The sequence below is a fragment of the Chromatocurvus halotolerans genome (genome assembly GCF_004340525.1).
Taxonomy (GTDB): domain Bacteria; phylum Pseudomonadota; class Gammaproteobacteria; order Pseudomonadales; family Halieaceae; genus Chromatocurvus; species Chromatocurvus halotolerans.
On the sequence record NZ_SLWX01000001.1, the window covers coordinates 115344 to 173014 of the forward strand.

Annotated in this window: 53 protein-coding genes, 3 tRNA genes and 4 pseudogenes (2 of these 60 cut by a window edge); 27 read left to right on the forward strand and 33 right to left on the reverse strand. The window is 61.5% G+C overall.

Annotation, left to right across the window (positions count from 1 at the left end):
- The 9 genes from EV688_RS00510 to msrB form a co-directional block, all read right to left on the reverse strand.
- Positions 1-875 carry the 5' portion of a proton-conducting transporter transmembrane domain-containing protein gene (locus tag EV688_RS00510; RefSeq protein WP_117316318.1) on the reverse strand. The gene continues 637 nt to the left of window position 1, outside the view, so 875 of the gene's 1512 nt are visible here — the first part of the coding sequence; it begins with the start codon at positions 873-875; its stop codon lies off the left edge, out of view.
- Positions 865-2325, reverse strand: coding sequence for a complex I subunit 5 family protein (locus EV688_RS00515; protein WP_205686559.1), 1461 nt, complete (start codon positions 2323-2325; stop codon positions 865-867). The genes EV688_RS00510 and EV688_RS00515 overlap by 11 nt, the downstream gene beginning before the upstream one ends.
- Positions 2326-2628, reverse strand: coding sequence for an NADH-quinone oxidoreductase subunit K (locus EV688_RS00520; protein ID WP_117316320.1), 303 nt, complete (start codon positions 2626-2628; stop codon positions 2326-2328).
- On the reverse strand, positions 2625-3290 hold the full coding sequence (locus EV688_RS00525) for an MnhB domain-containing protein (RefSeq protein WP_205686560.1): 666 nt from the start codon (positions 3288-3290) through the stop codon (positions 2625-2627). Before EV688_RS00525 ends, EV688_RS00520 begins: the two co-directional genes overlap by 4 nt.
- Positions 3287-3565, reverse strand: a complete 279-nt coding sequence (locus tag EV688_RS17520) for a Na(+)/H(+) antiporter subunit B (protein WP_205686561.1) — start codon at positions 3563-3565, stop codon at positions 3287-3289. The genes EV688_RS00525 and EV688_RS17520 overlap by 4 nt, the downstream gene beginning before the upstream one ends.
- Entirely contained in the window at positions 3553-3843 is a 291-nt protein-coding gene (gene mnhG, locus EV688_RS00530; RefSeq protein ID WP_117316322.1) for a monovalent cation/H(+) antiporter subunit G, read from the reverse strand. The genes EV688_RS17520 and mnhG overlap by 13 nt, the downstream gene beginning before the upstream one ends.
- Positions 3843-4112, reverse strand: a complete 270-nt coding sequence (locus EV688_RS00535) for an MrpF/PhaF family protein (protein ID WP_205686562.1) — start codon at positions 4110-4112, stop codon at positions 3843-3845. The genes mnhG and EV688_RS00535 overlap by 1 nt, the downstream gene beginning before the upstream one ends.
- A complete protein-coding gene (locus tag EV688_RS00540; protein ID WP_117316326.1) occupies positions 4105-4596 on the reverse strand; it encodes a Na+/H+ antiporter subunit E in 492 nt (163 codons plus the stop codon). Before EV688_RS00540 ends, EV688_RS00535 begins: the two co-directional genes overlap by 8 nt.
- Before the next feature lie 76 nt (positions 4597-4672).
- Positions 4673-5236, reverse strand: coding sequence for a peptide-methionine (R)-S-oxide reductase MsrB (gene msrB, locus EV688_RS00545; RefSeq protein ID WP_240624287.1), 564 nt, complete (start codon positions 5234-5236; stop codon positions 4673-4675).
- A 193-nt stretch (positions 5237-5429) separates the two neighbouring features.
- Between msrB and EV688_RS00550 the strand changes: the two genes are divergently transcribed.
- The 3 genes from EV688_RS00550 to EV688_RS00560 all read left to right on the forward strand — a co-directional run bounded on the left by EV688_RS00550 (position 5430) and on the right by EV688_RS00560 (position 8793).
- Positions 5430-5813 (forward strand): DUF4398 domain-containing protein, encoded by a 384-nt coding sequence (locus EV688_RS00550; protein WP_117316328.1) that lies wholly within the window; start codon positions 5430-5432, stop codon positions 5811-5813.
- On the forward strand, positions 5810-6835 hold the full coding sequence (locus tag EV688_RS00555) for an OmpA family protein (RefSeq protein ID WP_117316330.1): 1026 nt from the start codon (positions 5810-5812) through the stop codon (positions 6833-6835). Before EV688_RS00550 ends, EV688_RS00555 begins: the two co-directional genes overlap by 4 nt.
- 110 nt (positions 6836-6945) lie before the next feature.
- The gene (locus EV688_RS00560) at positions 6946-8793 is read left to right on the forward strand and encodes a DUF885 domain-containing protein (protein WP_117316332.1); all 1848 of its coding nucleotides are present in this window, start codon (positions 6946-6948) and stop codon (positions 8791-8793) included.
- A 7-nt stretch (positions 8794-8800) separates the two neighbouring features.
- Here EV688_RS00560 and EV688_RS00565 read toward each other — a convergent pair whose 3' ends face one another.
- The 3 genes from EV688_RS00565 to EV688_RS00575 form a co-directional block, all read right to left on the reverse strand.
- Complete coding sequence (locus tag EV688_RS00565) at positions 8801-11917, reverse strand: efflux RND transporter permease subunit (RefSeq protein ID WP_117316334.1); 3117 nt, start codon at positions 11915-11917, stop codon at positions 8801-8803.
- A 9-nt stretch (positions 11918-11926) separates the two neighbouring features.
- Positions 11927-13000 (reverse strand): efflux RND transporter periplasmic adaptor subunit, encoded by a 1074-nt coding sequence (locus tag EV688_RS00570; protein ID WP_338065929.1) that lies wholly within the window; start codon positions 12998-13000, stop codon positions 11927-11929.
- A gap of 248 nt (positions 13001-13248) precedes the next feature.
- Positions 13249-14502, reverse strand: coding sequence for an MFS transporter (locus tag EV688_RS00575; RefSeq protein ID WP_162883846.1), 1254 nt, complete (start codon positions 14500-14502; stop codon positions 13249-13251).
- Between the two features lie 547 nt (positions 14503-15049).
- Between EV688_RS00575 and EV688_RS00580 the strand changes: the two genes are divergently transcribed.
- Positions 15050-15856, forward strand: a complete 807-nt coding sequence (locus tag EV688_RS00580; protein WP_117316340.1) for a DUF547 domain-containing protein — start codon at positions 15050-15052, stop codon at positions 15854-15856.
- A gap of 70 nt (positions 15857-15926) precedes the next feature.
- Here EV688_RS00580 and EV688_RS00585 read toward each other — a convergent pair.
- A pseudogene (locus EV688_RS00585) lies at positions 15927-16043 on the reverse strand (IS3 family transposase); the annotation flags it as partial.
- Between EV688_RS00585 and tnpB the strand changes: the two are divergent.
- The 4 genes and pseudogenes from tnpB to EV688_RS00615 all read left to right on the forward strand — a co-directional run bounded on the left by tnpB (position 16039) and on the right by EV688_RS00615 (position 17047).
- Positions 16039-16296 (forward strand): annotated as a pseudogene (gene tnpB, locus EV688_RS17820) (IS66 family insertion sequence element accessory protein TnpB). The pseudogenes EV688_RS00585 and tnpB overlap by 5 nt on opposite strands.
- A gap of 78 nt (positions 16297-16374) precedes the next feature.
- Entirely contained in the window at positions 16375-16434 is a 60-nt protein-coding gene (locus tag EV688_RS17825) for a hypothetical protein (protein ID WP_420867052.1), read from the forward strand.
- A gap of 119 nt (positions 16435-16553) precedes the next feature.
- Positions 16554-16886, forward strand: a pseudogene (locus EV688_RS17620) (IS66 family transposase).
- Positions 16799-17047: a transposase domain-containing protein gene (locus EV688_RS00615; protein WP_117316346.1), complete on the forward strand. Its 249-nt coding sequence runs from the start codon at positions 16799-16801 to the stop codon at positions 17045-17047. Before EV688_RS17620 ends, EV688_RS00615 begins: the two are co-directional and overlap by 88 nt.
- Before the next feature lie 385 nt (positions 17048-17432).
- Here EV688_RS00615 and EV688_RS00620 read toward each other — a convergent pair.
- Positions 17433-17744 (reverse strand): annotated as a pseudogene (locus EV688_RS00620) (transposase); the annotation flags it as partial.
- A gap of 81 nt (positions 17745-17825) precedes the next feature.
- Here EV688_RS00620 and EV688_RS00625 point away from each other — a divergent pair.
- A protein-coding gene (locus EV688_RS00625; RefSeq protein ID WP_420867050.1) for an IS3 family transposase occupies positions 17826-18994 on the forward strand; the annotation gives its coding sequence in 2 pieces (ribosomal slippage) (positions 17826-18072 and positions 18072-18994; 1170 coding nt in all).
- On the opposite strand, the gene EV688_RS00630 is transcribed toward EV688_RS00625, so the two are convergent.
- Complete coding sequence (locus EV688_RS00630; RefSeq protein WP_240624289.1) at positions 18957-19736, reverse strand: IS110 family RNA-guided transposase; 780 nt, start codon at positions 19734-19736, stop codon at positions 18957-18959. The two genes, EV688_RS00625 and EV688_RS00630, sit on opposite strands and share 38 nt — an antisense overlap.
- Positions 19737-20421: 685 nt before the next feature.
- Here EV688_RS00630 and EV688_RS00635 point away from each other — a divergent pair.
- Both EV688_RS00635 and EV688_RS00640 read left to right on the forward strand, forming a co-directional pair.
- Positions 20422-20709 carry a type II toxin-antitoxin system TacA family antitoxin gene (locus EV688_RS00635; RefSeq protein WP_117316350.1) on the forward strand — a complete coding sequence of 96 codons (288 nt, stop codon included), beginning with the start codon at positions 20422-20424 and terminating at the stop codon, positions 20707-20709.
- Positions 20706-21218, forward strand: coding sequence for a GNAT family N-acetyltransferase (locus tag EV688_RS00640; protein ID WP_117316352.1), 513 nt, complete (start codon positions 20706-20708; stop codon positions 21216-21218). The genes EV688_RS00635 and EV688_RS00640 overlap by 4 nt, the downstream gene beginning before the upstream one ends.
- 94 nt (positions 21219-21312) lie before the next feature.
- Here EV688_RS00640 and EV688_RS00645 read toward each other — a convergent pair.
- Positions 21313-21389, reverse strand: a tRNA-Asp gene (locus EV688_RS00645).
- A gap of 40 nt (positions 21390-21429) precedes the next feature.
- A tRNA-Val gene (locus EV688_RS00650) sits at positions 21430-21505 on the reverse strand.
- A 177-nt stretch (positions 21506-21682) separates the two neighbouring features.
- On the opposite strand from EV688_RS00650, the gene queD reads away from it, so the two are divergent.
- Together queD and EV688_RS00660 are read left to right on the forward strand one after the other, a co-directional pair.
- Entirely contained in the window at positions 21683-22039 is a 357-nt protein-coding gene (gene queD, locus EV688_RS00655) for a 6-carboxytetrahydropterin synthase QueD (protein WP_117316354.1), read from the forward strand.
- 398 nt (positions 22040-22437) lie between these two features.
- Complete coding sequence (locus tag EV688_RS00660) at positions 22438-23049, forward strand: LysE family translocator (RefSeq protein ID WP_117316356.1); 612 nt, start codon at positions 22438-22440, stop codon at positions 23047-23049.
- A gap of 49 nt (positions 23050-23098) precedes the next feature.
- Here the strand turns inward: EV688_RS00660 and EV688_RS00665 are convergent, their stop codons facing one another.
- Together EV688_RS00665 and EV688_RS00670 are read right to left on the reverse strand one after the other, a co-directional pair.
- On the reverse strand, positions 23099-23425 hold the full coding sequence (locus EV688_RS00665; RefSeq protein ID WP_117316358.1) for a DUF3301 domain-containing protein: 327 nt from the start codon (positions 23423-23425) through the stop codon (positions 23099-23101).
- A 2-nt stretch (positions 23426-23427) separates the two neighbouring features.
- Positions 23428-24219, reverse strand: a complete 792-nt coding sequence (locus EV688_RS00670; protein WP_205686563.1) for an alpha/beta fold hydrolase — start codon at positions 24217-24219, stop codon at positions 23428-23430.
- Between the two features lie 76 nt (positions 24220-24295).
- Between EV688_RS00670 and EV688_RS00675 the strand changes: the two genes are divergently transcribed.
- Entirely contained in the window at positions 24296-25072 is a 777-nt protein-coding gene (locus EV688_RS00675; RefSeq protein WP_117316362.1) for a hypothetical protein, read from the forward strand.
- 30 nt (positions 25073-25102) lie between these two features.
- Here the strand turns inward: EV688_RS00675 and EV688_RS00680 are convergent, their stop codons facing one another.
- The 3 genes from EV688_RS00680 to EV688_RS00690 all read right to left on the reverse strand — a co-directional run bounded on the left by EV688_RS00680 (position 25103) and on the right by EV688_RS00690 (position 28426).
- Entirely contained in the window at positions 25103-25915 is an 813-nt protein-coding gene (locus EV688_RS00680) for a crotonase/enoyl-CoA hydratase family protein (protein WP_117316364.1), read from the reverse strand.
- Between the two features lie 24 nt (positions 25916-25939).
- On the reverse strand, positions 25940-26497 hold the full coding sequence (locus EV688_RS00685) for a nitroreductase family protein (RefSeq protein ID WP_117316366.1): 558 nt from the start codon (positions 26495-26497) through the stop codon (positions 25940-25942).
- A gap of 66 nt (positions 26498-26563) precedes the next feature.
- Positions 26564-28426, reverse strand: coding sequence for a beta-ketoacyl synthase (locus EV688_RS00690; RefSeq protein WP_117316368.1), 1863 nt, complete (start codon positions 28424-28426; stop codon positions 26564-26566).
- Positions 28427-28545: 119 nt separating this feature from the next.
- Between EV688_RS00690 and EV688_RS00695 the strand changes: the two genes are divergently transcribed.
- The 6 genes from EV688_RS00695 to purE all read left to right on the forward strand — a co-directional run bounded on the left by EV688_RS00695 (position 28546) and on the right by purE (position 34954).
- Positions 28546-29583: a GlxA family transcriptional regulator gene (locus tag EV688_RS00695; protein WP_117316370.1), complete on the forward strand. Its 1038-nt coding sequence runs from the start codon at positions 28546-28548 to the stop codon at positions 29581-29583.
- Between the two features lie 120 nt (positions 29584-29703).
- Positions 29704-30885 (forward strand): thiolase family protein, encoded by a 1182-nt coding sequence (locus EV688_RS00700; RefSeq protein ID WP_117316373.1) that lies wholly within the window; start codon positions 29704-29706, stop codon positions 30883-30885.
- A gap of 17 nt (positions 30886-30902) precedes the next feature.
- Complete coding sequence (gene ribB / locus EV688_RS00705) at positions 30903-32018, forward strand: 3,4-dihydroxy-2-butanone-4-phosphate synthase (RefSeq protein ID WP_117316375.1); 1116 nt, start codon at positions 30903-30905, stop codon at positions 32016-32018.
- Positions 32015-33262 (forward strand): MFS transporter, encoded by a 1248-nt coding sequence (locus EV688_RS00710; RefSeq protein WP_117316377.1) that lies wholly within the window; start codon positions 32015-32017, stop codon positions 33260-33262. The genes ribB and EV688_RS00710 overlap by 4 nt, the downstream gene beginning before the upstream one ends.
- A 52-nt stretch (positions 33263-33314) precedes the next feature.
- Positions 33315-34469, forward strand: coding sequence for a 5-(carboxyamino)imidazole ribonucleotide synthase (gene purK / locus EV688_RS00715; protein ID WP_276309865.1), 1155 nt, complete (start codon positions 33315-33317; stop codon positions 34467-34469).
- Complete coding sequence (gene purE, locus EV688_RS00720) at positions 34466-34954, forward strand: 5-(carboxyamino)imidazole ribonucleotide mutase (RefSeq protein WP_205686564.1); 489 nt, start codon at positions 34466-34468, stop codon at positions 34952-34954. Before purK ends, purE begins: the two co-directional genes overlap by 4 nt.
- Before the next feature lie 42 nt (positions 34955-34996).
- Here the strand turns inward: purE and ilvD are convergent, their stop codons facing one another.
- Entirely contained in the window at positions 34997-36685 is a 1689-nt protein-coding gene (gene ilvD, locus EV688_RS00725) for a dihydroxy-acid dehydratase (RefSeq protein ID WP_117316380.1), read from the reverse strand.
- Positions 36686-36799: 114 nt separating this feature from the next.
- On the opposite strand from ilvD, the gene EV688_RS00730 reads away from it, so the two are divergent.
- Positions 36800-37639 carry an SDR family oxidoreductase gene (locus tag EV688_RS00730; RefSeq protein ID WP_117316382.1) on the forward strand — a complete coding sequence of 280 codons (840 nt, stop codon included), beginning with the start codon at positions 36800-36802 and terminating at the stop codon, positions 37637-37639.
- Positions 37640-37656: 17 nt separating this feature from the next.
- A complete protein-coding gene (locus EV688_RS00735) occupies positions 37657-38928 on the forward strand; it encodes a DsbA family protein (RefSeq protein WP_205686565.1) in 1272 nt (423 codons plus the stop codon).
- Here EV688_RS00735 and EV688_RS00740 read toward each other — a convergent pair.
- From EV688_RS00740 to EV688_RS00765, 6 genes are all read right to left on the reverse strand, one after another.
- Entirely contained in the window at positions 38922-39788 is an 867-nt protein-coding gene (locus EV688_RS00740; protein WP_117316383.1) for an SDR family oxidoreductase, read from the reverse strand. The genes EV688_RS00735 and EV688_RS00740 overlap by 7 nt on opposite strands.
- A 118-nt stretch (positions 39789-39906) precedes the next feature.
- Entirely contained in the window at positions 39907-40761 is an 855-nt protein-coding gene (locus EV688_RS00745; protein WP_117316385.1) for a CPBP family intramembrane glutamic endopeptidase, read from the reverse strand.
- A gap of 255 nt (positions 40762-41016) precedes the next feature.
- Positions 41017-42111, reverse strand: coding sequence for an acetamidase/formamidase family protein (locus EV688_RS00750; RefSeq protein WP_162883849.1), 1095 nt, complete (start codon positions 42109-42111; stop codon positions 41017-41019).
- Between the two features lie 324 nt (positions 42112-42435).
- The gene (locus EV688_RS00755) at positions 42436-45465 is read right to left on the reverse strand and encodes an amidohydrolase family protein (RefSeq protein WP_162883850.1); all 3030 of its coding nucleotides are present in this window, start codon (positions 45463-45465) and stop codon (positions 42436-42438) included.
- 21 nt (positions 45466-45486) lie between these two features.
- Positions 45487-45831: a DUF3127 domain-containing protein gene (locus tag EV688_RS00760; RefSeq protein WP_117316390.1), complete on the reverse strand. Its 345-nt coding sequence runs from the start codon at positions 45829-45831 to the stop codon at positions 45487-45489.
- A 102-nt stretch (positions 45832-45933) separates the two neighbouring features.
- Positions 45934-46009: transfer RNA gene (locus EV688_RS00765), tRNA-Ala, on the reverse strand.
- Between the two features lie 189 nt (positions 46010-46198).
- Here EV688_RS00765 and EV688_RS00770 point away from each other — a divergent pair.
- Positions 46199-47554, forward strand: coding sequence for an APC family permease (locus tag EV688_RS00770; protein ID WP_117316392.1), 1356 nt, complete (start codon positions 46199-46201; stop codon positions 47552-47554).
- An 81-nt stretch (positions 47555-47635) separates the two neighbouring features.
- Complete coding sequence (locus EV688_RS00775; protein ID WP_117316393.1) at positions 47636-49801, forward strand: EAL domain-containing protein; 2166 nt, start codon at positions 47636-47638, stop codon at positions 49799-49801.
- Here EV688_RS00775 and EV688_RS00780 read toward each other — a convergent pair.
- Genes EV688_RS00780 through kaiC form a run of 3 tightly spaced genes read right to left on the reverse strand, consistent with a single transcriptional unit; the run spans position 49758 to position 53431 of the window.
- Entirely contained in the window at positions 49758-51443 is a 1686-nt protein-coding gene (locus EV688_RS00780) for an ATP-binding protein (RefSeq protein WP_162883851.1), read from the reverse strand. The two genes, EV688_RS00775 and EV688_RS00780, sit on opposite strands and share 44 nt — an antisense overlap.
- Positions 51430-51732 carry a circadian clock KaiB family protein gene (locus EV688_RS00785; RefSeq protein ID WP_117316397.1) on the reverse strand — a complete coding sequence of 101 codons (303 nt, stop codon included), beginning with the start codon at positions 51730-51732 and terminating at the stop codon, positions 51430-51432. Before EV688_RS00785 ends, EV688_RS00780 begins: the two co-directional genes overlap by 14 nt.
- Positions 51725-53431, reverse strand: coding sequence for a circadian clock protein KaiC (gene kaiC / locus EV688_RS00790; protein ID WP_162883852.1), 1707 nt, complete (start codon positions 53429-53431; stop codon positions 51725-51727). The genes EV688_RS00785 and kaiC overlap by 8 nt, the downstream gene beginning before the upstream one ends.
- 376 nt (positions 53432-53807) lie before the next feature.
- Here kaiC and EV688_RS00795 point away from each other — a divergent pair, with 376 nt between their 5' ends.
- Together EV688_RS00795 and EV688_RS00800 are read left to right on the forward strand one after the other, a co-directional pair.
- On the forward strand, positions 53808-54503 hold the full coding sequence (locus tag EV688_RS00795) for a hypothetical protein (protein WP_117316401.1): 696 nt from the start codon (positions 53808-53810) through the stop codon (positions 54501-54503).
- Positions 54500-56800: an ATP-binding protein gene (locus EV688_RS00800; protein WP_117316402.1), complete on the forward strand. Its 2301-nt coding sequence runs from the start codon at positions 54500-54502 to the stop codon at positions 56798-56800. Before EV688_RS00795 ends, EV688_RS00800 begins: the two co-directional genes overlap by 4 nt.
- A gap of 6 nt (positions 56801-56806) precedes the next feature.
- Here the strand turns inward: EV688_RS00800 and EV688_RS00805 are convergent, their stop codons facing one another.
- Positions 56807-57388, reverse strand: coding sequence for a PAS domain-containing protein (locus EV688_RS00805; RefSeq protein ID WP_117316405.1), 582 nt, complete (start codon positions 57386-57388; stop codon positions 56807-56809).
- Between the two features lie 167 nt (positions 57389-57555).
- Between EV688_RS00805 and EV688_RS00810 the strand changes: the two genes are divergently transcribed.
- Positions 57556-57671: the 5' portion of an HD domain-containing phosphohydrolase gene (locus tag EV688_RS00810; protein ID WP_117316407.1), read on the forward strand. It continues 1099 nt past the right edge of the window; only the first 116 of its 1215 coding nucleotides appear in the window; it begins with the start codon at positions 57556-57558; its stop codon lies off the right edge, out of view.

The window sequence follows — 57671 nt, forward strand, 5'->3', positions numbered from 1 at the left end:
GCGCTGGCCAGCCAGGCGAGCGGCATCATTACGCCCAGGGTAGCGGCAAACTGGATACCGAAAATATCGTAGACCACCCGCACAATGCCGAACGCCCCGGCCTTCACCACGGCCACGGCGTGCAGCAGTGCACTGACGGGCGCCGGCGCCACCATCGCCTTGGGCAACCAGCCGTGCAGCGGCAACAGCGCCGCCTTCACCCCCAGCCCGCCCATGAGAAGAACGAAGATAATGATCAGCGCCTTGTGATCACCGACATCCAGGTCACTGACGATGCCCTGTGGCCGGAACTCCAGCGTGCCCGTCAGCGTGTAAAGCCAGACTGCGCCAAGCAGTAGCAGGACCCCGCCAAGCACCGTATACAGCAGATAGGCCTCACCCGCCCGTCGTGCCACCGGGGTTCCGCGATGCACGACAAGGGGATACGTGGATAGCGTCAGCATTTCATAGAACAGAATGAAGGTCAGCAGATTGCCCGCCATGGCAACGCCGACAGTGGCGGTCACGCACAGGCTGAAGAACCCGAAAAAGCGACTGCGGTGTGGCGACTCTTCCAGATAGCCGACCGCGTAGATCGTTGTAAGAAACCACAGCTGCGCAGACAGCGTGATGAAGAGCAGTGACAGCGCGTCCGCTCGCAGGATAAGCGGCAATCCGGGCAACAATTCAAAGCGGGTTTCAAACGCCGCGTCGTGATAGACACCCCAAAGCATCAGCGCAACGAGCAACAGCTTGGAGAGCGCGCCCAGGAGGTTAAGCGCAGTGCGCAGGCGCACGCTCTCTTCCGCCAGCGCAAAGATGATCAGGCCGGGCAGCAGCGAGCTGGCGACCAGTGCCAGCGGCAGCGTCGAACTGAAAGCCGGACTAATAATCATCGCGACGTCCAGGCACGAAGGGCTCACCAATGATCAGAAAGTCCAGAGTCGTTGTCGCAAGGAAGCCGAGAACGATAGCGCCAATCGCCAGCATCAGTGGCGCCCACTCCATCGTGCGTGCGACCGCCCGGGGCTCGCCCAACGGCGTACCGCTGGTAAATATATGCTCCAGCAGTTTGAAGACATAAACCGCTGCAAGGACGCCGCCAAGAAGCAGGACCAGGGCGATCGGCCAGTTCCCCTGCTCCAGCGAAGCCTGCAGCAGCAGCCACTTGCCGCTGAAGCCGCCACTGGGGGGCAGGCCCATGATACTCACGCCCGCCAGCCCAAGCGCCGCCGCTGTCAGCGGCATGCGCTGCACCACGCGATCCAGATCGCGGATCCTGTCGTGGCCGGCGAAAGCCAGCAGGTTGCCCGCCGCCATGAACATCGCTGCCTTGGCCAGAGCGTGCGCAATCACCAGCAGAACAATCGCTCCCCAGACCCGGCTGCCACCCGCGGCGACCAGCGGCAGGGCGAGGAAAAAGTAGCCCAGCTGCGCGACCGTGGAGTACGCCACCAGCATCTTGGCCCGCTGCTGCAGAATGGCCTGCAGCGAGCCCCACAGAACCGCAACGCCGCCCAGGATCCCCAGAAGCCAGGCAACCCCATCGCCAAGAGCGGGAAACACTTCAATCCACAGGCGCAGAAGAATGTAAAACCCCACCTTCACTACCAGGGCAGACAGCGCCGCGCTGACCGGCGCCGACGCACTGGAGTGGGCACCCGGCAGCCAGAAGTGAAACGGAAACAGGGCGGTCTTGAGCAGCAGGCCCACCGCCATCAATGCAAACGCCGCGGCGGCCACCGACGCGGGAATCGGCGCCTCGCCCACCAGCACCATGTCAACACTGCCAGTGCTGTGATAAAGCAACGCAACGCCCAGCAGATAGGACATGGATCCCAGTAACGTCGTCAGCAGGTAACGCATGGCCGCCACCAGCGCCTCGCGCTGGCCGCGCATGGCGGTCAGGGCAACGGCGGCTATACCGACCAGTTCCAGGGTGACGTACAGATTGAACAGGTCACGCGACAGGAAAAGTGCATTCATCGCCGTCAGCAGCAATAGCCACAGGGGCCAGAAGTGCCGGGCCGCCGCCGCGGAGAAATATGCCGCGGAATACGCGCTGATACCCAGCGACACCAGCGCCGTCATCGCCAGCATCGTCGCCGATAGGCCGTCCAGGTACAGGTCTATGCCCAGTGGCGCCCCCCAGCCACCCACCGAGTGCTGCCAGGGCCCGGTAATGCCGAGACGGCCAATCGACCCGGCCACGAGAGCGAGGTTGCCAGCGACAACGGCAACACCCACCGCTGCGCGCCTCGATGCCAGCAGAAAAACCATAATGCTGCCGACCAGCGGCAGCAGGATCAGCCACACAGGCTGCACCAGGAGGGAAACACCCGACACCTACTCGTCCCCGGTGTCCGTCAGCGTTGCGCTGCCTGTGGCATGTGCGACGCGCAGCATCAGCCGCAAAGCGAGCGCCGTTGCCGATACCGCAACGACAATACCGGTTATGACCATGGCATGGGGCACGGGATCCACCCCATCGGAGCGTCGCGCAAGCGCCACAAGCACGACAAAAACACCGCTGCCCATAATATTAAGCGCCAGAATGCGGGGCAGAAGGTGCTGCCGGACGCCCAGCGCATACAGACCGACGAAAAACAGACCGATGCCCACGAGTGCGTACAGCTGTGCTGGTGTCACGCGCCGCCACCGAAACGCGGCGTGCCGGCAAACAGGGTGTGCAGGGTGACCGCAATCGACAGCATGGCAAAGCCTTCAACCAGTAATATCAGCGAACCCGCCATGTCCCTTGGGTACTCAAGGAACTGCCCCCCCAGGAGCATACTGGCAAGGCCGACGAGCAGAAAAACCAGGACGCCCGGGACAAGCAGTACCTCACCAATGCGCTCGACCCGCCGACTGCGCCAGCCGGGGTCGCAGAGACTGAGCAGAACCCCTGCCCCGGCCAGAACCGCACCGCCCTGGAACGCGCCACCGGGCGAATAGGCACCCACCCACAGAAGGTATGCCGCCACCACAATCAGCACGGGCACCAGGAACGCAACGAGCTCCGTGAGCACGTCGATGTCAGTATCCAGCGGAGCCTCATCGATGCTGTCGCTCAGACCCCACGCACCAAACAGCGCCAGCAACAGCACGACCAACTCGAGAAACGTGTCATAGCCGCGGAAATTCAGCAGCACCGCGGTAACGGCGTGATCAACGCCGGACTGAGGCAGCTGCGCCATTACCTGCGACCGAAGTGCACTGCCGGTTCCCGGTATCTGCAGGACAACACTTGCCAGCCCGAAAGCGAGCACTGCCAGCAAACCCGCAAACGCCCAGCGCACAACCCCGGTCACCGGCCCTCCTCCTGACCCGTCCGCGGCCGCTCAAGCCTCGCCAGCGCAGACATCAGCAGCGCGCCGGTGAGACCGGCGCCGATGGCGGCCTCGGCCATCGCGACATCCGGCGCCTCAAGCCGCATCCAGGCAATCGCCATTAGCAGGCCGAAAGCCACAAACAGCACAACTGACTCAAACAGGTTGCGCGTGAAAAGACAGCGCCAGGCGAGCCACAGAAGTGCTGCGCCAAGGGCAATGTCAAACGCCCAGCTCACCAGCGTCATCCCGACCATGGCTTCTCCCCCCGGCGCAGGCTGTCGCGGGCAACGAGGTGGGCAACGCTGGAGCTGGTAACGAGCACCAGGAGCCAGACCAGAGTCATCTTACCGGCTGCCGCCGGCGACCCGGACTGCAGCGAGAGACCAGCAATCACCAGCCCCAGACCCACGTTATCTGCCTTGGTCAAGGCATGCAGACGTGAGTAGACGTCGGGAAAACGCAGCAATCCCAGCGTGCCTGCAAGAAAAAAGAAGCCACCCAGCAAGAGGCATCCCGAGGCCAGCCACGCCATCACTCGGCGTCCCTCGCCGGCGATGTTCGGCGAACAAAGGCCACGGCAGTCACGGCACCCAGCAGGGCAAAAACCAGGGCGACATCGCGCAGCGCCGGGAGAGACTGCCACTCCGCATGCAACAGGAGTATCGCCACCGCGGTGGTAGCAAACAGCTGTGAGGTCAACAGACGGTCCGCGGGCGTGGGTCCGACCACAAGTCGCCAGAGACCGGCCAGCAGGTTGGCAAGCAGAAAGAGTGACAGCGGTATCAGAAGTGTCTCAGTCACGAGACGCCCCTGGGAAGATTCCCGCCATGGTCTTCTCCAGGGCGGCGAGCTCCGCCGGGTGATCCCTGCCGTCGTCAAGCACATGAACGGTCAAGCGATCGCCCTTAAGCGTGGCCGACAACGTGCCGGGCAGGAGGGATACCGTGTTCATGAAAACCACGCGCGACGCGCCCGGCGGCAGAGTAAGGTCGTGACTCACCAGCCCCGGAGATATCGGGAGGCCGGCGGCCAGGGTTCGCCGCGCAACGTCGAACGCGGCCACGACAGACCGCAGAAGAAACACCGGAAGAAACCGCAGCAGTGGGACGATCCGGATCGACGTGCCTCGCCCACGGAAATCACTGACCAGTGCCGCAAACAGGACCGCCGGAACGCCAACCACCAGGGACCCCGGGTCTGCTCCGGTCAGTATCAACCACAGACCACCGAGCACTGCGGCCTGTCTGATTACCCCTGTCCATGACAAGCCGGAAATCTCCGCCATCTACCTGTCTCACCGGTGCAAGAAGCGTATTAACAGCATATACGCAGGCGCAGTCGGCGGTCAAAACCGTCGCGGCTTAGGCGGCTGTCGGAACGAAGCGCAGGGCCACACCATTATTGCACCAGCGTTCGCCGGTCGGCTCAGGGCCGTCCTTGAACACGTGGCCCTGATGCCCGCCGCAGCGCGTGCAATGGTACTCCGTGCGCGGCCATATCAGCTTGAAGTCGCGCTTGGTTTCCATGTGCTCCGGAATCACCGTGAAGAAACTCGGCCAGCCGGTGCCGCTGTCGAATTTCATGGCGGATGTGAACAGCGGTAGATCGCAGCCCGCGCAAAGATAGAGGCCGTCGCGTTTCTCATCATTGAGCGGACTGGTGAAGGGTCTTTCCGTGCCCTCCTCCCGCAGCACGTCATAGGCAGCTGAGCCCAGCCGCTCGCGCCAGGCATCCTCGTCCAGGCTGATCTTGTCGGCGGGGGATGGAGATTCCATTCCCTCCGCCAGGTAATCTCTCCAGGTTTCCTGCATAGTTTCAATCATCTCCTTGGTACGGCGTGACCAGGCAGGCAGGGCGGCCATCGCCAGCGCCATGCCTGTCAGTCCCAGCAGACTGCGCCTGCTGATATTTTTTCCGTGTGACACGCGAAAGCCTCCGACACATCGTGTGACTGTCAATGGTAACGGATTTGATTCCCGCCAGCGCTATCTTCCGCAGCAGAGGCGACAAGCCGCGCCGCGCCTTGTTATAGTGGAGAGAATTATCGTGTAGCGAGCGCCGGCAGCCACCCATCAACCGTTGTGCGGCGCAGTCATTCCCGAAACATGAGGAATCCGAATGAAACTCCTGATACCCATGATCCTGACCGTGCCGCTACTGGCGGCGTGTGCCTCCCAGCCACCGGTCCCGAATGAGGAACTCGCTGTCGCCAGATCCGCTGTGGCCAATGCAGAAGACGCCGGCGCGCGCGAGCACGCCGAACTCGACCTGCGCCAGGCGCGCCAGAAACTCGAACAGGCAGAGCAGGCGCGTCAGACGGGTGACAACCAAACCGCTTTGCAGCTGGCGCAGCAGGCGGAAATGGATGCTCGATACGCGGCATTCCGAGCGCGCAGCAAACGCGCAAGCGAAGCGGTTGAAGAACTGGAGCGCGGCATCGCCGAGCTCAGAACCGAAGTGGCACGCACACTTGAGCAATCGACCCCGGGAGATCGCCAATGACAGTATTCCGATTTTTTGCCACCCGAACGACTGCCCTGGCCTTCAGTCTTATTCTGGTTGCGTGTGCGACCACGCCGGACCCCAATCCCGCGCTTGAGCAGGCCCGGACCAGTGTCGCGGCAGCAGCGCAGGACTCCGAGATATCCCGGCTCGCGGTGGTGGAACTGAGGCGGGCGCAGGAACTGCTCGAGTCCGCCGAGACTGCCTGGAAACAGGGTGCCACGCAGGACGTCGTGTCGCACCAGGCCTACCTCGCCGAGCGCCAGGTCGGCATTGCCGCCGAATCGGCGCGCGGTCGCGGTCTCGACAACCGCGTGAGTGAGTTGCGCAGCGAACGGGAGCGTGTCCAGCTCGAAGCCCGGGCGGCTCGTGCAGAACGGGAGGCGGCTCTCGCCCGTGCCGATCAGTCTCGCGCCGAGGCCGCTCGTCTCGCCGAGGAAGCCCAGCGCATGCGCGCCGAACTCGAGGCCAGCGAAGCACAGGCACTGCGTGAACAGGCCCAGCGCGAGGCGGAAACGGCACGGGCCGAGCGCATGATGGCAGAGGCGCGTGCCGAGGAGCTGGAGCGTGAAACCCGCGAAATGCGCGAACAGGCCGAGCGACTGCAGCAGCAGGTCGCCGACCTGGAGGCACGTCCCACCGAGCGTGGACTCGTGCTGACACTCGGGAGCGACGTTCTGTTCGACGTGGATAGCGCTGACCTGCGCGGCGGTGCCGAGCGCACGATCGAGCAGATTGCTGCCTTCCTCGCCGAGTACGGTGAACGACAGGTCCTCGTGGAAGGATTCACCGACTCCACCGGTGCGCGTGACTACAACCTCGGACTCTCTGAGCGTCGCGCCGATGCCGTGAAAGCTGCGCTGATCGAACGCGGCGTGGAGGAAGAGCGCATCCGCACCCGCGGCTTTGGTCCGGACTACCCGGTTGCCTCTAACGACAATCAATCAGGGCGACAGCTGAACCGTCGCGTCGAGGTCGTGATCTCTGACGACGAGCAACAGGTCCCGGAACGCGAGTCTTGACCTGAACAGGGCGGGCATCAATCTGTGTTGTGCACGCCCTACAGCTCCCGCACAGGGCGCAGCACGCATCAGCAGGACCAGAAAAAGAAGTCGAACGAGCGGAGCCAACAATGTCCATGAGGTTATTCAGGCGTGCATCCTGCACGGGATTGTTTCTCGCCCTGGCCATGTCTGCGGGCTGTCAGCGGGCACCGGATGTTGCGGCCACTGCCCGGGAGGCTGCAACCGGGCCAGTCCCGATCAACGCGTTCTTCGAAGAGGTTTTCGAGCGTGAACTCTCCAGGCACCCGGTGATGCAATCGCGGCTCGGCTATCGGACCGAGCGCCTGGGTGAGTGGGACGATGTGTCCGATGAGGCGCATGCCGCGCGAGTGGCGCGGACACGCGATGATCTGGCACGTCTTGAAAGGGATTACGATTACGCTTCTCTGGACCCCGCAGAGCAGCTGAGCCATGACCTCTTCATGTTCAACGGCAAGCGCCTGATCGCGGACAGTGACTTCCGTCGACATGCCTACGTGGTTGACCAGTTCAACGGACAGCTGACAGACCTCATCACCGTACTGCAGAACAATCACCCGATCGACACCAGGGAGGACGCCGAAGACTATATTTCTCGCATTGCCGGACTTGAGGGCGTACTGCTCGATTATGTGAAGCAGCTAAAGGACCGCGCCAGCTTTGGCGTTGTGCCTCCGGCTTTTTCCTTCCCGGCAATCATCACTGACGCTACCCGTATCGCTTCGGGCGCACCCATCGACGACGCGTCATCTGAAAACACGGTTTATGCCGATTTTCGCGACAAGCTGGCAACGCTACCCCTTGGATCCGCAGACCGCGAGGCGTTGCTGCAAGACGCCTCTGCAGCGCTGAACGGTCCCTTCAGGCGGGGTTTTGACGCGCTCATCAACGAAGTCAAGCGTCAACAGGGGCTGGCCGACAGCAATCACGGAGTCTGGGCACTCCCCGATGGAGATGCCTATTACCGAAATCGGATTCTGCATCACACCGCCCTGTCGCTGTCGCCCGACGACATCCACCAGATCGGTCTTGACGAGGTTGACCGCCTGCACTATGAAATGCGGGGCACCATTGGCGAGGTGGGCTTTGACGGCGACCTGCGCGAGTTTTTCGAGTTCATCCGCGACGATCCGAACAATTATCACGAAGACTCAGATGCGGGCAGAGAGCAATTCCTGGAAAATGCCCGGGCCCAGATCACAGAGATCTATTCGGTTGTCGATGACTACTTCAACGCGCTGCCAGAGGCCGACCTTGTGGTGCGCCGCGTTGAACCCTGGCGCGAGAACTCAACCAGCATCGCATTCTATAATCGGCCATCGGCTGACGGCAGCAAGCCCGGTATTTATTACGCGATTCTCGCTGACATGAGCAGCGTCCAGAAGTATGTATTCACCGCAATCACCTATCATGAGTCGGTGCCGGGCCATCATTTCCAGATTGCCCTGGCACAGGAGCTCGATGGCCTGCCGCGCTTTCGCAGGCAGTCAGGCTACGGCGCGTTCACCGAGGGCTGGGCGCTGTATGCAGAGCAGCTCGCACGGGAAATGGGCTTCTACCAGAACCCCTACGACAACTTTGGCCGCCTGCAGAATGAACTCTGGCGCGCGGTGCGGCTTGTTCTCGACACAGGCATCCACGCGAAAAAGTGGAGCCGCGAAGAGGCGATAACCTATTTCCGCGAGAACACGCCGCTATCTGAGGGCGATATCGTCACGGAGGTAGAGCGATTCTTTGTCAATCCCGGACAGGCGCTCGGGTATAAGCTTGGCATGATAAAGATTCTGGAGCTGCGGGAACTCGCCAGACAGGAACTTGGCGAGAGGTTCGACATCCGCGACTTTCACGACGCGGTGATCGGAGCGGGATCGCTCCCGCTGCCGCTCCTCGAACGCAGGGTAAAAGACTGGCAGAGACAGGCCGTAGACAGCCATTGACCGTTTTTCAGGACGACGGCGACCGATACGGTTCCTGCACAGAGGCCAGCGCCTCCATCTGCCGCGCGATGGCCTCGGGAGAACCGGTACGACGGGCGATCACCTGATAGACGGCAGGCACCAGATACAGCGTGAACAGCGTCGCCACCGAGACGCCAAACAGGACAACAACGCCGAGCACGTTCCGACTGGCGGCACCGGGACCTTCCATCAGGACCAGCGGCAAGGCGCCGACAATCGTCGAAACCGCCGTCATCAGTACCGGCCGAAGTCGCAGTATCGAGGCCCGGACGATCGCTTCTTCGAAATCGACGCCCTCATCGCGCACCTGGTTGATGAACTCGACCAGCAGAATACCGTTCTTCGTGGCAATGCCTATGAGCATCAGCATGCCGATCTGACTGAACAGATTGAACGACATGCCCATCAGCATCAGGCCGAGGAGCCCGCCCATCAGGGCCAGAGGCACCGTCACCATGATCACCGTCGGATGCACAAAGCTCTCGAACTGCGCCGCCATCACCAGGAACAGCACCAGCAGCGCGAGCCCGAAGGCGAAGTAGATATCGCCGGTGGATTCCTTGTAGTCGAGGGACTGCCCCCGGTAATCCACCTTTGCCGCTGCGGGAAGATGTTCCGCAACGCTGGATTCCAGGAAGCTCAGCCCCTCGCCCAGTGACACCCCCTCAGCCAGGGTCGCGTTAATCGTGACGGAGCGAAGGCGATTGAAACGATTGAGAGTGGCAATCCCCGCGCTGCTCTCGGTGGCCAGCAGGTTGGAGAGCTGTATCAGGGCTCCACCAGAACTTCGCACGCGAATATTGCCGATATCGTCTGGCGTGACTCGTTGCTCTTCCTCCAATTGCACAATGACCGGGTATTCTTCGCCGTCAACAGCATAGGTTGTCGCCTCCTGCTCCGTCATCAGTGCCTGCAAGGCTTCGGCCACTTCCCGTGTACTGACCCCCATCGCCGCTGCACGCGAGGGACTGACGCTGACCAGAACCTGCTGCTGGTTTTCCTTGAGATCAGAGGTCAGCATGCCGAAAAGGCCGCTTTCCCGGGCCTTGTCCATCAGGGTGTCACGCCACTGCGCCAGGGTCAGGTAATCGGGGCCCTGCAGCACGAACTGCACCGGCGTATCCGGACCCCGCGCCCCCAGGCCCGCGGGCAAAAATACCTGCGTGCGGATACCGGGAATAGCACTCCATTCTTCCTGCAGCCGGTCGCACAGCTCGAAGGCGCTGTAATCCCGCTGATCCCAGGGCACCATGGAAATGCGCGAGAACGCCACCGAGGCTGAGGTGGAATTTCGGAACGGCGCGACAAAAAGCACCCGGTTCAGTGAGCCGGACTTCTCCAGCTCCAGCAGCGGCGGTTCGAGACGTTCGATAATGCCACGCATGGTCCCTATGTTGGTGCCTTCCTGGGCAGTGATCAGCGCCATCACGGAATCCTGATCCTCTACGGGAATGTATTCCTGAGGAAGCTGACCCAGCAGCGTTGGCAAGGCTGCCAGCGCGGCAACAACCAGCAGCGGCGCTGTCCATGCGTGCCTGAGCAGAGCACGCAGGGTACGCTCGTAAGCGCGGCGCAGCGCGCCCAGATTTTTATCCACGATACGGCTGAGGATGCTGTTTGATCCTCCCTTGTGCATAATCTGACTGCACAGCATGGGAACCAGAGACAGCGCCAGAATTGATGACACCACCACGGCAACGGAGATGGTAGCGGCCAGTTCAACGAAAAGTCGGGCGGAGGCATCCTGCAGGAAAAGAACGGGGCTGAAAACGGCCAGCAGAACGGCAGTCGTGGCAATAACCGCAAAGCCGACCTGCTTCGCGCCGTTCGCCGACGCCAGAAGCGGCGGCTCGCCCTCTTCAATCCGCCGGTAGATGTTTTCCAGCACGACGATCGCGTCATCCACCACCAGCCCGATCGCCAGCACCATGGCCAGCAGGGTGATGAGATTCAGGGAAAAGCCCAGGGCCTGCAGCGCAATCACCGCCCCCAGCAAAGACACCGGTATGCATACCACCGGAATCAGCGTAGCTCGCAGGGTCCCGAGGAATAGCAATATCACGACAGAGACGAGGCCTATGGTCAGCGCGATAGTGTAGTAAACGCCATTGATCGCCGCTCGTATGAATTCCGAAGCGTCACCGGAGGCGGACACGCCCATTCCCGGCGGCAGATCGCTCTCAAGCGCCTCGATCTCGGCCCGGACAGCGTCCAGAACATCGATGGTATTGGCGTCCGACTGTTTGAAAACGCCGATGGAAAGGCTGTCGACACCGTTGCTTTTGAAAACGCGTCTCACGGTGGCCGGCCCCTCCTCCACCCGGGCCACTTCCGCCAGTCTCACCAGATGTCCGTCGTCCCCCTGCCGCAGCACCAGGCGTCGAAAGTCTTCGGCCGTCCGATAGCCCCGGTTTACCCGCACGGGAAACTCCAGCTGGCGGGACTCCAGTCGTCCGGCCGGCAGCTCGAGGTTTTCCCGCCGCAGCGCTTCGAGCACGTCGCTGACAGTGAGCTCCCGGGCGCTGAGTTTCTGGCGGTCGAGCCACACGCGCATGGATCGGGATGAGCCGCCGAAAATGTTGACCGACGCAACCCCCGGAAGGACCGCAAAACGGTCGACGATGTAGCGCTCCGTGTAGTCTGTGGTTTCCATGGGAGACCGCCCGCCACCTTCGACGCTGATATACACCAGCGCCGAGGTCTCGCCGTCGGCCTTGGTCACACGGGGTAGCTCCGCCTCATCCGGAAGGCGACCGGTGGCGCGGGAGACCCGGTCACGCACGTCGTTAGCCGCAGCGTCGAGATCGCGGCTGATGACAAAATCCACCGTGATGATCGAGCGGCCATCACTGCTGGTGCTGCGGATGGTGCGGATTCCCGCAATACCGCCGATCTCGTCCTCAATCGGCTTGGTAATGCGCGTCTCGATCACGTCGGCGGCGGCCCCCTCATAGTCGGTGACCACGGAAACCTGAATGGGCGAGATATCCGGATATTCCCGGGTAGACAGCTGCAGAAACGACATGATGCCAAAGGAGACCAGCAACAGGGCGATAACCGTCGCAAATACCGGTCGCTGGACGGAAATCTGGGGAAGTCTCATGCGCGCATCCTAGTCCGCGACATCGACAGAAGACGACTGCGCGGACACAGCCTCCTCGACCCGGGCTCCGGGCCTGAGCGTGAGCTGCCCGGTCGTTACCACCCGGTCACCGGCGGCAATACCCGACACAATTTCAATGGCACCCGGCAGGCGCCTGCCGATCTCAACCGGTACACGGCGCGCAAAGCCCTCCAGGTCAATCGTATAGACGGAGCTCTGGCCGCCGACCTGGAGCAGCGCGCTCTCGGGAACAACAATGCTCTGCGTATCACCCAGGGATACGCGTAGGGTCATGAGCATTCCCGGTCGGAGTCTCGCATCGCTGTTGCTGATCAGGGCACGCACCGGAAATGCACGGGTGACTGGGTCGACGCGGCCGCCAATGCGAGTCACTGTGCCCGAGAAGCGCTCCCCCTCCCAGGCCACCGTCTCGGCATCCACCGCATCACCCTGCTCAATGCGGGACAGGTAGGCCTCTGGCAGCGTGAAATCCAGCTTCAGGGGATCAATATCGTCAAGCTCCGCAATGACAGTTCCGGGTGTCAGCAACGCGCCAACACTGACCTGGCGAAACCCGATAATGCCATCGAAGGGCGCGCGAATCGTGCGGTCGGTGATGCGCGACCGGAGAGCCTCAAGCAGAGCCTCGTTGGCATCAGCGCGCGTCTTGGCGATATCGATTTCGGAAGCCGTGGCGATTTCAGCCCCGAGTGACGTCAGTCGATCCAGCTGCAGGCGGGTTTCCCTGAGCCGGGCCTCTGCCTCGCGCAGCAGGGCAAGCTGCTCCACATCTATCAGCTCGACCAGAACATCGCCTTCCTGAACCAGCTCCCCTCCTTCAAAGTAGGTGGCGCTGACCTGCTCAGTCAGTTTGGCCATCAGGGTAACCGATTCGTTGCCCCGCAATGTCCCCACCGCCTCCGCAATCACCGGGATGGACTGTATGGACGCCTTGACCGACTCCACCAGGACTGGCTTCGAGAGGGAAGGCGCCCTGGCTCCCTCCCTGGCTGGCTCACCGCACGCCGCTAGAAACACCGCGAGAAAAAAAGAAGAGGCATAAGCCAATCGGAATACGCACACGCTGTCTCGACACCTCTGCTGGAATGTGACATTGACTGCCCGGCGCTGCTTGCCCGGATAGTGCCTGTGTTTGCCCGCCTTGCAGAGCAAGGTACTGCTCTTCCGACGCGTTCAGGTCTGACATGCCGCCATAATGCTATAACAAATCGGGACCAGGTTGAAAGGCAGCTGGGGCAGCATAGACCTGGGGCAGCAACCAGGCCTGCAGCGGCATCCACTGCAGACGCTACTGGGCGGGAAAGCGGCGATCAGTCCGGTGCTCGTTGATCCTGCGACGCCTCACTCGTGGCGAGTGGCGAAAGCGACCCGCGATGATTGTACCCGGCCAGAAGCAGCGTCAGGACAAACCCAACCGTGGCAGCACAGGACAACAACGAAAAGTAGTAGGTGTAGCCTGTCTTTGCACCAAAGGTATCCAGCAACCAGCCTATCATCGGGTAGGCGAAAACGTCGGCGGTAAAGCCGATTGTCGACACCAGACCCACCGCCGTCCCGGTTACCAGAAGCGGCACGCGACTTTCCTCCATAAGAGCAAAGTAAATGCCGCGCAGGGCAAACACAGCCATTGCCACCGTAGCGACCTGTATCCACAGCATCCAGAGAAGTGCAACGTCACCGGGCACCGCCGCAAGCACGGCATATCCCACAGCCGCGGCGACAAAACAAATCATGACAGCGCGCGTAGGACGGATACGATCGGCGAGAATCCCGGCGGTGATGGCAGATAGTGGACGCAGCCATTCCCTGTAAGCACTCAGGGTCGCTCCAAATAATTTATCTTGTCCAAAAACCTTTTCAGCAAAGGTCGCGAATTCGAAGGACCCCAGATACAGCCAATAAGCAAGAAGAATGATGAACGCCTGTAGCCAGACGGCAGGCAGCCTGACAACCAGCCGCAGCTGTCCCGCGGGCACGGCCTCTCGTTTTCCTCCTCTCAATGAACCGTGTGCGGAATCTTCGGGGATGAACGCCCATACGAAGCATCCGGCAACGATAGAGGCCGAGGCATAAAGCATGATTACTGCGATAAGCCCATCGGCGACAAATACGTAACGGGAAAACACCCAGGCTCCGGCGGTAAACATGATGGCGCCGACCAGACCACGCCCGGCATCGAGAATCCCGAAAGTTTTTCCCTGGTCGCCGGCTGACCCCCACAAACGGGCAGACTTGATGAGCGCCGACCAGAAGGTAAGGATCGTCGAAACACCCCAGAAGGCATGCAGCGCAAGCAACATGGGGTAACTGGGAATGGTGGCCATGTAATAGCCACCCAAACCGGTGGCAAACAGCGAGAATACGAGCAGTGTCCGTGTCGCTATTCTGTCCGACAGCCAGCCGCCGGCAAAATACGCCGTGATAGCCAGCAGTCCGTACATGGAATTCATTACGCCCAGTTGCGTGAACGTGACACCGAAGACCTCCTGCATGCTGGTCTGGTAACTCTGACGCATGTAAACAAGCAGATAGATACTGTCCCCGGCGAGAATCAGACTGGCCATATAAAGCCACCGCGCTCGACTGCTCTGCTGCATCATCCGGAACTTGCCGTGTTCAACGTGCTCTGCACTTGCCGTGCGTCATCCATGACACCCGCCGCATGAGTTGCGGTGGGGAGACCGCTTTCAAGGGCGTCAACAAGACTGACGACGTACAGCGGCTGCCAGGAAGGAGACTGGTTCATAGTGATTCACTTAGCCGGGAGGTCACGGAAGGGAGAAACCGCAAGACGTTGATAGTCTACCCAATTCTGGAAAGTCGTGGAATGCGAAGATCGCCGAGCACCGAGGCACCGGCAATGCCGTTGACCGTTTGCTGCGAAAGAGGATCGCGGCGGTAACGATTGCATGGCGTCCACTGCGGATATCGGGGCACTGCGCGGCGAGAGCGCTCTCGCAACGGTCCTGCGACTTCCCACCGAACTGCCCTACTAATACGCCCTGCAGGCATGATGTTCAGCGTTGTCCTTTTCAGCAGTCTGATTCAGGATAGGACCAAGGTGTAACGGATAAAACGTCTCGGATCAGCAGCCCCTTGCGGAGCCCAATCATGAATGGACTACGGTTAGCCACACTGTTTACCTGCCTGGCGTTCACCAGCGGAGTTGCCGCCTTTGATCACAGCGACTGGAGCCGGCTGCTGGATCGCTTTGTGTCTGCCGCGGAAAACGGCGACAGCACTGCCATCGATTACGCGGGCATCCAGCGGCAGCGGGACAGACTGCGCAGCTACCTGCATAGACTCTCTGACGTGGAGGCGGAGACATTCGCAGAATGGCCCGAGTCGGAGCGTCTTGCTTTCCTGATCAATGCCTATAACGCCTGGACAGTCGAGCTGATACTCGACGAATATCCGGATATCGCCTCCATAAAAGATATTGGTGGCTGGTTCGGCTCCCCCTGGAAACAGGCCATCGCCCCGCTCCTCGGCGAGAAGCGCACGCTCGACGACATTGAACATGGCATGATTCGCGGCTCCGGTGAATTCGACGAACCGCGGATCCATTTTGCCGTGAACTGCGCGAGCATTGGCTGTCCCGCGCTCCGTGCAGAGGCGTACGTCGCGGACAGGCTAGACGCGCAGCTGGAAGCACAGACACGGAATTTTCTAAAGGATCGAAGTCGCAACCGCTGGCGCGACGGTCGGCTGTATGTCTCGCCCCTCTTCAAATGGTACCGGGAGGACTTCGAGGCGGGTTGGCGCGGCACTGACTCGCTAACGGATTTCCTTGTTCTTTATTCGGGGGCGCTGGGACTGTCCGCGAATCAGACAGAAGCGCTGCAGGCCGGCAATGTGGACATCCGTTACACCGACTATGACTGGCGCCTGAATGACAGCGGGCCACCGGCCCACTAGTTGTGTGTTCCCGTTCAATACGGCCGGCGCATCGGTAGCCGGGAGAGGCCGGTGCCTGCACGACTTTAAGGAATGATGATATGTAATCGAACACGTCTGCTCGCGCCAGTTCGCAGGTTTTGTAGATACGTTTCTTTATACGCTCCTTTTTCAGGCTGCTGAAGAAGGACTCGGCGACGGCGTTGGTCGAGGCGTCCATAGGACACAGCCCGTTTGCCGAGCGCCTGTTCGTGTTCTGCAACCGGCGGCGGGATCGGGTGAAGTTGCGCTACTGGGAACGCAGCGGCTTCTGTTTATGACAGAAACGCCTGGAGCAGGATCGCTTCCACTGGCCCCATAAGTGGAGAGACGACGTCATTACACTGAGCGCGCAGCAGCTCAACTGGCTGCTGGATGGCTACGACATCAGCCAGCTGAAGCCTCATCAGCGCCAGCGATGATGACGCGGTAACCGTACCGGAACATCGCCGCCGCAGCCGATTCCCAAGAGCAATGCCTCGCCGGGCCTGCTCGCCCACATTACCGTCTCCAAATACCAGGATGCCTTGCCGCTGCACCGGCAGGAGACGATCCTGTAACGGATAGGTGTCGACATCCTCAAGGCCACCCTGGCGAGCTGGATGATCCGGGGTGGCACCCTGTGCAGCCTCTGATCAATCTGATGCGGGATCATCTGCTGGCGTACGACGTCCTACAGATGGATGAGACGACGGTGCAGGTCCTGAAGGAAGCGGGCAAGACCGCGCAATCCCGTTCCTACCTGTGGCTGCAGCGGCGCGGGCCGCCGGGCGAGTCGGTCGTGTTGTTTGATTACGACCCCAGTCGGAGCCAAGCGGTGCCCATGTAACTGCTGGAGTGCTTTGCAGGCTACCTTCAGACCGATGGTTACGACGGCTACAACGCCGTGGTCGCTGCCAATAGCCTGACACACGTTGGCTGCAAATGGACAACAACCTTGCGGAGAATGCGATCCGAGCATTCGTTCTGGGCCGCAAGAACTGGATGTTCTCTGACAGTATCGCCGGCGTAAAAGCCGGCGCCAATCTCTACTCGTTGATCGAGACTGCCAAGGCGAATGGCCTGGAGCCCTACGATTACCTGCGTCGTGTCTTTACGGAATTGCCGAGGGCCGAGACGTTGGATGCCATAGAGACGCTGTTGCCTTGGCAACCGTCAGCGGCAAACGGATGAAGCTTGTGCGGCCGAGCAGGCGCGACACGTGTTTTACGTTAGCTTCCGATAAAAGCTGCAACCGCTTAGCTCGCGAGTAACGAGTCAATGACGGTGTTTGCTGATCGTGTATGGACTCCTCCTCGTTTGCAAGCACTATGTCTGATCGCGTCAAGGTACGACTGCCTACGTGTATCCGGTCTCTCTGATGATGCCGTGTCTGTAGGCATCGGACCCTGATGGGCTATTCGCACGTCGGCTCCCATTCGCTTACACGAGCTTTTCAGCTCCTCGATCGATAAGGGTTTTTCCGACGTCGGTTCAACCTGTTCGCCATCAAGCAAAGTGCTCTGCAATCGTGGTGGTCTATCCTCCGCAATTAACCATCAAATCGGTTCCGCCGTGTTTAACAACCGGCCACCAGTGCCGGATCATAGGCCGCGTCGTTGTGCACCACGGCCCACGCGACTCGCGCCGTCTTGTTCGCCAGCGCCACGGTAACCACGTTAACGTGTTTGCGCGACGACAACTCCTTCAGCCATTGGCTGAGTCCGTCATCCCGATTCTTCGCATGACGAATCACTGCTCTGGCGCCATGAACCAGCAGCTTCCTCAGATAGTGATCACCGCGTTTACTGATACCCAAAAGGCGATCCCTTCCACCGGTACTATGCTGGCGCGGTGTGAGCCCAAGGGACGCTGCAAAGTCACGTCCCTTGGTGAAGGCGCTTCCTGAAGTGGCTCAATAGATGTGACCAACCCAGTTAAGGATAATGTCCTGAACTGGAGGTGGTACGACATGAACACGAGGAAGAAGTACTCAAAGGAATTCAAGCTGGATGCTATCAGCCTGGTATTGGAGCATGGCTACAGCCGCGCAGAAGCTGCGCGCAGTCTGGGCATTAACGCCAACATGCTCTGCCGGTGGATCAAGGAGAGCGAGGCGGACGATGGCACGGCCTTTCGCGGCAATGGCAAGCTCACTGCTGAGCAAGCCGAGATTCGAAAGCTCCGAGACGAGGTGCGGCGCCTGAAGATGGAGAAAGACATCTTAAAAAAGGCGACGGTCTTCTTTGCCAAGGAAACGCGTTGAAATATGCGTTCATCACCCAGCACAAGAAGACCTGGCCTGTCGATCTGATGTGTCGACTACTGGGTGTCAGCCGCAATGCCTACTACCGGTATTGCGTGTATCAACTATACCGGCAGCCGGATCCGGAGCACGAGGGCATGCTGGCAGCAGTGAAGGAAGTCGCCAAGTCCAGTGGTTACAGCTACGGGTCGCGGCGGATGCGGCGGGCGCTGAACGCGCTGGGATATCCTGTGGGACGACGCAAAACGCGATCCCTGATGCGTGAAGCGCAGATTCGAGCACGCTACCGAAAGAAGTACACGGCAACGACGAACAGCAATCACAAGCAGCCGGTATTTGAGAACGTGCTGCAAAGACAGTTCACGGCGGAGGGACCGGACCAGGCGTGGGTATCTGACCTGACCTATATCTGGACACAGCAGGGCTGGCTGTACCTGACGGTGTTTATCGACCTGTTTAAACGCGAAGTCGTGGGCTGGAGCATGAGCTCACGGATGAAGACGAAAGCAGTGACCGATGCGTTACGCATGGCGCTATGGCGACGGCGTCCAGCGCCTGGTTTGATTGTTCACTCGGACAGAGGGTCGCAGTACGCGAGCAAAGCGTATCGCCGGCTGCTGAAAGCCCATGGCTTGGTAGGCAGCATGAGCCGCAAGGGTGACTGTTGGGACAATGCGGTGGCAGAGAGCTTCTTTGCCAGCTTGAAGAAAGAGCGCGTGCATTGGAGGCATTACCAGACCCGTGTCGAGGCACAGCAGGATATTCTGGACTACATTGCCATGTTCTATAACAGTCGGCGGCTGCATTCAGCCTTGGATTACAGCATTCCCAACGATTTCAAATCAGCGATGGCTGAATTGAAGAAAGCGGCTTAACTGGGTTGTCACAAAATGCTTGACCACTCCATCCGTCCCCCAAGGCGCCTGCTAAGGCGCTTGCGGTGAGCGGGCCGACTCCACGTAGTTTTAATAAGCGTTGCGCCACTGGATCCTCTTTCACCTGCTGGGCGATGTTCTCATCAAGCGCCTGTATTCGGTTATCCAGATACCGTAGATCCTCAGCCAGCCCGGTCAACAAAACACGAAACTCCGATGTCAGTCCGTTCGCCGCATCCTCTAGCCATTGCGGCAAGGCCTGGCGCAGCCTTTGGATTCCGACAGGGGCGACGATGCCGTACTCGCCGACCAGCCCGCGAATCTGGTTGGCCTTGGCCGTGCGCTGACTCACCAGTTCCTCGCGTATCCGATGTGATGCCTGTGTGTCCTGCTGAGCGACTGTCTTGACACTGACAAACCGCATGCCGGGTCGACCCATCGCTTCGCAAATAGCCTCGGCGTCAACGCGATCATTCTTGTTGCTCTTGACATACGGTTTGACAAACTGGGCAGCGATCAGCTTCACACGGTACCCCCGCCTCTGAAGCTCGCCACCCCAATGATGTGCCGAGGCGCAAGCCTCCATACCGATCTCCGCGCCTGGAGATAGTCGCCGACATAGGGCGTCAAGCCATTGGCCGCGCTTGAGCTTGCACTGCCACTGAAGCTGCTCGTGAGCATCGACGGCATGCACATGAAAGACAGATTTTGCGATATCAACACCAACTCGCGTAATGTTCATCTGGGCTTCTCCTCATCCTCTGAATGGTGGTCTTGCAATTACCATTCTGGCGCATCGACGCCGAATTGTTAGGGTGAGGAGGAGTCCATCCCATTGCTTACTCTGTAACGGTGCCGCGACTTGCGACCGCGCAGTAGTCGCCTAACAGCCTGTGTACATGGCGAACGCCAGAGAAAAGCAGATTGCTGTGCTGCCGCGACGCAGGAGAAATGTTACCGCGCACGTACTTGGAGTTCATCGAAGAATGTGCAAAGACTAAAAATCCAAGGAGATTTGACACATTACCGCACAGTGACCCCACAAATTTTGCGAAAAGCGACGTAAGTGATTGATAAATATGGCGGAGCGGACGAGTCTAACATCGCCCCGCGTCGCCACCGGCTTTTAAAGATAAATTATTATATATTTCAACAGCATATAATTATATTTTCATGCAATATCTAATATTAATCTTCTCTGAGCATTATACTCGTGCCGTGCTGGTCCCATAACACTCGTAAGTCTCTGCCTCACTAGCGCATGCGTTCGCAAAAGCCCGTCCCTTGAAGTGAATTCTCCTCCCAAGCACCACTGATACTGGCTTATCTCCCAACAACCTCCTCTCTTTTCCGTGGGAACCCCTTTTTACTAAAGCACCGTTCTGACGTACACTAAAGACTCCATTAGCGTAATACGAGACAGATTCATGGGCACAACATCCCAATCCAAAGACGAGCGTATCAACCTCAGACTGAAGCACAGCGCCAAGCGAATCCTGGAACGGGCAGCCAGTTTTGAGGGCCAGACTGTCAGTAAATTTGTGCTGAACAGTGCCTTGGCGCATGCCGAGAAAACGGTTCAGGAACACGAGGCCATGAGGCTCAATACCGCCGAGGCTGATGCATTTTTTCAGGCGCTATCCGCCCCCGTAACGTTCAACAAAAAACTCTTATCAGCTCTGGACGAATACCGGCAACGTGTTACCGATCAATGACGCCAGGCGAACCGCTGGTTATCGAGGCGATTTCCGCTTCGCATGACCGAAAGACCTTTTCCTGCGGCGTCGCGGCACTGGACACCTACATTCGCCAGCAGGCTCGTCGGGACATAAAGCGCAGAATCAGCCGTGTTTTTGTTGCGAGAAGCCATGATCAACCTCGCTTAATCCTCGGCTATTACACCCTGAGCAGCCTGTCGATCGACCTCGCGGCACTACCCGATGAAATGTCCCGAAAGCTGCCGAGGCACCCGATTCCCGCAGCGCTGCTGGGCCGACTTGCCGTGAATGAAAATGCCAGAGGCTCCGGTATCGGCAAAATGCTTCTGATGGATGCGATTACCCGGACTCTTGCAGTTAGTGCCGAGATAGCGATCTACGCCATGGTTGTGGACGCAATCGATGGAGAGGCAGCGCGATTTTACCAGCAGTACGGCTTTTTATCCTTGAGCCAGGATGGCCGGCGACTATTTTTGCCACTGAAATCCATCGAGACAATCAAATAGAGCCTGGGGTACCCGGCAACAAAAACCGGGTTGAGTGAACATCGGTGCATCCCCCGTTAAGTGGGTAGAGCCGTTTCACTACGGTACAGAAAAGTGGCGGAGCGGACGGGACTCGAACCCGCGACCCCCGGCGTGACAGGCCGGTATTCTAACCAACTGAACTACCGCTCCACGGTAGGTCTCGATCCGCTGACGCCAGGCGGCGAAAACGTGGTGGGTGGTGACGGGATCGAACCGCCGACCCTCTGCTTGTAAGGCAGATGCTCTCCCAGCTGAGCTAACCACCCCCGATCGAGAACGCGCATTATAGAGATAAACTGCGTCCTGTCAAACGTCCCGGACCAAAAATTTCAACGCACCTGTCTGCTGCAGCTGAACCGACCGTAAACGCCGACCCAGTGCCCTGCCACCGGCGGGACAACCCGCTTATACTGCGCCCTTTATCCCGGAAAACTCTTCAGCCTATGGACATCTACAAAGACTTTCATTTTGAAGCGGCGCATCGGCTGCCCAACGTGCCGGAAGGCCACAAATGCGCCAGACTCCACGGCCACTCGTTCCACGTCCGCATTACCGTCTCGGGTGAGGCGCCGGAGCCCGCCGGGTGGGTCATGGATTTCGCTGATCTCAAGGCCGGATTTCGCCCCCTTCTTGAGCAACTCGATCACTATTACCTCAACGACATTCCGGGTCTTGAGAATCCCACCAGCGAGAATCTTTGTCGCTGGATCTGGCAGCGGCTGCAGCCGGCGCTGCCCGCGCTCAGCTGCGTCGAGATACGCGAGACCTGCACCTCCGGCTGCAGGTATCGCGGTGAGTGAGGGTGCGGTGACGTTACCGATGTCACCTTGGGAAACGCTGTTGTCCTGGAAACACCCCGCCCCATGGATATGTAATGACGTTCACCGGCTGTCATGCGCCTCCTCGGGCAGGAAAATTTTTCCGTTTCCACTTGCACCGCAAGGTTACACTTGGTAGCACCCCGGAAATTGTTATGCACATTTCCGGGGCAGCACCGTCAAGCAGGTTCCTTAGGCTCGCCTGTACACGAAGATTCTGAGGTAGGCCTCATAAGCTATTGTTATATATGTATTTTTTATAATTGATGGTTTTTTGACCAATTTGTAACAAAGCCCACAGCGACAGGCTTCGACGCTATGCTGAACAAATTACTCACTGACTTATCCACAGCTTCTGTGGACAGACAGGCAACCGCCTGATGTCGCCTGACCAGTGGTTTGCGCTCGCCCTGATCTGCCTGCTGGGGGCCGCATCCCCTGGACCCAGTCTTGTCGTCGTCCTGCAATCAACACTCCTCGGCTCACGGCGCGCGGGCCTGGCAACGGCGCTGGGACATGGCCTCGGCGTCATGTTGTACGCGCTGATCACCGTCTGCGGTCTAGGCCTGGTGATCACCAGCATGCCGGCCCTCTACACCGGGATCAGGCTGGCGGGAGCCATCTATCTGCTGTGGCTATCTTTCAATGCATGGAACGCGGGCCGCCCCGACGTGGAGCAACCTCATGCACCGTCCGGTCGCTCTGGCTTCGTCCGCGGCGCCACGGTTGCCTTGCTCAACCCGAAACTCGCCATCTTTATGCTCGCGCTGTTCAGTCAGTTCCTCGATCCCGGCGCCGGTATGCTGCGCGGTATCATCATGATCCTGACGGGCGGTGTGATCGACGCCCTGTGGTACGCCGGTGTCGCGCTCGCCGCCGGCGCACTGGCCATTCAGCGCAACCTGTCTATCCATTCGCTGGCACTCAACCGGAGCCTGGCGGTCCTGCTGGCGGCACTGGCAGTCTGGGTCATTGCAACAACGCTGCGCTAGTGGAACACGCGATGAGTTCGATAAACGTGCCGCGTTACTCCACTGGCAGTCAGTGCAGCACCCGATCAGGCTCGGTAACCACGAGCGCCTGCAGGGATTTGCCAAGCATGATCACCGCGCCCTGCTCACGCTGCACGCCATCATAGCTGTAGTCAAAGCGGTACTGGCGCCACACCCGCCACATGCCTGTGTTGTCCCGACTGAAAGACATGCGCTGCAGACTGACGCTGTCGTCCAGCAGCTGAAAGTCGCCATCGCGGGCCGCGCGTTTTACCGCGCTGATTGCAAGCTCACGTACCCGGGTTGCACTGAACAGAAACAGGGCAAAGCCACCAATCACCCCAACCACCAGAAGATCAAGCAGTTCTATCGTCATGGTCAGTCAGCCTCGCCAACAATGAATTTCCGGACCAGTGAGTTGAACACCGCCGGCTGCTCAGCATGCAGCCAGTGTCCACAGTCAGCCATGGTCTCTACCGAGGCCGCGGGAAATGCAGCGTGGATGTCCGCAAGATACTCGTCCTTGACGTAGCTCGACAGCGCGCCCCGGATAAACAATGCAGGTCCATCAAAGGCTGCATCAAACGCCGGTGCCTGCAGATACGCCGCGTAATTGCGCTGCAGACCCTCGAGATTGAAGCGCCAGTGATAACTGCCGTCTTCACGGCGATAGAGGCTCATGAGGAGGAACTGGCGGACGCCTGCGTCATCAATCTCGCCTGCCATGATCGCATCTGCCTCGGCGCGGCTCCGACAGCCCGCAGCGTCAACCGCGCTCAGGGCGGCAAATACCGCGTCGTGTGACCGCGAGTAGGCAACCGGCGCGATATCTGCCACAACGACAGACGCTGCCGATGCCGGATGATCCAGCGCAAACTGCATGGCCACCTTGCCGCCGAGCGAGTGCCCGACGCAATGCGCACCCGCAATCGACTGCGCCTGCAGCCAATGTGCCAGTGCATTCGCCATTGAGTGCAGGTCGGACTGACGGGTCCATCCGGAGCGCCCGTGATCGGGCAGATCCACGAGGTGAACGCGACAGACATCGCGCAGGGACCTCGCCAGTCCGCCAAGGTTCGCCCCCATCCCGAACAGGCCATGGAGCAGGACGACATCCGCACCCTCACCCTCGGAGATCACGTTAAGCCCACTGCTATCGGTTTCTGTCACCTGCTCTCCTGCCGCACTGTTCGCTTTTTGGTACCATCCGCGTTTTATCAGGAGATTGTACCGCGTGATAACCCCCATGCCTTCCCGTTTTCGCCTGCTTTGTGCGGCCATGGTTTTGCTTCTGGCCGCCTGCGCCAGCGGTCCGACACACAACCCCACCGTTTTTCCCTTCGAGATCGAGCGCGAGGCCCTCGCCGCCAAACCGCTGAAGACCGTCGTGATCGCCCATGTCAACCTCGGCGCGCCGTCGCGCAACTATTTGGATGAAGTCACGCCCGTAATCGATGGTCGGGTCGCCAGCTACATGGAAAAAAATGGCTACAACGTTCTGCCGCAGAGGACTTTCCGGCAGCACTGGAACACGGCGGTGCGTGCCTTCGGCGATCCGGTTGACCCAACGACCGGCCGGGTAAACATGAAAACCTTCTCCCAGCTCATGCAGAGCGTGCGCGATCGCATGCAGGAAGAGACCGATCTGGATGCGTTCGTATTCACCGACCTGATTGAACTGGAAACCCCGTTCAACGGTGGCTTGAAACACCTCGCGCGCTGGGACGGGGTTTCGCGCCGACCGTCACTGCAGGGGCCGGGCAGCGGCGTCAGCGGCGATTTTGACTGGAACCTGCCGGCGTCGGTGGTCTCGCTGCAGGTGACCGTGTTTGATATGGAATTGAAGCGACTGTTCGTCAGCCGCGGTGGCATCGATGCCACGGATGCAATCGACACCCGCTCCTCCAGTGGACGCTACGTGCGCCGACGCAACATTCTGGAAAACAGCAGTTATATTCAGGAGGGCATTCGTCTGGCCTTTCATCCCCTGATCGAGATGCAGGACTGGCCGGGCAACCCCTGACACCTGGCAAGTACCCGAACGCCTGACGGACTACTCGGAATAGCGCGCAGGACGGCCCTCGGCCTGCGCGGTGATACCTTCTTCCAGATCTTTCGCACTCATCATGCCGGCATTCCAGGTCGCGATGTAGTTGAGCCCGTCTGACACGCTGTGATCGCGGGAATACAGCAGCATATCCTTGGTTCCACGGATCACCAGAGGCGACTTGCCAGCGATGACCCGAGCTATTTGCCGAACTTCCGCAAGCATCGCTTCCCGATGCTCAAACACGCGGTTGACGAAACCGACCTCACGTGCCTCCCGGGCAGGCAGGGTGCGCCCCGTATAGGCGAGCTCGCGGGCGACACCCTCGGGAATCAGCTTCGGCAGGCGCTGCAGCGTACCGACGTCGGCAACCATGCCGATGTCGACCTCACGCACGGAAAAATAGGCATCTTCCGTGGCGTAGCGCATGTCACAGCAGCACACTAGGTCAATCCCGCCACCAATGCAGGTGTGATGAATAGCCGCGAGTACCGGCTTGCGGCACTTCTCCAGTGCGCTCAGGTTGTCTTGCATGGCGAGCACATTCTGGCGGAACTGCTCTGCGCGCCGCGCCGGGTCATCACTCGTAGAGTGCAATTCGCCGAACATGCCGAGATCGATACCTGCGCAGAAGTGCCGACCATTTCCGGTCAGGATAATGGCTCGAACCTCGTCGCATCGGTCCAGCCATTCAAAACAGGACTGAAGCTCGCGCCACATGGCACTGTTCATGCTGTTCGCCTTGTCCGGACGGTTCAGCGCCACTTCCGCCACGTGGTCTTCAATACTGACGGCAAGCGTTGTCAGCTCAGGTTGCATTAGGCGTTACCTCCGGTAGACCCGCTACCAGCGGGCAACAAAATCATCCGTGCTCATCGCCGGCAGCGTTTTCGCCGTGCCTTCGCGCGTCCCGATATAAAGAAAGGCGGTGATCTCCTCGTCACGCGAGCCACCCAGAGCGGCCACCACCTCCGGGTCATAGGCCGGATTCCCGGTGCGCCACACGCCGGAATAACCCAGCGCCTCTGCCGCGAGCAATATTGCATGGGCCGCGCAGCCCGCCGAGAGTCGCTGCTCTACTGCCGGCACCTTGGGATGTTCCGTAATGTCGGCGAGCACCACAATGAGCAACGGCGCACGCAGCGGTGCATTCAGGGCTTTGGCGCGTACCGTTTCGTCTGCCTCGGGATCGCGTCGCAGCAGACAGTCCAGCATGACACGGCCCAGCGCTTCGCGTCGCTCGCCCTCCACCACCAGAAACCGCCAGGGCCGCAGCCAGAGATGGTCCGGTGCGCGCAGGGCCGCCTGGAACATCAGCTTCTGCTCCTGCGTATCGGGCCCCGGCAGCGTCAGCCGCGGCGCTGAATTTCGCTGCAGTAAAAGATCAATCGGTTCAGACATTCCGTTCACGCGTTACCCTTATAGGCAGAATGATAACAGCCCTCGTCCGGTGACGCAGGACAACAATCAGGATTCACGCCAGGACTGCATATCCGCAAAGGGCGACGCCAGCTGCAGATCAATAGCCGCATCGCCAACCCGCAACGTGCTGCCGTCGTAACTGACGTTGTGATCGCCCAGGACGCCGTGATCGAAGCGGTAGATAACGTTGCGGTGGCCATCAATTACCTCTTGATCATAGGCATCACGCGCCGCACGGACCGCTTCGTTGGCCGCCTGCCAGCGCTTCACGCTGCTATCGCCGTGACGGGCGCGAAGCATGCGCGAGGTCATCGTCGGACTGAGCAGCATGGCGCTGGCGTTGTTGCCACCAAAGCCCTTGGAATTGATCAGTGCCCAGGCCTGGGCCTCGGTGTCTATCTCGGTATGCTGCAGACAGAATGACAGACTGTCCCGCTTCACATCATCTGCGAGTCTCGTGGTCGTGGTAATGCCGGGAATCAGCCCGTGCGCCCAGATGCCGAGGGTCATTGCCACCTGATCCCCCGCCGCGGCACCCAGAGAGTGCCCGAGGTAACACTTGAGCGCTGCCACGGGCAGGCGATCAATCCCGAAGGCGGCAGCACTGCGGCTGAGGATTTCGGATTCTGTCGTGCGGTTCTGCGGCGTACCCGTGCCGTGCGCCTGGACGAAGCCCCCATGGCGCAGGTGATGCTCACCGACGATCGCTCTGGCCGCCGAGAGAGCCTTGGCCACCGTGATGTAATTGCCGACACCGGGGCCCGAGATGGACTTCTTGTAGCCATCCGCATTCACGAAGACATCGGTGACAGAGCCGTAGACCGACGCGCCCAGCTCCATCGCCAACGCATCGTCGAACAGCACCAGCACCTGCGCCGACTCGCCCATGGTGAAGCCACAGTTGTCCCCGAACGGGCGACAGGCACGCCGATGATCGGGCGTCTCGTCATCGGTCAGACCGTCAAGCTGGCGCAAGCCCTTGTCAGTGGCCAGGGCACCCATCGCCGCATAGCCCTCCATGACCTCGGGCGTCACCGGCGCCTCGGCACCGCCGACCACCGCGACCCGGGCGCGTCCGCTGCGGATATCGTTCACGGCATTGCGCAGGTTATACAGAAAAGAGGCACAGGCTCCGAGGGTAGCGCCTGTGGCGCCCATCGAGCCCAGCACATAGGCATTGATGAAGTCCGCCGGCATTTCCGCCAGTCCCAGCGGACAGTATTTGGACGTAGAGCGCTGACCGTTGGAGCGGGCCTTGAGCATACCGCCCGTGCCCGGATCATCGAGCTGGCCCATGGCACTGCCGGCATACACGCTTACCGCATCAGCGCTGACATGGCGCATGACGGTCGACCAGTCGATACCCAGCTGGCCCAGCGCATCGGAGGCCGCGTAGATGGCCATCTGCAGCCCCCGCGGATGATTGCGCGACGCGTAGAGCGCGCCGGGATCAAAACCGGTCGGTAACTGGCTGGCCACTTTCACTTCGAAATCCCGGGTCGACGGCAGCAGGATGTCCTGTGCGCCCTTCGCCGTGACCGCCACGCGCTGGCTGTCGATATCTGTGACTGACCAGCCCGGCGGCAGGGGCTGCGGCAGGCCCCGGCGCGCCATCTGAAACGTGGTCGGCGTGTCGTCACTGCCAGTGGTCACGCGGCGATTCCAGGGCACGGCGTCGGGATCGTAATGTGAGGCCTCGATGCGCCGTATCAGTGTGCCAGCCAGCAACTCCGCTTCACTGGCAGACGGTCGCGCCTGCACCTGTCGCAGCGAGGCCAGCATATTTTCCCGCGCCGGCGTCGTCAGACGCGACTCCACGAGCCGGGCAAACGCGTGGTGGCCAGACACCCGACCCGCACTGTTGATACCCCCAAATCCGACGATGACCGGCAACGCTTGCTGCGACACTGACTGTACCTCGTGATTTCACTGTGACGCGCCAGTGTACGGGGACAGGACCCGCGTTATTATCTATTTCCGGCCACATTCATTACACTTTTGCTCACTGTCCCGGATTCGACCTGACAATGCGCACTGCTGCCGCCCTGCTTTACCCCGACGCCCTGGCCACCAGCATCACGCTGCCCATGGAGATCCTGCATGCCGCAAGCCAGCTCGCCAGCGTGGCCCGACGCGGCGCGGCCCAGGGACAGTTCCGGCTGCTGTCGGCGTCGGCAGAGCGCTCGATCACCCTGAGTTCCGGTCTCACGCTCCGCGCCGGCGAACAGCTGCAGGATGCCCCGACCATGGAGATGCTCATTCTGCCCGCGATCTGGCGCAGCCCCGATCGCACCCTGGGGCTGTGTGCAGACCTGCTGCCCGAGCTGCGACGTCGCCATGAACGGGGCACCCTGCTGTGCAGCGTGGGCACGGGAAGCTGCCTGCTCGCCGAGGCCGGCCTCCTGTCCGGGCGCTCGGCCACCACCCACTGGAATTATTTTGACCGCTTCGAGAAACGCTACCCGGACGTGCATCTGAAGCGACGCCACCTGATTACCCAGAGCGGCAACATTTTCTGCGTGGGCAGCGTCAACTCGATCGCCGACCTGATGGTCCATGTCGTGGAGCTATGGTACGGGAAGCGCATATCGCGGGCGGTGGAAAACCAGTTTTCACCCGAGATCAGGCGCACCTTCCAGACCGCTGCCTTCCTTGAGGGCACACACACCGCACACCATGACGAGGTGATACTCGAGGCGCAGATGCGCATGCAGGAGCAGCTGGCGAACCCGCAGCCCCTCGCGGAAGTGGCACGGAATGCGGGCCTAGGCACGCGCTCCTTCACCCGGCGTTTTCGACGCGCCACCGGCATGTCGCCGCTGCAGTACGCCATGCAGCTGCGGGTTGGCGAGGCCAGGTCACTCCTGCTGCACAGTAACCTCGATATCAACGAGATCGCCTGGCGCTGCGGCTGGCAGTCCGCCAGTCTGTTCAGTCGCCAGTTCCGGCTGCGGGTGGGCATGCCACCCCGCGACTACCGCGCGGCAGTGCGCGGCAAGCGCTTCATCGCCAGCGACAGCCCGCCACCCGCCCCGGGTGACCCTGCTCCGGGCGACCCTGCTTGAGTCTGATCAAGGGCTATGGCTAAATGCACAGCCTCGCAAAACGTGCCAGACCGCACCGTGTCACACGGCAGCACGGTCCAGCAGGCGCGCCTTTCCTGCAGCAACACGGAAGCACCGGCTATGAGCAACGAAACGGTCTTTATTCTGGACGGCGCACGCACGCCGATGGGCGGACTGATGGGCGCGCTAAGCAGCGTGCCGGCGCCGGAACTTGCCAGCACGTCCATACGCGCCGCGCTGTCGCGGGCGTCGGTCACGGGCAGCGACATTGATGAGGTCTTCATGGGCTGCGTGCTGCCGGCGGGGCTCAAACAATGCCCCGCGCGACAGTCGGCGATCGGCGCGGGCATCCCCAACGCCACCGGAGCGGTGACGGTGAACAAGGCCTGCGGCAGTGGAATGCAGGCCACCATTTTCGGCATCGACAGCATCCGGGCCGGGACCAATCGCGCCGTGGTCGCAGGGGGCATGGAGAGCATGAGCCGGGCACCCCACCTAATGCCGGCAGCGCGCGGTGGTGTGCGCCTGGGGCCGGCAACACTGTACGACCACATGTTCCTGGACGGCCTGGAGGACGCCTACACGGGACGCGCGATGGGCTCCTTCGCCCAGGAAACCGCCAACGCCCGCGGCCTGACGCGCGAGGCCATGGACGCCTTTGCCATCGAATCCCTCAGTCGCGCAAAGCGCGCCATTGAGGATGGCTCACTCGCTGGGGAGATAGCGCCGGTCACGGTGACCGACCGCAAGGGCGAAACCGTGGTCAGCGACGACGAGCAGCCACACAAGGCGGCGGTCGATAAAATCCCCGCGTTGCGCCCCGTGTTCGACAGGGACGGCACCATTACGGCGGCCAACTCCAGCTCCATCTCCGACGGCGCGAGTGCCCTGGTACTCATGGCGGGCAGTGAAGTAGAGCGACGCGGCCTCGAGGCCCGGGCGCGGATTGTCGCGCACGCGCGGCACAGCCAGGCGCCCGCAGAGTTCACCATTGCGCCGGTCGGCGCCATTCGCAAGGTGCTGGAACGCACGGGCTGGGACGCCGGCGAGGTCGATCTTTACGAAATCAATGAGGCCTTCGCCATGGTCACGATGATGGCCATGGAAGACCTGGGCCTCGACCACGCGCGGGTCAACGTTCACGGCGGCGCCTGCGCCCAGGGCCACCCCATCGGCTCGACCGGGTCACGCATCATCGTGAGCCTCATGTACGCGCTCGAGAAAAGCGGCGGCCGACGCGGTATCGCCGCGCTGTGCATCGGCGGCGGTGAAGCCACCGCTGTTGCCATTGAACGCTGCTGATAGCGAGAGACCTGACCATGGCCCTGACCCGCATTCCCGAAATTATCGATGATATCCGTGCCGGGCGCATGGTCATCCTGATGGACGATGAGGACCGCGAGAATGAGGGCGACCTGATTGTCGCCGCTGAGGCGGTAACCCCGGACATCATTAATTTCTTCGCGACCGAAGCCTGCGGGCTGATCTGCATGCCGATCACCGAGAGTCGCGCACGTCAGCTGCAGCTGCCGCTGATGGTCAGGGACAATCGCTCCCAGCACGAAACCAATTTCACCGTATCGATCGACGCCGCGGAAAAGCGTGGCCCCGGCATCAGCGCCGTGCAGCGCGCTCACACGGTGCGCTCTGCAGTGGCCAGCGACGCGGGCCCAAACTCCATTCGCCAGCCAGGCCACATCTTCCCGCTGGTGGCAAAGCCCGGTGGCGTATTGCGCCGAGCCGGTCACACCGAGGCCGGCGTCGATCTCGCACGCATGGCGGGCTTCGAGCCCGCGGCGCTGATCGTGGAAATCATGAACGAGGACGGCACCATGGCGCGGCGGCCCGAACTCGAGGTCTTTGCAGAGCGGCATGGTCTCGCCATGGGCACCATTGCCGACCTGATCCAGTACCGGTCACTGCACGAGCACTCTGTGGAGCTTCACAGCAGCAAGCCGGTACTCACCGAATTTGGTACCTTCCAGTTACATACCTTCACCGATCAGGTTGACCACACGCTGCATTACGCCCTCAGCCTTGGCGAGCTGGAAGAGAGCACCGACACCCTGGTGCGCGTGCAGACCATCAACAACCTGCGCGATATCATGGGCACACGCATTGAGGGCAGCGCGCCGGGCTGGTCTTATCGGCGTGCCATGAGCGAAGTCGCGCGCGCGGGCCACGGCGTTGTGGTGCTGATCGGCCAGGAGCAGAGCCTCGAGTCACAGCTTGAGGAAATCGATGCCTTCCCGAAACCGGTCCGCATCGCCGGCGGCGAGGGTCGACAGAACTACCGCGTGATCGGCACCGGCTCACAGATTCTGAAGCGGCTTGGCGTGGGCCGCATGCGTCTGATGTCCTCACCGATCCACTTCAACGCCCTGTCCGGTTTCAAGCTGGAAATCACGGAGTTCGTCCAGCCCGACCCCGCGTGAAAAGTTTCCTTCCGCTACTCCGGCGGGAGTGGCGCCTGCTCCTGTTCGGCTTTCTGATGACCTTCGGCTCATCCTATGGCCAGACGTTTTTCATCGCCCTGTTCAGCGGCGACATCCGCGAGGAGCTGAATCTCGGCCACAGCGAGTTCGGCCTGCTCTACTCCGGCGCAACATTGCTCAGTGCTTTTCTGCTGCTCTGGACCGGCAGCCTGATTGATCGCTGGGACCTGCGCAGCGCGAGCTATCTCATCGTGCTGGGACTGGGTGCAGGCTGCTACCTCACTGGACTCGCCAGCGGACCGGTGCTGCTGTTTTTCGGTTTCCTGCTGCTGCGCCATACCGGCCAGGCACTGATGTCCATGGCCGGTCTGACCAGCGTCGTTCGCTATATTCCGGACGGTCGCGGCAAAGCGAGCGCCATTGCCACCAGCGGCTTCGCCGTGGCGGAGGCCCTGCTGCCGCTGCTGGCGGTAGCGCTGCTGGCTTCCTGGGGCTGGCGACAGTCGTTTTTCGCCTGGGGCACCGTCCTGCTGCTGGTCATGCCGCCGCTGGTCTGGCTGCTGCTGCGGGATCACGGGCGTCGCCATGCGCAATACCTCGACACCCTGCGCCCCGAGTACCGGTCCGACGGGACGCAGAACCCGGCCGCCAGACGGCAGTGGAGCCGCGCCGACATGCTTCGCGACCCCCTGCTCTACCTGTTTCTACCTGCTCTCATGGCGCAGCCGCTGCTGTTCACCGGCTTCATGTTTCACCAGGTGCAGCTGGTCGCGGAAAAGGGCTGGACCCTGCCGTTCTGGGCCGGGCTGTATGTGCTGTATGCCCTCACCAGTTCGGCGGTCAAGTTTGTCACCGGCCTCATGATCGACCGCTTCGGCGCCCAACCCCTGCTGCCGTTCATGATCCTGCCCCTGGGCGCGTCCCTGCTTCTGCTGGGACTGGCCGATGCCGCCTGGGCCGCCGTCGGCTTCATGCTGCTGATCGGCGTTTCCACCGGGCTGTATACCACCGCGGCCTCGCCCTTTTACGCCGAGCGCTACGGCACGTTGCACCTCGGTGCCATCAAGTCGGTCACGACGGCGCTGATGGTCTGCGCAAGCGCCATCGCCCCCGTCGTCATGGGCTGGGGGCTGGACGCGGGGGTCACGCTCAGCGCCATGGCCCTGGTTGCTGCGGCTTACGTCGCACTGGCCAGCGCACTGGCCGAAGTTGGCTGCAGACGCGACGCCAGAATCGGGGCTTGATGATAAACTTCGCGCCGGTATAGTTCGTGACTTCAAAAAAACGAGGCAGATGATGGCAACACGGATCGGCATAGTAGGTGATGGGCAACTGGGCATGCTGCTGTGCGAAGCGGCCGGGGGGCTCGGCATTACCACCGCCATACTTACCAGCAACGCTGACAGCGCCGCGGCACAGCGCACGGATACTGCCGTTGTCGGCGGCATGGAGGACCCTGCGGCCATTGCGGAACTCGTAAAACGCAGCGATATCATTACCTATGAGCGCGAGGATGTCTCCAGAATTGCCCTTGAGATACTGAGGAACGCCGAAGCCGCTGGGGAGGTAAGGTGTTACCCGCGCCTCGCCACAATCGAGATCATTCAGGACAAGGCCCTGCAGAAAACCTGGCTGGCAGAGTCAGATCTGCCGACACTGCCCTTCCTTCTCAGCCATGCGGTGAGCGGCGCGGGTGAGGCCGCCGCAGTGCTGGGTTATCCGCTGGTCCAGAAAAGCCTGCGCGGCGGCTTCGACGGTCGTGGGGTACAGATCATCCACGGTCACGACGACCTGAACGCCGCCTGGCCTGGCGAAACGCTTTACGAGGCCTACGCGGGACACTTCACGGAAATCGCCGTCATGGTGATACGAAAAGCCGACGGCGAAATGCGCACGTTTCCCCCGGTAGACATGACCTTCGATACCGGCCACTCGGTGCTCGACTGGGTGTTCGCGCCGAGCGCGTTCGACGAGAGCGTGCTCGCAAAGGCCGAGCAGGTAGCCACGCGCGCGATCGAGGCCCTGGACGGCATCGGCGTCTTTGGCGTAGAGCTGTTCCGTCTCGAAAACGGCGAAATCCTGATCAACGAGATTTCGCCGCGTGTCCACAATGCAGGGCACTTCACGCTGGACGCGACAGAGAGCTCGCAGTTCGAGCAGCACCTGCGGGCGATAACCGGGATGCCGCTGGCGGGCACGGCGCTGCGCCGGCCGGCCGCCATGCGCAACCTGCTGTGCAACGACAGCCTGAAAGCGGCCGCGGAGGGTCGCGATGCCGGCTGTGATCGCAGTGGTGACACCGCCATCTACTGGTACGGAAAATCGCCCTCACGCGCCATGCGCAAGCTGGGCCATATCACGGCCACCGGTGACAGCCCGATTGCTGCGGCCGACAAGGTGGCCGCGGCCTATAAGCACCTGACAGGCGGACAACAGGGAGCCATCGCGTGAGCGCACAAGTCGGCATTATCATGGGCAGCGACTCAGACCTTCCGGTCATGCGCGCCGCTGCCAGCATTCTTGAGGAACTCGGCGTAGCGACAGAGGTGGACATTGTCAGCGCCCATCGCACACCGGAAAAACTCTACGCCTACGCCCGCGAGGCCGAGGCACGCGGCCTTCGTGTGATTATCGCCGGTGCCGGTGGCGCGGCGCACCTGCCGGGCATGGTGGCTTCCCTGTGTGTCCTGCCGGTTATCGGTGTCCCCGTCAGCGCAACCAAGCTGGCGGGCGAAGACGCCCTGCTCTCCATCGTGCAGATGCCCGCCGGCGTTCCGGTCGCCACCGTGGCCATCGACAACGCGACCAACGCCGGCATTCTCGCCGCGCAGATCCTTGGCACATCGGACGCCGCGCTGCGACAGCGACTCCACGACTACAAGCAGGGCCTGAGGGACCGCGTGATGGCCAAGTCGGACAAGCTGCGCGCGGAGTAGCGCCGGCGCCAGGGCCGCCCTGACTGCCCTGCGTCGCCGCGGCTACGGCGCGTCCGGCAGATCCAGCACGGCACCGCGGCTGGCACTGGAAGCGTTGCGCGCGAACTTTGCCAGCACACCGCGGGTATAGCGAGGCGCGGGCGCCTGCCAGGCGCTTCGCCTGCTGGCAATTTCCGCATCATCCACGTGCAGCTGCAGCAACAGCTGATGCGCATCGATGGTGATGCTGTCGCCCTCCTCCACCAGCGCGATGACGCCACCGGCGTAGGCTTCGGGGGCCACGTGGCCCACCACCATTCCCCAGGTGCCACCGGAGAAGCGACCGTCGGTGACCAGGCCCACGGATTCGCCCAGACCCTGGCCCACCAGTGCGCCCGTCGGCGCCAGCATTTCCGGCATGCCCGGTGCACCGCGAGGACCCAGGTAGCGCAGCACCATGACATCCCCGGCCCGAATCCTGCCCGCAAGAATGGCATCCAGCGCCGATTGCTCATCGTCGAACACGCGCGCCGGGCCGGTAATGACCGGGTTTTTCAGCCCGGTAATCTTGGCCACGGCGCCCTCCGCCGCCAGGTTGCCGCGCAGAATCGCCAGATGGCCCTCGCGGTACATCGGCTTATCCAGGGGCCGGATAACATCCTGGCCTTCCGGGCAGCCAGCGGGAATTCCCGCGAGTGACTCGGCGACCGTCTCGCCGGTGATGGTCATGCAGTCGCCGTGCAGCAGGCCCGCGTCGAGCAGCATTTTCATCACCCGGGGAATGCCGCCCACACGGTGCAGATCAATCGCCAGGTAGCGCCCGCTGGGTTTCAGGTCACACAGCACGGGGACGCGGCGGCGCACGCGCTCGAAATCATCAATGCTCCAGTCGACCTCGGCGGTGTGGGCGATGGCAAGAAAGTGCAGCACCGCGTTGGTCGAACCGCCGATGGCCATGATTACCGCCACCGCATTCTCGATGGATTCCCGGGTTACGATGTCGCGCGGCTTCAGGTCCGCTTCCACCGCCTTCACCAGCACCCGGGCACTGTCGCGCGCACTGTCGATCTTCTCGCCCTCAACGTTCGCCATGGTGCTCGAGTACGGCAGGCTCAGACCCAGCGCCTCGAAGGCCGAGCTCATGGTATTGGCCGTGTACATGCCGCCGCAGGAGCCGTTGCCCGGGATGGCGTTGCGCTCGATGGCGAGCAGGTCTTCATCGCTGATACGTCCCGCGCTGTGTTCGCCCACGGCTTCAAACACACTGACAATGTTCAGGTCCTGGTCCTTGTAGCGACCGGGCAGGATTGTACCGCCGTAGACGAAGATGGCGGGCACATTCGCGCGCAGCATGCCCATCATGGCGCCGGGCATGTTCTTGTCGCAGCCACCGATGGTCAGCACGCCGTCCATCCATTGGCCGCCGACGCAGGTCTCGATGCAGTCTGCAATCACCTCCCGGGACACCAGGCTGTACTTCATACCCTCGGTGCCCATCGACATGCCGTCACTGATCGTGGGCGTGCCGAACAGTTGCGCATTGGCGCCGGACTCGCGCAGCGCCTCCGCTGCGGCATCTGCCAGGGGCTGCAGCCCGGCGTTGCAGGGAGTGATGGTGGAGTGCCCGTTGGCGATGCCGATCATCGGCTTGCTGAAATCGTCACCGCTGTAACCCATGGCGTAATACATGGAGCGATTCGGCGCGCGCTGCACACCCTGGGTGATATTTTTTGATCTGCGATTACTCGCCACTGGGCATCTCCTGCATGCGTCGGAGAGCGCATTCTAGGTCACTTGCAGTCAGCGCCTCAAATACTTATCTTGCAGCCTTTGCTGCGGCATTGAGCCGGCAATGCGGAGTCATCCATGTCAACCATACTGATCACGGGCGCCACCGCGGGCATCGGCAAGTCTGCCGCCATTCTGCTCGCCAACAAGGGTCACACAGTGATCGCGGCGGGCCGCAACCGCCAGGTTCTCGAAGCGCTCGACCGACAGTTCAGCAACATCCATCCCCTGGAAATGGATGTCACCAGCGCGGACAGCGTGCAGCGCGCTACCGCCGCCGTGGCATCACTCCTGAAGGGGGCCGCGCTGGACATACTGATCAACAACGCGGGCTATGGCTGCGCTGGCCCCCTTGAGCAGGTGAGTGACGCCGATCTCGAGGCGCAATACCAGACTAACGTCTTTGGTCTGGTGCGGGTCACCCGCGCCTTTCTCCCCGCCATGCGCGAGCGCGGCCGCGGCCGCATCATCAATGTGTCCTCGGTAGCAGGCCACGTGACCATGCCCTTCTTTGCGCCCTATGCCTCCACCAAGCACGCGGTGGAATCCATCAGCGACGCACTGCGCCTTGAGCTGCAGCCGCATGGGGTACACGTGGTGCTGGTAGAGCCCGGCGCGGTGAAAACCGGCTTCGGCGAGCATGAACGTCAGCAGCTGCAGAGGCACGCCGATGACTCCGGCGCCTACCGCGACCAGCTCGAGATCTTCATCCGCTTCCATCGCCGCCTGCACGCCGGCGGCGCCGACCCGGTCACCGTGGCCGGGACCGTGGTGAAGGCCTGCGAGGCGGCGCAACCCCGGCCGCGCTACGTAACGCCCCGCGGTCGCAACAATGTGTTCATTGTTCTGAAAAAATGTCTGCCCACCGCAATCTCCGACTGGATTCTGCGGCGCGTTACCGGGCTGGACCGTGTCTGAGAGCCGGTGGCGACGGCGTGACGCTTAAGAGCCTCATCGCCTCGCCAGCCCTTGAGCGTCTGCTGTCGCCGCAGCGTCGCTTGCGACATCACGAGCGTTACGAGAAGAAGCGCCAGAAACGCGGACGCCCTGCGGTGATCGAATACTTCCACCAGAGCGACGATCCCTACAGTCACCTGATGCTGCAGCTGCTACCGCGGCTGCAGGAACAGTACGCCGTCGAGTTCAAACCCTGGCTGGTCGGGCCGCCACCGGACTGGGCCGCGCCAGAGCGCGGCATGCTGGTGGACTGGTCTCGCCGGGATGCGGCAAGTCTCGCCGATCACCTTGGCCTTGCTTTCGCCCGTCACCATGAGCAGCCGCAGGCCGCTGCCGTAAAGCTTGCCAATGCCGCGCTGGCAGATGCCATCGACCGGGGCCGGTTTTTCGAAGAGAGTCCCGGCATCAGCGACGCACTCTGGCGCGGACGGTCGCTGCGTTCCTGCCCCGCGGACGGGGCGCAGGCCGCGGTCGATGCCGGCAACGCGAGACGGCAGGCAGCCGGCCACTACCTCGGCGCCACGCTGTTCTATGGGGGCGAATGGTACTGGGGGCCAGACCGGCTGCACTATCTGGAGCGCCGTCTGCAGGACGCAGGGCTCTCGCGCACGCGCGCGACAGGTGACCTACTGATACCGGCACAATCCTCACCCGCCCCGCCCGGCAACGCACACGGCAGGGAGCTGCACTTCTTCCTGTCATTCCGGAGCCCGTACAGCTACCTTGCCGCCCCGAGGGTTTTCGAGCTCGCACGCAGCAGCAACGCATCGTTGAAGCTGCGCTTCGTGCTGCCGATGGTCATGCGCGGGCTTCCCGTGCCCAGGGCCAAGACAATGTACATCATGACCGACGTTGCGCGTGAAGCCGCACGCCTGGGCATGCCCTTTGGCCGCATCGCCGATCCGCTTGGCAAACCCGTGGAGCGCGGCTACTCCCTGCTGCCCTGGGCGCGCGATGAAGGGCGGGGAGAAGAATACTGCCTGGCGTTTCTGCGCGGCGTCTGGTCGCAGGGGATCGATGCGGGCAGCGACAGGGGCATACGACGAATTGTCGAATCCGCGGGTCTGCCATGGGCTCGCGCCCGCGCACACCTCGACACGGACACCTGGCGGGCAGAGGCGGAAGCGAATCGCAGGGAGATGGTTTCACTGGGGCTATGGGGCGTCCCCAGCTTCCGCGTCGGCGACACGGCGGTCTGGGGACAGGACCGTCTGTGGCAGGTGGAAGCGGCGCTAAGCGACCCTCAATAGCCGCTTTCAGTTTTTGTCGGCAGCGCCTCAGCAATCGCATCGGGCACGAAAAAGTCCCGGAAAAGACTGCCTCCAGCCTCAACCGCATAGACATCAAAGTCAGAAACGCCCTCCTGTCTCAGCAGCAGTTCATCGATAAAGAAGTTACCGGTGCAGGCGTCGCCGCGACGGTTCATCACCACGTACGCGGCATCGGCCATGATATCCACCGTGCGACTCCCCTTTGCGACAGCCTCGCCCCCGAGCACGTTGCGGATCGCCGCCGTGTCAATCGCCGTCAGCGGCCACAGGGCATTGACGCCGATGCCGTCGGCGGCAAATTCGCGCGCCAGCCCCAGCGTGCATAGGCTCATTCCCATCTTGGCAATGGTGTAGGCCAGGTGTGGCGCAAACCATTTGGCGTCCATATCCAGCGGCGGCGCCAGCGTCAGGATATGCGGGTTCTCCGCCTGTTTTAGATAGGGAATGCACAGCTTCGAGACCATGAATGTGCCGCGCGTATTGACGTCCTGCATGAGGTCGTAGCGCTTCATGTCGGTATCGAGCGTGGGTGTGGGACTCACGGCACTGGCGTTGTTGATACAGATATCAATACCGCCAAAGCGTTCGACCGTCTGCTCCACTGCGGCCTTGACCTGGTCTTCATGACGGATATCACAGAGCACGGGCAGCGCATGACCGCCCGCCGCTTCAATGGCTTCCGCTGCAGTGTATATCGTGCCGGGCAGCCTCGGATGTGGCTCAGCCGTCTTCGCCGCGATCGCCACATTGGCACCATCCGCCGCTGCTTTAAGGGCAATGGCCAGGCCGATACCCCGGCTGCCACCGGAAATGAAAAGCGTTTTGTTCTTCAAGCTCATGGCTGTACCTGCTGCTGTTCGGAGGGTTGGGGACTGACGATTCTCGGTGCGTAAACCGGTCGCTTGTGAGGGAAGAACTCTACGCTATCGCAGTGGGACGGGAAAGTTGTGTCGCGGTTTAGCCCGAACGCTCTGCAATGACATGCCCGGGCAGGTGAACATCTGCGGCTCTGCGGCCAACGCCACACCACACCGCCATGGCGGTCACACACATCAGCAGCGTCACGGGCACCACGGCCTCAACGGGAAGCTGTCCGCGCTCATGCACCAGGGCAAAGGGGATAGCGGCTGCGTTCAGGGCGGCGTGCGTAACCATGGCCAGGACCACACTGCCGCGGGCGCGAAGACAGATAGCAGTGATGATTACCGACATGGCCATCAGCGACAGGGTGTACAAGGGAACGAACAACAGCGGGGAGGCGCCCATTCGAAACTCGGGACGCCACCACAACGGCGCATGCCAGAGCGCCCAGACCAGACCGAGCAGCAGGGTGGCCGGCAGCGGCCGCCAGCGCAGCAGCAACCAGGGCAACAGGGCCCCGCGCCAGCCCAGCTCTTCGCCGACAGGACCGGGCAACAGCGAGAACGCCGCGAGAAAGGGCATGAATACCAGGATAGCCGCTGTACCGCCGGTTTCGCGCAGATTGGCAGCACCAAACAGCAGCAGGCCAACGATAGCCACCGGCACCACCGCGTAGACCGCCAGCAGCCAGGTGCCCCACCCCACGTCCAGCGGCCCCAGGCGCTGCCACAGTCGCGCGGGGCCAGCCCTGCCATGCTCCAGCAGTGCAGCCGCCAGGGCACCCAGCGAAGGACCAAAGGCAGCCGCAAACAGCCAGGGATCATCAGGCAGCAACAGGGCGCACCAGGACCAGGCGAAGGTGACCAGCAGAAAACACAGCAAAGCGCGCGGGTTTCGCAACGGCGGCTCTGGCACTGACTGCGCAGACGGCTTGGTTTTCTCCGAACTCATTCACGCACCTCTCACACTCTCCCTGCGGCGTCAGATTCCCCGCAACAGTATACAGGCCTTGGGGTGTTGCTATTGCCTGCAGTCCTGAACCGACGGTCTTCCGGCGTATTGTTCCCGGCCCGGGCGCGCATCAGAGCCTGGAAAACCCGCGGTGCAAAGACTTAAGGTCGTTTCAAGAAAGTTTCGGCGGAGACGCCGCGTCCTGCTGCTGAGAAGCAGCCTCGCTGGCAGGCAGGGCTGGTAGATCGGTGTCAGTCATTCGATGCTGCGCCGGGGCAGAAAGATCTCCTTGGGCACGAACCCCGTGACGACCTGGGTCAGGTCGACGACTTCGCTGACACGGAAGTCGACGGCGATGCTGGCGATCGAGAGCGCCTCGGCCGCCGTGAGTCCCTTCTCTTCGACCAGGAAGTTCACGACCTCCCGGGTAGCATTGCGCATCGCCCGATCAAGATCGAGATCGATGCCCGTGATCATGTAGTGCGTGTCGTTCTCGGCGCGTGGCGTGGCGGGGGCGCGGCCGGGGTGCACAGCAAAACGGAAAATGCCGCTAAGCGACTGCTCGATGGCCGTCCCGCTGACCTCGCCGTCGCCCTGCGCGCCGTGTCCGTCGCCGACATAGAAAAGTGCGCCTTCGTGGAAGACCGGGAGGTAGAGTGTCGTCCCCGCCTTGAAGTCTTTTACATCGAGGTTCCCGCCGAACTTACCCGGCGGCCGCGAGCTATGCACCCCGGGCACGGTTACCCCCGGCTCGCCCACCACCGGATCGGGCGCCACGGCCATGATCCCCATGAAGGGTGCGAGGGGTACCTCGATCGTGGGCGAGAAAAACGCCACTTCACGCCCACCCGACATCCCCGTGCGAATCAGGTGGCGGGTGCCGGGAGCAATATCCAGTTCCTGATCCCCTTCCGTGAAACCAGGATATGCTGCCGAGAATACGCCGCCGCGGGGGCTGGTGTTGTTGATTCCCCAAGGAACCCGGGTGGTGACATCGAGGATCTCAATCTCGAGCATATCGCCCGGGCTGGCGCCTTCGATGTAGAGGGGGCCAGTGATGACGTGCCCGCTCGCGCCTTCGCGGAGCCGCCCATCCCGGTCCGCCCAGAACGCCAGCACATCGTCGAGAATTTCCTCACGCGGCACGCCCATCCCGGTGAGGTAGGAAATGGGCTCCTGGTCCTGCGTCGCGCCGGCATGGGTAAGTGTTTGTATGAGCACAGTCTCACCGGGTGCGACCCGAAGCACCGGTTCCTTGTCGATCGGGAACCAGCCCCAGACGAGGTTCTCGGGTGTGGACGGCACCTCGTGGTCGATGGTGTAGCCAGTCGCCACGGCCGCGGCAGCCACGGGTCCTCCCTCATCACCCTCGCCGCACCCCGCCAACCCGACGATGAGGGCGCAGGCCAGCGTGGTGCACCGGTTCCAAAGGTCAGTCGCTCGTGCACCCGGGATCGGGATTTGTCGTGTGGTTTTGAAAACCTTCCTCATGTCTGACTCCTGATCAGGGTTTCCACGGATTCTTCCCCGTACTCCTCTGCCCAGGCCCTGCATCGGTACGGGACAGCATCCACAGTCATGATACACCTAACGCTGCATCAGGCCGCCGCCATCTTAGGTGATGCGACCGCCGTCAAGGCGGGCCAGCGCATCGCGGTCAAGGCCATCCGGCGTTCAATGGGAAGGGTATAGCAGGTCCGCCAGCGAGTAGTAACGCCCGTTCTTGACAGTGCCACGGATGTTGGTGACCTCGCTGATATCCGCGAGGGGATCTCCGTTGATGATCACCATATCGGCCAGCTTGCCGGCTTCGATGGACCCCAGATCTCTGTCAGCACCGGCGATGCGGGCGGACTGCAAGGTGGCCGCCTGCAAAATCTGGTAGCCCTTTAATCCCTCGCGCTGGTAGAGGAGCAGTTCGGCGTGAAGGCCAGTGCCGAACGGGGTGAAGGGCGAGTCGGTGCCCGTACCCACCAGTGCACCGCGCGCCACAAGCTCGCTGAGTAGCTCGCCGTAGGCATCGACATAACCTCCACTGCCAGGACCGAAGAAAGCCATGAAGTCCTGGTAATTCTTTTTGGCCGCCTCGCCGTAAAGCGCATTGAATTGCTCTGTGCTGTAGAGGTCATTCTGTTCGGTAAAGGTCAGCACCACCCCGGGCACTACCATAGTAGGCACGATGCCCATACCGGTTTCCAACAGGACTGCCGCGACATCCTGGTAACTACGCCCCAGCTCGCTGATCTTGGTGGTAAAACCCCGGCGGCTGGTGCCGGTGAAATGCTCGACGTAATCAACGCCGTAAGCAGCGGCAGGCAGCAACTCGTGGGAGGTCACTGGCACGCCCATGCGGTGGGCAAAATCGACGATTCGCCGTTGTCGCCGGTCAGAAAGACGCACATAGGTCTTGATGAAGTCGACATCCAGCGCACGGCTTCGCTGCAGGGCTTTTTCCAGATGAGCGTCTGATGCAATGCCCTCGGCGACGGCGTAGTACACGCGATTGCCGTCGATATTGTGGCCGGTGATGAAGGTGCGGGGGCCTATGCGGCGGCCCGAGGCCCAGGCCTCCCGGCGCTCGTTGGCCAGGTAAGGGTTGGAGCCCGGATCACGCACGGAGGTAATGCCGTAAGCAAGCCAGGCCCGCCCCTGTTGTTCACTGTGATTGTGATCACCAATATGAGCATGGGATTCAAACAGGCCTGGAATGACCGTACTGTCACTGGCATCCAGCACGGGCAGGGCCGTGGCGGTATCGATCGGGCCGACGGATTGAATGCGGTGGCCATTGATCGTGATGTCGACGTCCTCTGCATAGGACTCTGATGTTCCGTCAAAAACACGCCCCGCGCGCAGCACCCAGCGCCGATCTGGTACGTCCCTTCGCCATGTCATGCTCGGCGAGATTTCTTCCTGCTGGCCCGTCAGCAGATGCAGGCGAAAAAGCTGGTCCCCCGCCAGGTAGGCCAGATACTCACCGGAGTGGCTAAAACTCGGCATATCCGCCAGTGCATCGACCAGTACCTGCGGCGCACCGACAGGCCGCATATCCCCATCAAGTACCTGCAGATTCAATACGCCGTTCTGGCTGTAGGCCACCTGGTGTGAGCCGTCGCCGCGAGGCGCGAGGGTCGCGTGAGTAATACTGCGGTGCGGAGTGGGAACGATGTCGTGGGCCTCGCCGGTGTCGACATTGGCGGCGACGATGGCGTAAATTCCCTCGCGGAAGCGCTGACTGTAAGGTTTCAACCGGGTCGTGACCAGGTACCTGCCATCAGCAGACCAGTTGATCGGCTGTGGAGGCATGGGTGCCAATACAGCCGACAATTCGCCGGTCTCTAAATCGTAGATGCTGAGCTGTCCCACGACATGCAGCAGGGGATTGGCCGGTACATCGGTAAAAAATGCGAGTTTGCTTCCGCACGGTGACCATGCCGGGAAGCTGATGAATTTCTTCTCGAAGACAATTGATTCTATGGTCCCGATAGCGAGATCCAGGGTCCAGATGGCATACCGGTCGTCTTTGTCGCTGATCCAGCTCAGGCGTTTGCCGTCCCGCGACCACACAGGTGTCTGATCGGCAGCCGGGTCGTCGGTAATCTGAGACAGTTTCTGTCGTTCGATATCCCAGAGATAGAGGTCGCCGAGCGCGGTGAACGCCAGAGCACCGCCGTCCGGTGACAGGGTCGGGTAAGAGATGCCCAGCACCGGGCGTGGCGCAGCGCTGTCATAATCCCGCTGCTTGCGCGCGTAGGCTGGCCGCTCTATCGCGATATCCACCGTAAACGGTTCCAACTGAATCGGGGCGTCTGGAGACCAGCGCTGGATTTGACCATCGGCGGTAAAGACCGCGCTCCCATCAGGCTGCCACTGGGCGCCAAAGGGAAACACATCGGCCCCACTGGGCGTCAGGGGTGTGAGGGTTTTCGTTGCGAGGTCGAACAGAGAAAGACTGCTGAGCGCGTTGCCTGCGGGGTCGCGATCCAGCGTGCGCAGACTGAGTGCCGTGCCCGCCGGTAGAAACCGCAGGCCGGAAAAACGCGAGCGGCTCTGCAGTAACAACTCAGCGTCAGCATCTGGGCGCTGCCAGTAGATGGCAGACCCACCACGGTCAGTCACCAGATAGGCGAAGCCGTTTCCGTCCGGGTGCCAGGTCGGCGAGTGGGCGTCTGTGTCAAGGAATGTCAGCTGCTCGGGTTCCGCTGGCGGTGTATCGCCCTCACCCGAATGCAGTTGCCAGAGGTCGTAGCTGCCGGAGCGGTCAGAGGAAAAGATAATGCGCTGCCCGTCTGCCGAGTACTGAGGCTCGCGATCATCGAAGGCACCGCGGGTGAGTGGCACGGGCTTCGATCCATCATAGGGATTCAGCTTCCAGAGATCGAAGGTGCCCTCGCGATAGCCTCCATAGACAATATGGCCACCGCCGGGATGAAAACTTGGTTCCCAGGCATCGTCGTCCCAGTCGGTGAGCGCTCGTGTCGATTTCTCCCCGGCCTTTTGCAGATAAAGTGCGGCCTGCAGAGCAATCACCTTGTCCCCGTTGACCGGGCTGACTGCCACCGCGAGGTTGGTTCCCTCTGTCAGCAAAATCGAGGTAGTCGCTGCCTCAGTGTTTTCTAAAGCGCCCCTGGCGGGCTCAGCGACGTTGCTGCAGGCGGCCAGCAGGCAGGCAGCGACGGCAGCATAGCGGCGGCCCAATGGCACGGCGGTGTGGACTCGCATCGGCTAAAACGGGATATCGTCGTCGTAGACCTCTGCGGGCGGGCCGTCCTGAACAGGTGGTGCATCGGTCGTTGGCGACTCGTTTTCCATGCTGATGCGCCAGCCCTGCAGGTTGTTGAAGTAACGACCGTTGTACTCTCGCCCGCGAATATCAAACGTCACTGTCACAGTCTGCCCCGGTTCCAGATTGTCCAGGAGTGATATCTTGTCCTGCACGAATTCCAGGTTGATCTCCTGTGGGTACTTGCCCTCTTCGACAACTACCACCATCTCGCGTTTCGTAAAGCCGCTATTGAAGGTTTGCGGTTCCTGAATAAGTTTGATTTTTCCCGTGAGATCGTAGGCCACAGTCTTACGTCCGATTGGTGTTTGCGAAGTGCAAGACTAATGCAAAGGCACCGGAAAGTGCAGGGCAAATCTGGCTGTTCTAACCGAAAGGAGATAGTGGATTGGTGGAGCCAGGCGGGATCGAACCGCCGACCTCAACACTGCCAGTGTTGCGCTCTCCCAGCTGAGCTATGGCCCCAGGTGACGGGTCTTGTTACGTTCCGGACCGTCAGTAGAGGCGCGAATTTTAGGCACGGCCTGCACCCCTGTCAAGCAAATGCCCCCAGGAATCCGCCTCCGCGCGCTGCCCCTCGGATCGGGCCCTTTCCTGCCAGCAGATATCTGTATCGACGCTTGCATCCCATGAGGGAACCGAGAAAAATGCGCCATGTCCTCGTTCAAGCCATCCGTCGCCGCCGCCATCGTTGTGGCCAACATGATTGGAACCGGCGTTTTCACCAGCCTCGGGTTTCAACTGGTTGAAATACAATCGGCGCCTGTGCTCCTGGCACTCTGGGCTGTTGGCGGTCTCTCTGCCCTGTGCGGCGCGATGTGCTACGCCGAGCTCGGAGCGGCATTACCTCGCTCCGGCGGGGAGTACAACTTCCTCGGACAGATCTACCACCCCATGGCGGGCTTCATTTCAGGCTGGGTATCCGCCACCGTAGGTTTCGCCGCGCCCACGGCACTGGCGGCAATGACCTTCGGTAGCTACCTCGCGGCGGTCTTTCCCGCCCTTTCTGCGATCTGGCTGGCGACCGGCGTCATCGCCGTGCTGACCCTGGCACACTGCACCAGCCACCGCGGCAGCGGCGGCACACAGCGCTGGCTGACGCTGCTGAAGATTATCCTGATACTCGGCTTTTCCGTCGCGGCGCTGCTATCCAATGACAGCGGCCAGATGACCTCCTTCACACCCGTGGAGGGCGATGGCGCTCTCCTTTTCAGCGGCGCCTTTGCGGTTTCATTGATTTACGTGAACTACGCCTACTCCGGCTGGAATGCCGCCACCTACATTACCGGTGAGCTGGAGAACCCGGGGCGTAACCTGCCCCGGGTTCTGATAGCGAGCACCGCATTGGTCTGTGTCTCGTATCTGCTCTTGAATTATGTATTCCTCTCGGTCGCCCCGATGGATGCCATGGTCGGTAAGGTAGAGGTCGGCTACGTGGCTGCGACCTATGCTTTCGGTGATGTCGGCGCGACCGTCATGGGCATTCTGCTTGCTCTGCTTCTCGTCTCTACCGTCAGCGCCATGATCCTTGCAGGACCCCGGGTGCTGCAGTCCATCGGGGAGGATTTCCCGGTATTCCATCAGCTGTCGGGTGTCAACCGGGACGGCATCCCAGCCCTGGCGGTGTGCGTGCAGGCAGGGATCGCCCTGGTATTCCTGTGGAGTGCGTCATTCGACCGCATTCTCGTGTTCTCCGGTGCCACCATGGCCCTGAATACCTTTTTCACGGTGGCCGGTGTCTTTGTGCTTCGCGCCGGGCGGCGGGATATTCCGCGGCCATTTCGTATTCGTCTTTACCCGTTGCCGCCAATCATTTTCCTGGCGATAACCGGATGGACCCTTATCTATATCGTGCTCCAGCGGCCCGTGGAGGCCATGATCAGCCTGGGCATTATTCTCAGCGGCGCAGTTTTTTACGCGGCAAGCCGCCAGGCAGGGAAATATGTGGCAAAACCTGGACACGCCGCTGTACCCGCTGCACCGAACGACGCTAGACTGGACGGTGGATAATTCCAGAGAGCAGAGTCCCATGCAGTATCCTCATCACAGATGGTCAGCCGGCGCGGTCCGTGTAAAGTTGGAGCCTAAGGGGTGACAGCAAACGGCGTAGCAGCCGAAACACGAACCCGGCTTCTCATTCTCGATGACGACCCCATGATCGGGGCCACGATCAAGCGTATCGCAGAGTTTGACGGGCATTCTGTTGTCTATACCGAACGCGCCAGCGATTTCTTTCAACAGGTCGATGACTGGGACCCGCATATCATCGCCCTGGACCTGATCATGCCGGACATGAACGGCGTGGAAGTCATGGAGCATCTGGTGGCTCGCGGATGTCGCGCAGCCCTGATCGTCAGCAGCGGCGTGGGTGACAGAGTCCTTGACGCCGCGCGGCGCTCTGCGCGGGAAAACGGGCTGAATGTTGTCGGTGTGCTGCCAAAGCCTTTCTCTGCCAAGACCTTGCGCGGCATGCTTCAGGAGGCAGTCCGGGCAACACCGGAAACACGCGTCGCCAGACCAGACCCGGTGGAGAGGATCAACCCGACGCCGACAGAAGCCGACCTTCGCGCTGCCGTGAACGCCGGCGACATCCGGGTCGCCTACCAGCCGAAGGCCCGCTGTCGCAGTGGCACCCTGGCGGGGTTCGAGGCACTCGCCCGCTGGGACCATCCGGATCACGGCAATATACCGCCGGACGTTTTTGTCCCCATCGCCGAGACCTCGGGCCTGATTGATCGCCTCACGCTGCAGGTCGCCTCACAGGCGCTGCGCTGGCTCGCCGACCTGCCCGGCGAGGTGCGTACTGGCGATCAGAACGACCCCGTACTCAATCGCCTGCAGCTGTCTCTGAATATATCGGCACGCACGCTCAACAACCGCGCGCTGTTCGATGAACTTGCCGCAATCTGTCGAAAGAACCGGGTACCTCTGGATCGCGTCATTCTCGAGCTTACCGAGACCAGCGCCATGGAAGATGCCGCGGTCTCGTTGAACACCCTGACCCACCTGCGGCTACAGGGTTTTTCACTCTCCATCGACGATTTCGGCACAGGCTACTCCTCCATGATACAGCTCGTGCGCATGCCGTTTTCGGAAATCAAGATCGACAAGAGCTTTGTCATGACGGCAATGAACTCCTCCGAATCTCGTGCTGTGGTGCGATCCGTAGTCGATCTGGGTCGCAGTCTGGGTCTCGAGACCACGGCCGAGGGCGTTGAGGATGAGGAGACCATGCGCTATCTGAAGTCTTTGAGCTGCGATATCGCCCAGGGCTACCTTATTTCCCGCCCACTGTTCGCGGAGGACATACCCGCATGGTATGTCGAGCGGCGTGCAAAGCTTGAAGCCCGCAGAATCGATGCGCTGCATCGGCTGAACCTCCTCGACACGCCGCCCGAGGAGCGTTTCGACCGGATTACCCGCCTGGCCGCAGACGCTTTTGGCGTGAACAGCGCCCTGATATCACTGGTCGACAAAGATCGCCAGTGGTTCAAGTCGCGCGCGAATTTCAGCGCGGAAGGAACGCCACGCAAGGTAGCTTTCTGCAACCGCACCATCGAAGGCGACGGCATTCTGGTGGTTGAAGACGCCACTGTTGATCCTTTTTTCCGCCTTAACCCGCTGGTCACAGAGGACCCGCAGCTGCGATTCTACGCCGGCCGGCCGCTGTTCATGGACGACGGCAGCAAAGTCGGGACGCTATGCCTGATCGATGGCAAGCGTCGCGAGTTCGGCGATGCCGACGCGTCGATGCTTGACGCCTTGGGGGAAATGGTCGAAGAAGAACTCCGCGGCGGGCTGCAGACCCATCTCAACCACGTTACCGGCCTGTCGGATTCCGCCGCATTCCGCTATTACGCCGAGCGGGCACTGGAGATTGGCGATCGCTTTCAACTGCCGATCGCCATGCTTGGCATGGAACTCAACCTGAAGACGAGTGAAATCGAAAACGACGAGCTGGGCAGCGTCAGGCGTCGCTACAACAGGCTCGCGCAGTTCGCTGAGCGGCATGGCCATGGGGCGTTTCTGGTGGGCCACTATCAGGCCTACAAAATCGGCCTGCTGTATATCAGCAGCACGCTGCCATCGGCACAGACGCTGTGCCAGAATCTCCGGGACGACCTGGCCGGCCACAACAGCGGCCTGGCCCCTGCCGAAGAGCCTATCAACGCTGCGGTGACGGTGTGTGATCTCGCAGATTACCTGGGGGCATTCACTGACCCGACAGTGCAGGCGCACAGGGGAGATACAGCGTAGCGCAGGTGCCCTTTCCCGGTTCCGAGTTCAGCGTCAGATGCCCGCCGCTCTGGGAGACAAAGCCAAAAATCATGCTCAGCCCCAGACCGCTGCCCTTGCCGACATCCTTGGTAGAAAAGAAAGGCTCGAAGGCACGCGACAGCGTCGCAGCATCCATGCCACTGCCCGTGTCCGTGACAGTAAGCGTGACGTAGCGCCCCGGCGACAGCTCACCCACGACGTCATCCTCATCCATATCGACGACACCGGTCTCCAGCGTCAGATCGCCCCCGTCAGGCATGGCATCCCTTGCATTGAGTGACAGGTTGAGCAGTGCGTCCTCAAGCTGACCGGGGTCGACCAGTGCGGGCGGGATATCCTGGTCGCAGTTCACGCCAACCTCGACAGGCTCCCCGAGAACCCTTGCCAGCATATCGCGCATGCCGCAGATCAGGCCATTTATTGACACCGGCCTGGGCCGCAATGGCTGCTGGCGCGAGAACGACAGTAGACGACTCGTGAGCTGCGCGCCGCGGTCTGCCGACTTGGCGATCAGCTCGGCAAGCCCGGCGAGCTCGGGCGCATCTACCAGCGCCTCGGTGAGCAGCTCCGCATTGCCGAGGATCACAGTCAGCAGATTGTTGAAGTCGTGGGCCACGCCGCCGGTCAACTGCCCAAGCGCCTCCATTTTCTGGCTCTGACGAAGCCGTGCTTCCACTACGCGCTGCTGGGTGACATCGGTCAGCATTTCGACCTGTGCGGCCGCAGCGTCCCAGGGAATACTGAACGTGCGCCGCTCCACGAGACGCTCGCTGTCGCGGCCTGGCGCCTGCCGTAGCGTTATCAACTCCACCGACTCATCATCCGCTGGTCGCAAGGAATGCCCACGAGTGTGGTCTGCAGGAAACAGCACAGAACAGTCCGCAAGCGCCATGATGTCACCGGGAGATGTGCAGCCAAGCAGTCTGGCGAGCTCGCGGTTTGCCAGCAGGGGCTGGAACTGACGATGCACGAGGATGCCCACCTGCGCCTCGTCGATCACACTGCCGAGGCGCATTCGCCACTGCTCTGCGCGTTCCTGCGCCAGCACGCGGGCGGAGATATCGAAATGCATGACGACAGCGCCTGAGGCGGCTTCCGGCTCCAGCGTGGTGATGGTTACCAGGAACCAGCGCCGGGAATTGGGCGCATGGCAGGGGTATTCGTAGGTAAAGCGGGGCATCTGGCCGGACAGAACCGCGCGCAATCCACTCGCGACTTCCCTCGCACCCTCGGCACCATCGCCGGTCGCGTTCTCACAGACGGTCAGATAGTTGTCGCCGAGGTAGGAAGGACTGTCGTCGCCCAGCAGCGAGCGCGAAGAATCGCGCCAGTCATGATTGACCGCGAGGATGTCGCCATTGACGTCGACCAGCGCAATCTGGGCGGGGAGCGCGTCGAGAATGGCGGCGCGTTCGCTGGCAAAGTGCCGCGCCTGCCGCTCCAGTTCGCGCAGCGCCCCCTGAGCCTCTGGCAGAACATAGTGAGTCCCCGAATCACGATGAAAGACCGTGTCGGTATCGTTACCGACCAGTTCGCGGATGTCGGCGTAGGTACCGTGCAGCCTATCAATCAACGCGCGCAGGCGCTCCGTATCTGCGCGCCGACTGTCAGACTCCGTCATGGCTGTCGCTGGTATTCGCCTGCAGGTCGCCCAGGTACTCGCCATCAGACAGATCTCCGACAAAGACCTGCCTGCCACTGCCGCCGCTGAAGACCAGCGCCGGGGTCATGAAAATATCCTCTTCAGCGGCGCGCTCAGGGTGGGTAAGTACATCCACGACCTCGACGTCATCGCTCGCGATGGCGGCTCGCTGCAGCCAGGCCTCGAGATGCGCTCTTGCCCGTCTCGAGTTCGGCAGATCGCCCGCGATATAGAGCGTAAGCCTGGGGGTGTTAATGGGGCTACCCATGGGACTTGTCTCCACCGCTACCCTTCACGTTGAGTCTCAGATCGCGCGTGTCACGCTGGCGACGCTGTTCTTCCTCCGCGCTGGCTGCGACATTGTCACGCACACTCTCCAGCTCCTGCCGCTTGGCGGCAAGTCGACTTTCCATCACCGCCATCTGCGCCTCAAGCTCCGCCGCCTCTCCGATCAGGCGCAGTCGATCACGCTCTGCGTGCAGCTCGCTTTCACGCGCGGCCATGGCCTCTTTTCGCTCGCGCTCCCAGCGCAGGGTCCCCATCAGCACCTCGCCGGCGGCAGAGTAGACCTCCTCCAGCGCTACGCCCTCCGCGGACAGGCGCAGTTCACGCACCTGATTGGAGTGGGCAGTACCCCGGGACTTGATGATGGAAAGCCCCCGGTTGCGTTCGCCAGCAGAAACGACGTAGGTCAGGTGCAGCCAGCTGTCTGCAATGGTGGAAATCTTCAGCGGCGTGGCTTCGGCCATATCGTCGCTGTCCTCCAGCAGGCTGGTGCACATCACCGTGATATCCCGGGACTTCGCCCAGTCGATGAGTCGCTCCGCCACACTGGGGGCAAGACTGGTGTTACCGACTTTCGACAGGGCGGAAAGTGGATCCGCCACGAGCACTCTTGCCTGGTGTTCTTCAACCAGCCGACGAATGGCAATGAGCTGCGACTCAGCGCTTCCCTGCATCGCCCGCATGGACACCATGGCCAGAACGCCACTGTCGATGTGCGGCTGCAGCCTGATTCCCACGGATTCCAGATTGCGGACAATTTCCTCGCACTGGGAGTCGTAGCTGATAAACACGGTTTTCTCACCGCGCTCGCAGGCGGCGTTGGCAAAGGCGCCGCACAGTGTGGTTTTTGCCGTGCCCGGTGCGCCGGTGAGCAGGACGCTGGAAGTGCGGAAAAAACCACCCTGAAGCATGGTATCCAGATCGGGGACGCCACTCGAGATGCGCTCCGACGCCGCTGTTTCGTCATCGCGTTCAGCGCGCACAACGCTAGCCACTTCCAGACCGTCACGATCGATGATGAACGGAATGAGGTTTTCCTCGAACCCCGATCCGCGATACTTGCGAATGCGTAATGACCGGTGCGACACGCCATCACATACGCGATGGTCCAGCGTGACGACGCAGTCGAGCATGAACTGCAGCTGCTCCGTGCCGAGACCTGACGTCACAGGATCACCGGCATCGCCACATTTCGAGGAAATGAGCGCGGTCAGTTCGTGCTTGCGCAGCCAGTGCTGCAGCCGCGAGATCTCGCGAATGCACACCCGAGGGTCTCCCGCCAGCTGCAGCAGTCTGTCAAGCGCGTCGAAGACCACGATGCTTGCCCCGCGCCTGACCGCCTTGTGCTCGAGAATGGCCAGCAGACCGGCAATGTCGAATTCACCCGACCGGATGAGATCCAGATCGGGCTGCGCATCAATAAAAATCAGGCCCTCCGGGTCCAGCGCCGCCGGATCCCAGCTGAACGACTGCGCGTTGTCTTGTATCTGCGCGGGCGTCTCCTCGAAGGCAACAAACACGCAGACCTCTCCCCGCGCACGGGGGCCCTTCAACAACGACTGCAGCATGAAAACCGTCTTTCCGCAGCCGGTGCCGCCCTCGACCAGTGATGTTCTCCCTGCGGGAAACCCACCGCCTGAGGCTTCGTCAAAGCCTGCAATGCCTGTCGCTATCTTTCGCAAAAATTCCGCTGCCTGTGCCATGAAACAAGAGGCGTAATATAAAACATCAGGCGCAGATTCTCCATGGCCCTGCGCTTATCACCGAGGGCCGTGACGTGGATCAAGCGTTTTCACCGGGGAGCTGATAATCTGGATTGCATAGCCGGTTCGGCGATGCGGAGTAAGTCATGTGGCAATGAGTGACCTCAATGGGTTCGACGCGCACAGGGCCCCGCCCCCCGCAAGCGCTCGCAGGATCCATTCCGGGTGCTTTCGAGTGCCAGCTGCTCCGGGGTATCGCCTTCGCGCTGTCCTTATGGCGGCACTGATGGTCTGCGCCTGCTGCGCTGCGCTGTTACACTCTGCGAGCATTGCGTCATCGGACACAACACTTCCTGTGATCCTGCGGGAAGAGTCTCCCAATGTACTTGCGCTTGTCGATACTGCAGCAGAACTCCTGGCCAACAGCGAAACGCCGATTATTCTGGTGCTGACCACCTCACCAAACGCCTATCCCGACACACGCAACGTGCCATTTCGGGCGAGTCTGCTGACACCCACCCGATTCGTGCTGGAGCGCCTGAGCAGCGGAGACAGCCCGCCGGGCAGCCGCGTCATTCTGGGGCGCCTGAACCTGCCGGGTGATGGGGCCGCACCGCTGGACGACTCAGTAACCCTTGCCGCTCTCACCGAAGGCCGCCTGCCGCCCGCTATCATTCGCCCGGAAACCCTGCTGCTGACCACGGCGGGCTGGCGGCTGACCGATAGCCAGCCCATTTACCGTCAGCTGCTGGCGGCGCTCGATCAGGCAGTCATCATTCAGAACACGGCACGGGAACGTCCGGCGAACGCGCCTCCGCCAACCTCAGGCAACAGTAGCGATGTCGTCGAACAGCCCCTTTACCGGCTGTCACTGGACTGGTCCTTGATCACTTCCCTGCAGGTGCGTCTTGCCTGGGTCCGGGAAGTGCATCCGGCTCTGGCTGACAGAGACGTGAATATTCTCTCCTGGATTGCCTCGGGGCCACTCGCCGAGGTGTCACCCTCCTCCGTCGATCCTATATTGCTGGGAGCCGGAGACGACGCACGATGAAACTTGAGCGCACCTCCCTGCTGGCGGTCGTCGTCTGCTCGGCAGGCCTGATTACACTGCTTCTCTACGGTGTCTGGTCCAGTCGGCAACACCTGGCGGAGCACGATGAGCTGCGGTCACTGCAGAATCTGAAGGTCCGGCTTGACCAGCTTTCCGTCGCCGCAGACGGACTGCTGCTTTTCTCGGCGCAGCCCGACCTGCTGCAGGCATTTCATCGGGAGGCACAGGCACTGCAGGACAGACTGGCAGCGCTGCCTGACACCTCTGGAAACGCCGCCGAGGTTGCTCGTCGTATCGCGGAACTGCGGCAATCACTTGCAATGCTTGAACGCGCACCACAGCAGGACGCAGAGGGCCAGGCGCCACCACCAATCCCGCGTGATGCGCCGGGATCGATCGAACGCCTGACGCTTCTGGCCAGCGTCAGCAATTCCGGCGTAGCGATTGACCGATCGTTTGCCACACTGCTCAGTCAGCGAGAGGAAGCAGCCCATGCCTATACGCGAACCCTGATCGCGACCTTCATACTGGCGACTGCGTTCTTTGGCCTTATCTGCATCGCCGCATTTGCCTACATTCATCGCCGCATCGCCACGTCAATCAGCCTGCTGGCCGACACCGTCGAGCAGATCTGCAGCGGCAAGACCTATCTGCGGGTATCCGCGCAGCGGGACGATGAGGTGGGCGCCCTGGGAAGAGCGATCAACCGCCTGCTCGACGCACAGGCAGAGGCACTGACAAGGATTGACCATCAGCGTCAGCAGATACGTCAGCAGGCAGAAATCATGCTGGTCGCAGGCGATATTGCGAAAGTCGGCGGCTGGTCGGTCGGCCTTGGCGACGAGAAGGTGATCTGGTCGGATGTCGTCAAGGACATCCATGGCGTGCCCCTGAGCTACAGCCCAACGCCGGAGGGCGCCATCGGATTCTATGCGAAGGAGGATCAACCACGCATTCGTGAAGCCTTTATGGCCTGTGTCAATCGAGGCATTCCTTATGACCTTCGGCTGCAGATCGTCGACAGCAATGGCAGAAGCCACTGGGTGAGAACAGTCGGCATTCCGGTTCACAGTGACCGGGGGCAGGTAGTGGGCGTTCAGGGCGCTCTTCAGGATATCTCCGAGCAGGTAGAGACGGAACAGCAACTGGGGCGCGTGCAGCGGCTCGAGTCCATCGGCCAGCTCACTGGCGGGATCGCCCACGATTTCAACAATATTCTGACGGTCATATTGGGCAATGCCGAACTGCTGGTTGAAGAGCTTGATGACGACAGTCTCGGTGCTCTCGCGGGCATGATTCGCGATAGCGCCGAACGGGGCGCGCGGCTTACGCATCAGCTGCTGGCCTTTGCCCGTCGTCAGACCCTGCACCCGCAGACAGTCCGCCTGGATTGCCTGCTGGATGGCATACACGACATGCTCGACCGGTCCGTCGGCGAGGATGTGACCCTGATACGAAGGACCGGAGAGACGCTCTGGCCGTGCAGGCTGGACGCCGCCCAGCTCGAGAATGCCGTCCTCAACCTGGTCATCAACGCCCGCGATGCCATGCCACGGGGAGGCACGCTGGAGATCACCACGGAAAACCATCGCTGTGAGCCCGACACGACGCCGCCGATTCCCGACATGCCTTGCGGTGACTACGCGTGTCTTTCAGTCAGCGATACGGGCGAAGGCATTGCCCGGGAAAACATGGAACGCCTGTTTGAGCCGTTTTTTACCACCAAGCCCAAGGGCCGTGGTACCGGTCTCGGCCTGCCCATGATCTATGGCTTCGTCAAGCAGTCTTCAGGCTTTATCTCCATCGACTCACAGCCCGGCAAAGGAACCCGGGTTACCCTGTACTTTCCGCGCTCGGAGGAAGAGCCGGAAAGCGCTTCCCCGGCAGTCATACCGGAGGGGCCGCTGCAGCGCGCCCGCCGCGATTACCGCATTCTGCTGGTCGAGGATGATGATCTGGTCAGACGCTATGTTGAACAGCAGCTGCAGTCACTCGGCTATCTGGTGGTCAGCGCAGCCGCAGGGAAAGAGGCCCTGGAGATTCTGCGAAAGCGCACGGATATCGACCTCTTGTTCACCGATGTCATCATGCCCGGGGGTATGAGCGGCCGGGATCTGGCAGAGGCCGCCGTGCTCGAGCGCCCGGGACTGCGGGTCCTGTTTACCTCTGGCTATTCACAGGGTGTGATCGCCCATGACTACCAGCTGGACGATGGCATTGATCTGCTGCGCAAGCCCTACCGAAGGGAAGAGCTGATTCAGAAGCTCGCTTCCGTCTTCGGCGAAAGACCGGCGTGAGACAGATCACTGCGGCGGCGGGTTGACGTCAGTCAACGTATCGACGTACGTCATGATCCGGCGAATGGCGACGTCGATACGCGCAGAATCAAGCGCCCCCAGCTCGGCAAACCCCAGCGCGATACTCAGCGGATTGTTGATCGCCGCCTGCACCTCGCCGTGCCGCAGCCGCTGGAGTTCGGGGACGGGGTCATCAACGCCGCGAATGTGTCGCTGTATGCCAATGTAGAACAGGTGATCATCGTCCGAGAGATACTCGAAGGGCAGCAGGAGAAGCCGGTTGACGAAGGCCGTACCATCCTTGCGGAAATTGACGACGTCCGTGAACGATGACCGCCGCGCCGCGATATCCGCGGCCATCGTGGCACGCGCTGGCTGATCCGTCATCGACCCCTGGAGAAACCGACAGTTACGGCCCAGACACTCTTCGGCAGTGTATCCGGTCTCGCGTTCGAACTGCCGGTTGATGAATACCAGCGGCTGCCCAGGCAGATGTATCGCAGCGACGGTGACGCAGTGATCAAAGCGTTCTGCGACCTCCCGCAGCGCGGAAAAATAGGCTTGCGTCTGCAGACTGACTTCTGCCACTCACTAACCTCCCCTTGCGCCTGGCTGGCAGGTATGACGCCAGACATGAACAGGATACACTTGTCAGTGCGTGCCGGCAGCCCCTTGTGCCCCGTGGCCTGACCAGCGTCAGCGCCCGGGCATTACCGGGCTGAGCCGCAAACACCAAACCTCGGGAGAAAGACGGAGTGGCGGAAACCAAACTGCTGTTTGTGGACGACGAACCGGATCTGCTGTCGTTCTACCGCCAGGTCTTCGAGCGCGACTTTGCCGTAACGGTTTTCAGCAACGCGCAGGCGGCACT

Bases quoted from the DNA above. Each gene is read 5' to 3' on its own strand.
- EV688_RS17520 (WP_205686561.1), bottom strand. From the start codon at position 3,565: ATGGTCGGGATGACGCTGGTGAGCTGGGCGTTTGACATTGCCCTTGGC.
- mnhG (WP_117316322.1), bottom strand. From the start codon at position 3,843: ATGGCGTGGCTGGCCTCGGGATGCCTCTTGCTGGGTGGCTTCTTTTTT.
- EV688_RS00540 (WP_117316326.1), bottom strand. From the start codon at position 4,596: ATGGCGGAGATTTCCGGCTTGTCATGGACAGGGGTAATCAGACAGGCC.
- EV688_RS00550 (WP_117316328.1), top strand. From the start codon at position 5,430: ATGAAACTCCTGATACCCATGATCCTGACCGTGCCGCTACTGGCGGCG.
- EV688_RS00555 (WP_117316330.1), top strand. From the start codon at position 5,810: ATGACAGTATTCCGATTTTTTGCCACCCGAACGACTGCCCTGGCCTTC.
- EV688_RS00560 (WP_117316332.1), top strand. From the start codon at position 6,946: ATGTCCATGAGGTTATTCAGGCGTGCATCCTGCACGGGATTGTTTCTC.
- EV688_RS00565 (WP_117316334.1), bottom strand. From the start codon at position 11,917: ATGAGACTTCCCCAGATTTCCGTCCAGCGACCGGTATTTGCGACGGTT.
- EV688_RS00575 (WP_162883846.1), bottom strand. From the start codon at position 14,502: ATGGCCAGTCTGATTCTCGCCGGGGACAGTATCTATCTGCTTGTTTAC.
- EV688_RS00580 (WP_117316340.1), top strand. From the start codon at position 15,050: ATGAATGGACTACGGTTAGCCACACTGTTTACCTGCCTGGCGTTCACC.
- EV688_RS00615 (WP_117316346.1), top strand. From the start codon at position 16,799: ATGGACAACAACCTTGCGGAGAATGCGATCCGAGCATTCGTTCTGGGC.
- EV688_RS00630 (WP_240624289.1), bottom strand. From the start codon at position 19,736: ATGAACATTACGCGAGTTGGTGTTGATATCGCAAAATCTGTCTTTCAT.
- EV688_RS00635 (WP_117316350.1), top strand. From the start codon at position 20,422: ATGGGCACAACATCCCAATCCAAAGACGAGCGTATCAACCTCAGACTG.
- EV688_RS00640 (WP_117316352.1), top strand. From the start codon at position 20,706: ATGACGCCAGGCGAACCGCTGGTTATCGAGGCGATTTCCGCTTCGCAT.
- queD (WP_117316354.1), top strand. From the start codon at position 21,683: ATGGACATCTACAAAGACTTTCATTTTGAAGCGGCGCATCGGCTGCCC.
- EV688_RS00660 (WP_117316356.1), top strand. From the start codon at position 22,438: ATGTCGCCTGACCAGTGGTTTGCGCTCGCCCTGATCTGCCTGCTGGGG.
- EV688_RS00665 (WP_117316358.1), bottom strand. From the start codon at position 23,425: ATGACGATAGAACTGCTTGATCTTCTGGTGGTTGGGGTGATTGGTGGC.
- EV688_RS00675 (WP_117316362.1), top strand. From the start codon at position 24,296: ATGCCTTCCCGTTTTCGCCTGCTTTGTGCGGCCATGGTTTTGCTTCTG.
- EV688_RS00680 (WP_117316364.1), bottom strand. From the start codon at position 25,915: ATGCAACCTGAGCTGACAACGCTTGCCGTCAGTATTGAAGACCACGTG.
- EV688_RS00685 (WP_117316366.1), bottom strand. From the start codon at position 26,497: ATGTCTGAACCGATTGATCTTTTACTGCAGCGAAATTCAGCGCCGCGG.
- EV688_RS00695 (WP_117316370.1), top strand. From the start codon at position 28,546: ATGCGCACTGCTGCCGCCCTGCTTTACCCCGACGCCCTGGCCACCAGC.
- EV688_RS00700 (WP_117316373.1), top strand. From the start codon at position 29,704: ATGAGCAACGAAACGGTCTTTATTCTGGACGGCGCACGCACGCCGATG.
- ribB (WP_117316375.1), top strand. From the start codon at position 30,903: ATGGCCCTGACCCGCATTCCCGAAATTATCGATGATATCCGTGCCGGG.
- purK (WP_276309865.1), top strand. From the start codon at position 33,315: ATGGCAACACGGATCGGCATAGTAGGTGATGGGCAACTGGGCATGCTG.
- EV688_RS00730 (WP_117316382.1), top strand. From the start codon at position 36,800: ATGTCAACCATACTGATCACGGGCGCCACCGCGGGCATCGGCAAGTCT.
- EV688_RS00740 (WP_117316383.1), bottom strand. From the start codon at position 39,788: ATGAGCTTGAAGAACAAAACGCTTTTCATTTCCGGTGGCAGCCGGGGT.
- EV688_RS00745 (WP_117316385.1), bottom strand. From the start codon at position 40,761: ATGAGTTCGGAGAAAACCAAGCCGTCTGCGCAGTCAGTGCCAGAGCCG.
- EV688_RS00770 (WP_117316392.1), top strand. From the start codon at position 46,199: ATGTCCTCGTTCAAGCCATCCGTCGCCGCCGCCATCGTTGTGGCCAAC.
- EV688_RS00780 (WP_162883851.1), bottom strand. From the start codon at position 51,443: ATGACGGAGTCTGACAGTCGGCGCGCAGATACGGAGCGCCTGCGCGCG.
- EV688_RS00785 (WP_117316397.1), bottom strand. From the start codon at position 51,732: ATGGGTAGCCCCATTAACACCCCCAGGCTTACGCTCTATATCGCGGGC.
- EV688_RS00800 (WP_117316402.1), top strand. From the start codon at position 54,500: ATGAAACTTGAGCGCACCTCCCTGCTGGCGGTCGTCGTCTGCTCGGCA.